Source organism: Brevundimonas sp. (assembly GCF_041688735.1).
GTDB lineage: Bacteria > Pseudomonadota > Alphaproteobacteria > Caulobacterales > Caulobacteraceae > Brevundimonas.
On record NZ_JBDNHO010000001.1, the window covers coordinates 1 to 45575 of the forward strand.

Annotated in this window: 44 protein-coding genes and 2 pseudogenes; 25 read left to right on the forward strand and 21 right to left on the reverse strand. The window is 67.1% G+C overall.

Annotation, left to right across the window (positions count from 1 at the left end; translation table 11 throughout):
- A partial coding sequence (locus ACESMO_RS00005; RefSeq protein WP_372706167.1) for a transposase occupies window positions 1–120 on the forward strand: 120 nt, incomplete at its 5' end.
- 201 nt (window positions 121–321) lie between these two features.
- The gene (locus ACESMO_RS00010) at window positions 322–672 is read left to right on the forward strand and encodes a hypothetical protein (protein WP_372706124.1); all 351 of its coding nucleotides are present in this window, start codon (window positions 322–324) and stop codon (window positions 670–672) included.
- A gap of 204 nt (window positions 673–876) precedes the next feature.
- Here the strand turns inward: ACESMO_RS00010 and pgi are convergent, their stop codons facing one another.
- The 4 genes from pgi to ACESMO_RS00030 all read right to left on the reverse strand — a co-directional run bounded on the left by pgi (window position 877) and on the right by ACESMO_RS00030 (window position 6043).
- The gene (gene pgi / locus ACESMO_RS00015) at window positions 877–2502 is read right to left on the reverse strand and encodes a glucose-6-phosphate isomerase (RefSeq protein ID WP_372706125.1); all 1626 of its coding nucleotides are present in this window, start codon (window positions 2500–2502) and stop codon (window positions 877–879) included.
- Window positions 2503–2888: 386 nt separating this feature from the next.
- Entirely contained in the window at window positions 2889–5075 is a 2187-nt protein-coding gene (locus ACESMO_RS00020; protein ID WP_372706126.1) for a protein-disulfide reductase DsbD family protein, read from the reverse strand.
- Window positions 5076–5154: 79 nt separating this feature from the next.
- Complete coding sequence (locus ACESMO_RS00025; RefSeq protein ID WP_372706127.1) at window positions 5155–5607, reverse strand: OmpA family protein; 453 nt, start codon at window positions 5605–5607, stop codon at window positions 5155–5157.
- Window positions 5608–5698: 91 nt separating this feature from the next.
- Entirely contained in the window at window positions 5699–6043 is a 345-nt protein-coding gene (locus ACESMO_RS00030; RefSeq protein ID WP_372706128.1) for a glycine zipper domain-containing protein, read from the reverse strand.
- A 160-nt stretch (window positions 6044–6203) separates the two neighbouring features.
- On the opposite strand from ACESMO_RS00030, the gene ACESMO_RS00035 reads away from it, so the two are divergent.
- The 3 genes from ACESMO_RS00035 to ACESMO_RS00045 are packed head-to-tail and all read left to right on the forward strand — an operon-like array spanning window position 6204 to window position 8411.
- Window positions 6204–6542: a hypothetical protein gene (locus ACESMO_RS00035; protein WP_372706129.1), complete on the forward strand. Its 339-nt coding sequence runs from the start codon at window positions 6204–6206 to the stop codon at window positions 6540–6542.
- 55 nt (window positions 6543–6597) lie between these two features.
- Window positions 6598–7560 (forward strand): diacylglycerol kinase family protein, encoded by a 963-nt coding sequence (locus ACESMO_RS00040; protein ID WP_372706130.1) that lies wholly within the window; start codon window positions 6598–6600, stop codon window positions 7558–7560.
- Complete coding sequence (locus ACESMO_RS00045) at window positions 7560–8411, forward strand: metallophosphoesterase (RefSeq protein ID WP_372706131.1); 852 nt, start codon at window positions 7560–7562, stop codon at window positions 8409–8411. Before ACESMO_RS00040 ends, ACESMO_RS00045 begins: the two co-directional genes overlap by 1 nt.
- A 61-nt stretch (window positions 8412–8472) precedes the next feature.
- On the opposite strand, the gene ACESMO_RS00050 is transcribed toward ACESMO_RS00045, so the two are convergent.
- Entirely contained in the window at window positions 8473–8877 is a 405-nt protein-coding gene (locus tag ACESMO_RS00050; protein ID WP_372706132.1) for a hypothetical protein, read from the reverse strand.
- Window positions 8877–9257, reverse strand: coding sequence for a DUF883 domain-containing protein (locus ACESMO_RS00055; protein WP_372706133.1), 381 nt, complete (start codon window positions 9255–9257; stop codon window positions 8877–8879). The genes ACESMO_RS00050 and ACESMO_RS00055 overlap by 1 nt, the downstream gene beginning before the upstream one ends.
- 147 nt (window positions 9258–9404) lie before the next feature.
- On the opposite strand from ACESMO_RS00055, the gene ACESMO_RS00060 reads away from it, so the two are divergent.
- Together ACESMO_RS00060 and maiA are read left to right on the forward strand one after the other, a co-directional pair.
- A complete protein-coding gene (locus tag ACESMO_RS00060; protein ID WP_372706134.1) occupies window positions 9405–10058 on the forward strand; it encodes a fumarylacetoacetate hydrolase family protein in 654 nt (217 codons plus the stop codon).
- A complete protein-coding gene (gene maiA / locus ACESMO_RS00065; RefSeq protein ID WP_372706135.1) occupies window positions 10055–10687 on the forward strand; it encodes a maleylacetoacetate isomerase in 633 nt (210 codons plus the stop codon). Before ACESMO_RS00060 ends, maiA begins: the two co-directional genes overlap by 4 nt.
- A 3-nt stretch (window positions 10688–10690) precedes the next feature.
- On the opposite strand, the gene ACESMO_RS00070 is transcribed toward maiA, so the two are convergent.
- Window positions 10691–11557, reverse strand: a complete 867-nt coding sequence (locus tag ACESMO_RS00070; RefSeq protein ID WP_372706136.1) for an alpha/beta fold hydrolase — start codon at window positions 11555–11557, stop codon at window positions 10691–10693.
- Between the two features lie 140 nt (window positions 11558–11697).
- Between ACESMO_RS00070 and ACESMO_RS00075 the strand changes: the two genes are divergently transcribed.
- A complete protein-coding gene (locus tag ACESMO_RS00075) occupies window positions 11698–12276 on the forward strand; it encodes a glutathione S-transferase family protein (RefSeq protein ID WP_372706137.1) in 579 nt (192 codons plus the stop codon).
- 9 nt (window positions 12277–12285) lie between these two features.
- On the opposite strand, the gene ACESMO_RS00080 is transcribed toward ACESMO_RS00075, so the two are convergent.
- Window positions 12286–13614, reverse strand: coding sequence for a peptidoglycan DD-metalloendopeptidase family protein (locus ACESMO_RS00080; protein ID WP_372706138.1), 1329 nt, complete (start codon window positions 13612–13614; stop codon window positions 12286–12288).
- A 410-nt stretch (window positions 13615–14024) separates the two neighbouring features.
- Between ACESMO_RS00080 and ACESMO_RS00085 the strand changes: the two genes are divergently transcribed.
- The 6 genes from ACESMO_RS00085 (at window position 14025) to ACESMO_RS00110 (ending at window position 19547) form a co-directional block, all read left to right on the forward strand.
- The gene (locus tag ACESMO_RS00085; RefSeq protein ID WP_372706139.1) at window positions 14025–17195 is read left to right on the forward strand and encodes a YdbH domain-containing protein; all 3171 of its coding nucleotides are present in this window, start codon (window positions 14025–14027) and stop codon (window positions 17193–17195) included.
- A gap of 81 nt (window positions 17196–17276) precedes the next feature.
- Window positions 17277–17465, forward strand: a complete 189-nt coding sequence (locus ACESMO_RS00090; protein WP_372706140.1) for a YnbE family lipoprotein — start codon at window positions 17277–17279, stop codon at window positions 17463–17465.
- A 17-nt stretch (window positions 17466–17482) separates the two neighbouring features.
- Complete coding sequence (locus tag ACESMO_RS00095; protein ID WP_372706141.1) at window positions 17483–17845, forward strand: YdbL family protein; 363 nt, start codon at window positions 17483–17485, stop codon at window positions 17843–17845.
- 26 nt (window positions 17846–17871) lie between these two features.
- Window positions 17872–18144, forward strand: coding sequence for a hypothetical protein (locus tag ACESMO_RS00100; RefSeq protein WP_372706142.1), 273 nt, complete (start codon window positions 17872–17874; stop codon window positions 18142–18144).
- Between the two features lie 31 nt (window positions 18145–18175).
- Window positions 18176–18988 carry a tryptophan 2,3-dioxygenase gene (locus ACESMO_RS00105; protein ID WP_372706143.1) on the forward strand — a complete coding sequence of 271 codons (813 nt, stop codon included), beginning with the start codon at window positions 18176–18178 and terminating at the stop codon, window positions 18986–18988.
- Window positions 18989–19061: 73 nt separating this feature from the next.
- Window positions 19062–19547: a PA2169 family four-helix-bundle protein gene (locus ACESMO_RS00110; RefSeq protein WP_372706144.1), complete on the forward strand. Its 486-nt coding sequence runs from the start codon at window positions 19062–19064 to the stop codon at window positions 19545–19547.
- Between the two features lie 198 nt (window positions 19548–19745).
- Here ACESMO_RS00110 and ACESMO_RS00115 read toward each other — a convergent pair whose 3' ends face one another.
- From ACESMO_RS00115 to ACESMO_RS00140, 6 genes are all read right to left on the reverse strand, one after another.
- On the reverse strand, window positions 19746–20252 hold the full coding sequence (locus tag ACESMO_RS00115; protein ID WP_372706145.1) for a DUF6445 family protein: 507 nt from the start codon (window positions 20250–20252) through the stop codon (window positions 19746–19748).
- 78 nt (window positions 20253–20330) lie between these two features.
- Window positions 20331–23804 carry an autotransporter domain-containing protein gene (locus ACESMO_RS00120; RefSeq protein ID WP_372706146.1) on the reverse strand — a complete coding sequence of 1158 codons (3474 nt, stop codon included), beginning with the start codon at window positions 23802–23804 and terminating at the stop codon, window positions 20331–20333.
- Between the two features lie 121 nt (window positions 23805–23925).
- Window positions 23926–24351, reverse strand: a complete 426-nt coding sequence (rplS, locus tag ACESMO_RS00125) for a 50S ribosomal protein L19 (RefSeq protein ID WP_372706147.1) — start codon at window positions 24349–24351, stop codon at window positions 23926–23928.
- 1 nt (window position 24352) lies between these two features.
- Window positions 24353–25105 (reverse strand): tRNA (guanosine(37)-N1)-methyltransferase TrmD, encoded by a 753-nt coding sequence (gene trmD, locus ACESMO_RS00130; protein ID WP_372706148.1) that lies wholly within the window; start codon window positions 25103–25105, stop codon window positions 24353–24355.
- A gap of 41 nt (window positions 25106–25146) precedes the next feature.
- A complete protein-coding gene (locus ACESMO_RS00135) occupies window positions 25147–26997 on the reverse strand; it encodes a DUF885 family protein (RefSeq protein ID WP_372706149.1) in 1851 nt (616 codons plus the stop codon).
- Between the two features lie 140 nt (window positions 26998–27137).
- Window positions 27138–27578: a VOC family protein gene (locus ACESMO_RS00140; RefSeq protein WP_372706150.1), complete on the reverse strand. Its 441-nt coding sequence runs from the start codon at window positions 27576–27578 to the stop codon at window positions 27138–27140.
- A 162-nt stretch (window positions 27579–27740) separates the two neighbouring features.
- Here ACESMO_RS00140 and ACESMO_RS00145 point away from each other — a divergent pair, with 162 nt between their 5' ends.
- From ACESMO_RS00145 to ACESMO_RS00155, 3 genes are read left to right on the forward strand one after another with little or no spacing between them, the layout of a single operon-like run.
- Window positions 27741–28382: an exopolysaccharide biosynthesis protein gene (locus ACESMO_RS00145; protein ID WP_372706151.1), complete on the forward strand. Its 642-nt coding sequence runs from the start codon at window positions 27741–27743 to the stop codon at window positions 28380–28382.
- A gap of 44 nt (window positions 28383–28426) precedes the next feature.
- A complete protein-coding gene (locus tag ACESMO_RS00150; protein ID WP_372706152.1) occupies window positions 28427–28960 on the forward strand; it encodes a disulfide bond formation protein B in 534 nt (177 codons plus the stop codon).
- Entirely contained in the window at window positions 28938–29537 is a 600-nt protein-coding gene (locus ACESMO_RS00155; RefSeq protein ID WP_372706153.1) for a demethoxyubiquinone hydroxylase family protein, read from the forward strand. The genes ACESMO_RS00150 and ACESMO_RS00155 overlap by 23 nt, the downstream gene beginning before the upstream one ends.
- Here the strand turns inward: ACESMO_RS00155 and ACESMO_RS00160 are convergent.
- Genes ACESMO_RS00160 through dapF form a run of 3 tightly spaced genes read right to left on the reverse strand, consistent with a single transcriptional unit; the run spans window position 29534 to window position 33250 of the window.
- Window positions 29534–30520 carry an esterase-like activity of phytase family protein gene (locus ACESMO_RS00160; RefSeq protein WP_372706154.1) on the reverse strand — a complete coding sequence of 329 codons (987 nt, stop codon included), beginning with the start codon at window positions 30518–30520 and terminating at the stop codon, window positions 29534–29536. The two genes, ACESMO_RS00155 and ACESMO_RS00160, sit on opposite strands and share 4 nt — an antisense overlap.
- Window positions 30517–32388, reverse strand: a complete 1872-nt coding sequence (gene cobT / locus ACESMO_RS00165) for a cobaltochelatase subunit CobT (protein ID WP_372706155.1) — start codon at window positions 32386–32388, stop codon at window positions 30517–30519. The genes ACESMO_RS00160 and cobT overlap by 4 nt, the downstream gene beginning before the upstream one ends.
- 31 nt (window positions 32389–32419) lie before the next feature.
- Window positions 32420–33250: a diaminopimelate epimerase gene (dapF, locus tag ACESMO_RS00170; protein WP_372706156.1), complete on the reverse strand. Its 831-nt coding sequence runs from the start codon at window positions 33248–33250 to the stop codon at window positions 32420–32422.
- Window positions 33251–33310: 60 nt separating this feature from the next.
- On the opposite strand from dapF, the gene ACESMO_RS00175 reads away from it, so the two are divergent.
- The 5 genes from ACESMO_RS00175 (at window position 33311) to ACESMO_RS00195 (ending at window position 40794) form a co-directional block, all read left to right on the forward strand.
- Complete coding sequence (locus ACESMO_RS00175) at window positions 33311–34123, forward strand: potassium channel family protein (protein WP_372706157.1); 813 nt, start codon at window positions 33311–33313, stop codon at window positions 34121–34123.
- A gap of 100 nt (window positions 34124–34223) precedes the next feature.
- Window positions 34224–36413 carry a prolyl oligopeptidase family protein gene (locus ACESMO_RS00180; protein WP_372706158.1) on the forward strand — a complete coding sequence of 730 codons (2190 nt, stop codon included), beginning with the start codon at window positions 34224–34226 and terminating at the stop codon, window positions 36411–36413.
- A gap of 151 nt (window positions 36414–36564) precedes the next feature.
- Window positions 36565–38790, forward strand: a complete 2226-nt coding sequence (locus ACESMO_RS00185) for a prolyl oligopeptidase family protein (protein ID WP_372706159.1) — start codon at window positions 36565–36567, stop codon at window positions 38788–38790.
- A gap of 79 nt (window positions 38791–38869) precedes the next feature.
- Entirely contained in the window at window positions 38870–39889 is a 1020-nt protein-coding gene (locus tag ACESMO_RS00190; protein WP_372706160.1) for a UbiA family prenyltransferase, read from the forward strand.
- A gap of 11 nt (window positions 39890–39900) precedes the next feature.
- Window positions 39901–40794, forward strand: coding sequence for a DUF3298 domain-containing protein (locus tag ACESMO_RS00195; RefSeq protein WP_372706161.1), 894 nt, complete (start codon window positions 39901–39903; stop codon window positions 40792–40794).
- A gap of 12 nt (window positions 40795–40806) precedes the next feature.
- On the opposite strand, the gene ACESMO_RS00200 is transcribed toward ACESMO_RS00195, so the two are convergent.
- The 3 genes from ACESMO_RS00200 to ACESMO_RS00210 are packed head-to-tail and all read right to left on the reverse strand — an operon-like array spanning window position 40807 to window position 42382.
- On the reverse strand, window positions 40807–41736 hold the full coding sequence (locus ACESMO_RS00200) for an alpha/beta fold hydrolase (RefSeq protein WP_372706162.1): 930 nt from the start codon (window positions 41734–41736) through the stop codon (window positions 40807–40809).
- Window positions 41737–41777: 41 nt separating this feature from the next.
- Window positions 41778–41975, reverse strand: coding sequence for a helix-turn-helix transcriptional regulator (locus tag ACESMO_RS00205; protein WP_372706163.1), 198 nt, complete (start codon window positions 41973–41975; stop codon window positions 41778–41780).
- Window positions 41975–42382: a hypothetical protein gene (locus ACESMO_RS00210; RefSeq protein ID WP_372706164.1), complete on the reverse strand. Its 408-nt coding sequence runs from the start codon at window positions 42380–42382 to the stop codon at window positions 41975–41977. Before ACESMO_RS00210 ends, ACESMO_RS00205 begins: the two co-directional genes overlap by 1 nt.
- A 166-nt stretch (window positions 42383–42548) precedes the next feature.
- Here ACESMO_RS00210 and ACESMO_RS00215 point away from each other — a divergent pair, with 166 nt between their 5' ends.
- The 3 genes and pseudogenes from ACESMO_RS00215 to ACESMO_RS00225 all read left to right on the forward strand — a co-directional run bounded on the left by ACESMO_RS00215 (window position 42549) and on the right by ACESMO_RS00225 (window position 45452).
- Window positions 42549–43496, forward strand: a complete 948-nt coding sequence (locus ACESMO_RS00215) for a fatty acid desaturase family protein (protein WP_372706165.1) — start codon at window positions 42549–42551, stop codon at window positions 43494–43496.
- Window positions 43497–43518: 22 nt separating this feature from the next.
- Window positions 43519–43674: pseudogene (locus tag ACESMO_RS00220) on the forward strand (methyltransferase); the annotation flags it as partial.
- 125 nt (window positions 43675–43799) lie between these two features.
- On the forward strand, window positions 43800–45452 hold the full coding sequence (locus tag ACESMO_RS00225; protein WP_372706166.1) for an AbgT family transporter: 1653 nt from the start codon (window positions 43800–43802) through the stop codon (window positions 45450–45452).
- 17 nt (window positions 45453–45469) lie between these two features.
- On the opposite strand, the pseudogene ACESMO_RS00230 reads toward ACESMO_RS00225, so the two are convergent.
- Window positions 45470–45575, reverse strand: a pseudogene (locus ACESMO_RS00230) (transposase); the annotation flags it as partial.

Consider the following 45575-nt stretch of genomic DNA (forward strand, 5'->3'; position numbering starts at 1 on the left):
ATCGAGAACATGTTCGGCAGGCTCAAGGACTGGCGACGCATCCATACCCGCTACGACCGATGCGCACACACCTTCATGTCTGCCATCACTATCGCCGCCACGGTGATCTTCTGGCTATGATCAATGAGTCCTGAGCCTAGAAGGTGCGACATTTCCACACTGAGTTCACGCGAGGCTTGTATGACGCCACTTTTTTTGTTCGTCGCTTTTGCTCTCGCTGCGGTCCATCCGGCGGACGTGTTGGCCCAACAGTATGTCCCACCGGCCGATCTAAGCCAGCGTGTAGAGCGGTCGAGATACCTGTCAGAGCATGCATTCGAAATGTCCGACCACGACGATGATGATCGGCTAAGCCTCGCTGAGTGGCGAGGTAAGGAGTGGTTGGTCTATAGCCAGTTCGATCATGATCGCAGCGGCCAACTCGACGCTCGGGAGTTCGACGACAAGCACTGCGGGGGATTAGGGGCAGACATTCCCTCGCAGCCACCACAACGCCTTTGGTGTCTGGCCAGCGCGGCGCGGGAATTCCGTCGTTTGTCCGGCCGCCACGGCGGGATCACGGCGGAGTCGCTGGCAGGCCAGGCGCGGCGGGGCTTTCAGTTCAACGATCTCAACCGGGACGGCTTCGTCACCCGTGAGGAGATGAGGCGCGCGATACAGCGCCACCGATAACGGGGATCCCGTTCATCGAACATGGTGGGTAGACCGTCACGGAAACCGGTAGAGCGCCTTGGGAGACACGTCGGCTCCCCACTGCATCCAGAAGCCCGCCATGTAGCTTTCTGATCCTGCTCCCGATGTCGGGGATGGAGCATCAGGGATAGACCGCTTTCCACCCATTCCAGACTCTCAGCGCGTCCGCTTCCCGCGCCCGGCCTACACCATCAGTCGCTTCATCAGCTCGGCTGTCGACGGATCGAGTCCGGGCGAGGGTTCGCCGTCGGCGACGTCCGTGAGAATTGCCCTGGCCAGCGCCTTGCCCAGTTCCACACCCCACTGGTCGAAGCTGTTGATGTCCCAGATGACGCCCTCGACAAAGGTCTTGTGCTCATACATGGCCAGCAGCGCCCCCACCGCCTCGGGCGTCAGGGCGTCCAGCAGGATGGTCGTGGAGGGTCGGTCGCCGGGAAAGGCCTTGTGCGGGGCCAGACGGTCGGCCTCGTCCGGCTCGGCGCCCGCCGCGATCAGTTCGGCCCGCGCCTGTGCCTCGGTCTTGCCAAGCATCAGGGCCTGGGCCTGGGCCAGGGCGTTGGCCCACAGGGGGGCGTCGCCCTCGCGCGCGTCCATGGCGGCGTCCGAGGTGTGGCCGACGACCACGAATTCCGCCGGCACGACCTGCGGGCCCTGATGGATCTGCTGGAAAAAGGCGTGCTGGCCGTTGGTGCCGGGCTCGCCGAAGACGATCGGGCCGGTGGCGGTGTCGACGGGGCTCCCGTCCCGCTTCACCCCCTTGCCGTTCGATTCCATCTCCAGCTGCTGCAGGAAGGCCGGCAGGCGGCGCAGGCCGTGGGCATAGGGGGCGACCGTCCGGGCATGCCGTCCGCGACCCTCGACATTATAGACCTGGGCCAGCGCCAGCAGGACCGGGGCATTGACCTCCGGCGAGGCCTCGAGGAAGTGGGCGTCCATGGCCCGCGCCCCGTCCAGCACGCGTTCGAACACGTCCCAGCCCAGCGCCACCGCCACCGAAAGGCTGACCGCCGACCACAGTGAATAGCGACCCCCGACCCAGTCGCGGAACCCGAAGGTCCGGCCACAGCCCCAGGCTTCGGCCTTGTCCGGCGCGGCCGTGACGCCGATCAGGTGTTTGACCATCCTCTTGGGCGACAGGCTCTCGGCCAGCCACGCCTTGGCCAGGTCGGCATTGGCCAGGGTTTCCTGGGTGGTGAAGGTCTTGGACACGATGACGACCAGCGTGGTTTCGGGGTCCAGCCCGGACAGGGCCTCGCCCATGTCGCGCGGGTCGATGTTGGCCACGAACCGGAGGTCGATGGTCGGCTCCAGCGGGCGCAGAGCGTCCCACAGCAGCCGCGGTCCCAGGTCTGAGCCGCCGATACCGATGTGGACGATGGCGGTGAACGGCTGTTTGGCCCCGCCCGTCTCGGCCCCGGAATGGACGTCGGTGGCGAAGGCCGCCATCAGGGCGCGGGTCTCGGCGACCCCTTTCGACACAGGCTCGCCCAGAGCGCGGAAATCCGCGTCGTCGGCCGCGCGCAGGGCCGGATGCAGGACGGCGCGACCCTCGGTGACATTGACGGCCTCGCCGGCGAACAACGCGTCCCGCCGGCCCTCGATATCGCAGGTGCGGGCTAGGTCCAGCGCGGCTTCGAACCCCTCGGCGCTCCACGACTGTTTCGACAGGTCTAGATAGAGGCCGGCCGCCTCCACGCCCATCCGTTCGGTCCGGCGGGGATCGGCGGCGAACTGGTGGATGATGCGCGCGCCGGCGTCCTTGCGCGCCAGGGCGCGAAGCATGGACAGGGCCTGGGAGCGAGCGGTCATCGGGCGGACTCGATTATCGGAAGGTGAACCCTCGTTTAAGGGTCGAGCGTAAGCCGGTTCAACGCCGAATCCGCGATTCGGCCAACATAATGAGTTCGCGCATCAGGTTTCCCATGTCCTGCGGCGTAGCAATCGACAAACTGGCCTACCTGATCAACGAAAACGCCGAGGTCATCACCTCGCCCCAGCCGCAAATGTAGGTCCCTCTCGTTTCCTTCCCCCGCTTGCGAGGGTGGAGGAACGGGCGGCAGAGCCGACTGGACGACGGTCGCGTCTTCGCCGCAGGCGAACAGCGACGATGGGGGAATTTCTCACTTCCCTCTCCGACTCTGGATCGCGGCGCGATCGACGGGCCACCTCTCCCGCAAGCGGGAGAGGGAAACGCCTCACCCCCCCACATCCTTCAACGCATCCACGACCACCCCCTCGGTCAGCAACTGCGGCAACACACGCGGCTCAACCGTGCCCGGCGAGTAAATCAGATACAGCGGCACGCCCGACCGTCCGTGACGCTGCAGTTCGGCGGTGATGGTGTCGTCGCGCCGGGTCCAGTCCCCGACCAGATAGACGGCGTTTGTCCGTGTCATCGCCGCCGCGACGCCGCTTGAGGTCAGCGAGGTGCGCTCGTTGATCTTGCAGGTGACGCACCAGTCGGCGGTGAAATTGACCAGCACCGGCCGCCCCTCGGCCAGCGCCGCCGCGACCGCCGCGCTCGACCACGGCGCGCTCGCGGGCCCCGCGCCTTGAGCGATCCCCGGGCTGTCGACGGCCGACGCCGGAACCCGCGCCGCCATGACCAGCGCCCCGCCCGCCAGCAGCAGGGCGGTGACCCCGGCCGTCAAATGTATCAACCCCTTGCGTCCGGCCGTGCGTTCGGACTGGCCGCCGCCGATCAGCCACGCGCCCAGCGCCAGCGACAGGCCCGCGACGAACAGCAGGGCCAGGGCGTCCCCGCCTGTCTGTCGGCTGAACACCCAAGCCAGCCACAGGGCCGTGGCATACATGGGAAAGGCCAGTAGCCCCTTGAGCCGCTCCATCCACGGTCCGGGGCGCGGCAGCTTCGCCAGCAGGCCGGGCGTCAGGCTGACGAGCACGAACGGCAGGGCCAGACCCAGACCGAGGCCGAGGAACACGATCAGCGCCATCGGCCACGGCATCACCAGCGCCGCTCCCAGCGCGAAGGCCATGAAGGGAGCGGTGCAGGGCGCGGCGACGATCACGACCAGCGCGCCGGTGAAGAACGCCCCGAGACCGCCCGGCAGGCGCGCCAGCGGTCCTGATCCGGCCCCTTGCAGACCCGCGCCGACATGGAAGACGCCCGACAGGTTCAACGCGACCGCCAGCATCAGCAGGGCCAAACCGGCCGTCACCGGCGGCGATTGCAGCTGAAAGCCCCAGCCCACAGCCTCGCCCGCCGCCCGCAACGCCAGCAGCACGCCCGCCAGCACCAGGAAGGTCGTCAGCACCCCAGCGAGGAACGCCAGCCCGTCGCGCCGCGCATGGCGGACGTCATGGGCCGAGGCCGCCAGCGCCGCCGCCTTCATCGCCAGTATGGGAAAGACGCAGGGCATCAGGTTCAGGATCAGCCCGCCCAGAACCGCGAACAGCAGGGCCTGGGCGAAGACGGCAAGTCCGCTCTGGTCGGTCGACGCGGCAGCCGGGCTCGCGTCCGCCGCCGCCGCCACTTCGCCCGACCCCGAGGTTCCCGCCAGAGCCGCGCCCGGTTCAGCGCGGATCTCGAACGCCCCCTGCGCGGTGGCCAGCACGCCCTCGACGGGTCCGGAAACGCCTCCGGCCCGGGTCGCCCTGCCCGGTTGCAGCCGCAGCGTCAGGCCCTGCGGCCCCCAGACACCGGTCTGGGGGGCCGGATGATCGATGACCCCGCCCTCGAAGGGGAAGAAATAGCTTGGACCCGGATTGCGTCCGGCCAGCGGCCCACCGGCGGCGCTGAGCACCAGCACGCCGTTGTCGACCGCGATGCGCGCCTCGATCCCCGCCGGCCGGGGTGCCTGTGCCAGCACCGTCGTGATCGCGGCCCCGTGGCTTGGTTCCAGCGGAGCGGCGCCCTCGCGCACCGGCAGGTCCAGCCTCAGGGTCAACTCGTCCGGCACGCACATCTCGGCGCTGCAGACGAAGAACAGCGCCTTGACCGTCAGCGTCAGCGTCGTCCCGGCGCGCGCCGTGGCCGGAATCTCGACCGGCACCGGCAGGTAAACCTCGCCGGAATAGCCGAAATTCATCAGCCCCGACAGCCGCTGCCGCTCGGGCAGGGGCCAGACGATTTCGCCCGGCCTCACGCCCTGCGGCGTCGTCCATCTCAGGGAGGTGGTGCCGCCGGAATCGCCTGGATTGCGCCAATAGGTGTGCCAGTCGGGCTGGATGGTCTGTTTGATCGCCACCACGGCCGTCGATCCGGGGGCGGCCCAGGCCGACATCGGAACCAGTTCGGCCTCGATCCGCTCGGTCCGCTGCGGCCCTGGTCCGGGCGCGAACGTGGTCGCGGGCTGCGCGAGGGCGGCTCCGGCGGTCAGCCAAAGAGCGGCTGCGATCAGGACTCTGGCGAAAAGGGACAAGCGGCCTCCACGGGACGTCGGCGCGACCTTAGCGGTCCCGACCCCGTCACGTCACCGTCCGCGACAGCGTCGCGTCGTCTCAGGGCCGGGGGGCGGCCTGAACGAAGACTTCCGTGCGGCGGCGCATCGGCTCGCTGGTGCCTTGCGCGGTCGTCGCGCCCTGCGCTCCGGCGGCGCTGATCTCGAAAGCCGGCGCGGGCCAGCCGGCAGAGGTGAAGGCTTCGGCCACGGCTATCGCGCGGCGCTCGGACAGGTCCTGATTGGCCACCGCGCCGCCGCTGGCGTCCGACAGGCCGGTCACCACGACCCGCTCGATGGCGCAGCCCTGAAGCCGGGCGGCCGTCATGCCGATCGCCTGGCGCGCGGCTTCGGTCAGGCGGGCCTCGCCCTCAGCGAAATAGACCTCGAACGTGTTGGCGACGCAGGTTTCCGGTTCGGCGATCAGGTCGGTCCGGTAAATCGCGCGATCCATGCCGCACCCCGACAGGGCGACCGCGCTCGCCGCCAGCAGAATCATCGTCGATCGTATCATGTCCAACCCCTTTGGCCCTTTGGCTTCACGTGAAAAAGGGCGGTCCGCCGATGAGACGAACCGCCCTTTTCTTCAGTGGATCGGCAGCGTCCTAGCGATTGTATCGCTGGCCGTTCTCCCAGTAGCATTCAGTCTGGCGGTTGTCGTAGCAGTAGTAATAACGGCCGGCGTCGCCGTAGCGCTGCTGATTGCGGCGATCCTGCGCCGAACCGCGGATGGCACCGGCGGCGCCTCCCACAACAGCGCCGACCACTGCGCCGGTGCCGGCGTTACCGCTGCCGGTGTTGTTACCGATAATGGCCCCGGCGATGGCGCCGATGGCGGCTCCGCCCAGACCCTGACGCGTGGTCTCATTGGCTTGGCCGCTGTAAGGGTCACTGGCGCAGGCGGTGGCCATCAGGCCGGCGCCGGCAATGGCGATGATTGCTTTCTTCATGGGTAATTCCTTCGTCCCGGGTTCGCCCCTTGGGTGATAATGCTGGATAACCGTTGCGGTTCCGCCGCTATGATGCCGAGTCAGCTTGAGTTAGGCTTTATCCATGGCCGCGAGGAGGGTGTGGTCGGCCCAGGACACGGGCCAGAGACGGGGGTTTCGCGTGCGTTTTTCCATTCCGGTCCGACAGGCCGAAGACAGTGATCACAGTCCTGTGTGGGCGCAATCCAAACACCGGCGGGGCAATCCGTTGGTCGGTCTTCTGGTCACGCTTTTGGCGCTGTTCGGCGTTATGACCGCCGTGTTGGGCATCAAGGAGAAGTCGCTGGCCGAGAGCGGCGCGGTGATGGACGGCTGGATCGCCAAGGGCCTCGCCACGGTCACGGGTGAAGCGCCCAAGGTCGCGGATCAGGTCGGCGACGCCGGTGCCGTGGCCGCGAAGGCGGGCGACGCGGCACAGGGGCGCGCAGCCGCCGCGAGCGACGAGCTGAAGAAACAATAGCCACGCTTGTCCCGTTCAGCCCGGAACATCAGTGCGGGCGGGACGTTCGGGCGACATGAACGAAACCCTTGATCAACAGGCACCGTCGTCAGCCGTCGTGACCACAGAGCCACGCGCCCTGACCAGCCACGTGACGCTGGAACGGTTGATTATGCTGGTCAATCCGACGTCGGGTAGCGTGGGTCCCAGGGCCGCCGGAGAAGCGCAAGAGATTCTGGCGGAATACGCTTGCCAAAGCTCTGTCGTGGAACTGACCGGCGCCGATTTCGATGCCCAAATTCTTGCGGCGCTGGACGCTCGGCCGGACGCGTTGTTCGTCCTGGCCGGCGACGGCACGGCGGGCAGGATAGCCTCGCGGGCCGGGCCGGACGGTCCGCTGGTCGCGCCTTTGCCGGGCGGCACGATGAACATGCTGCCCAAGGCGCTGTACGGCACGGGGGACTGGAAGGCGGCCCTGAAGCTGGCGTTGGAAGAAGGCGCGCCGCAGCCGGTGGCCGGCGGCGAGGTTTCCGACGGCCACGTCCGACAAGCCTTCTACTGCGCCGCCATCATGGGGTCGCCCGCCCTCTGGGCACCGGCGCGCGAGGCCATCCGCGACGGCAAGCCGGGTCTGGCTTGGGCCTATGGCCGCCGGGCCGTGAGGCGCGCCTTCACGGGGCGTCTGCGATTTTCGCTGGACGGCGGGCCGGAGCGCAAGGCCGAGGCCCTGATACTGATCAGCCCGCTCATCTCCAGGGCGATGGAGGAGGACATCGGCCTGGAGGCGGCTGCCGTCACCACGTCGAATGCCGCACAGGCCTTGCGCATGGCTGCCCATGCCATGACCGGCGACTGGCGCCAGGATCCCTCGGTGACGACCGGCGCGACGCAGACCGTGACCGTGCGCGCCCGGTCGCGCATCCCCGCCGTGATCGACGGCGAGCCGACCCTATTGCGCCATGAGGCCAGAGTGAAGTTCATCAAGAAAGCCTTCATGGCGCTGGCACCGACCCCGGCGACGTCGGAGAAGGCCGTCTAGTGGGCCGCATCCTCCAGTTCTCGGACACCCATTTCGGATGCGAGCACGAACACGCCTGCGCGGCGGCCATCGATTACGCGCACGCCCAGCGGCCGGATCTGACGCTGATCACCGGGGATATCACCCAGCAGGGCCTGCCCAACGAATTCGCCGCGGCCGGCGAGTGGCTTCGCGCCTTGCCGGATCCTCAATTTGTCATCGTCGGCAATCACGATGTGCCTTACTGGAGCCTGACCGCCCGGCTGTTCCATTCGTGGAAGGCGTTCGAGCAGGCGACGGGGCACCCCGCGCACGATCACCAGTTCCTCGGCCCCGACCTGATGGTGCGGGGCGTGGTCACGGCGCGCGGCTGGCAGGCCAGGTCGAACTGGTCGAAGGGCGTCATCAACCTGAACCAGACACGCAACGCAGCCGAAGCCCTGCGACAGGCCCCTGTCGGCGCGCTGCGTGTTCTGGCCTGCCACCACCCACTGATCGAGATGATCGGCACACCCATGACCGGCGGAGTGAAACGCGGAGAAGAGGCGGCGCTGATCTTCGCCGAAGCGGGCGTCGACATCATCACCACCGGCCACGTCCATGTGCCCTTTGCCCTTCCCATCAGCCTGGGCGATCACTGCTCGTACGCCATCGGTTGCGGGACGCTGTCGCATCGCGAGCGGGGAACGCCGCCCAGCTTCAACAGCATTGAATGGAATCGGACGCACATCACTGTCACCGCTGTCGTCTGGACTGGAGAACGGTTCGAACCCGGCCAGACCTGGCGATTGCCGCGTCGCCAGGACACGCGCAAACCTGCGACGGCGCCCGACCCCAACGTCGCGGGCGCTCGCGAGCAGGCGGCCACCTGACTGACAGGAAAAGGGCCGTCGCTGCGAAGCTACGGCCCTTTGCTCGAGCTTTCTTACGCTCCTAGTAGCGCCGACGGTGGCTTTTCTCGGTGAAAGCGGCGGCGACCATGGTGGCCAGTGCCGGATTGCGAAGGAAGATGAAGCCACCGGCAAGGGCCGCGACCACACCCATGATCGGCCGCTCGCGGAACAGGGTGAAGGCGCGCTGCCCCAGGCCGATCGGTTCCTCGCTCTCGAATTCAGCCGCCGCAGCGTCGCGACGGAGGAAGACCATCACCACGATCAGGGCCAAGACCGCGAACGAAAGGGTGGTGATTGCCGCCGCCGCGAGAGGCGGGACGACCAGACACAAGGCGTAGAAGACGGTTGCGCCGAAGGCCAGCACGGAGACCAGAGCGGCACCCGCCGCTGCGGCCGCGGCTACGGCCTTTCGCGTCAGGTCGCGAACGAACCCCGCACCCAACATCAGCGGCGACGACCCGCGAGCAGCAGGCCGAGCACGACGCCGACGCCGAGGGCGATAGCGGTGGACTGCATTGGGCGCTCCTGCACCCGCTCCGTGATGTAGCGCTGTGCTTCATCGAAGCGCTCCGATGCGTCGTCATAGTATTCCTGACCGCGCACGCGAGCGGTGTCGTAATAGCCCCGGGCGCGTTCGCGCAGGATTTCAGACTGCTGGCGCAGAGCGGCTTCGGCCTCGGCGGCCTTCGCGCGCACACGGGCCTCGGTCGCCGTCGCCTTCTCGCGCAGGCGCGCCTTTTCCTCTGTCCCGAGGGTCTTGAGGTCTTCCTTCAGGGTGTTGATGTCGTTTTTTACGGCTGTCCGTGCCGCCTTGGTCGTGGCCATGATGCGCGCTCCGCTGTGTAAGCTTGACTGTTAAATAGAGAACCCTGAGGGGGAACGCCACTGGCCTTGGCCGGTTCCCGCCACGCAACGTGCGTCCGTGCGTGTCCCCGACTGGCGATGCGGCACGGGCTCGCCTAAACAAAGGCCATGACTGACTGGTTGTTTCCACCTGCCGCCACCCCCTCCCTGCCCATCGCCGGAAGCGCCGCGCGCTACCCGGTGCGGCGCATCCTTTGCGTCGGCCAGAACTACGCCGCCCACGCCCGGGAGATGGGCCACGAGCGCGCCGAGCCGTTCTTTTTCTCCAAGCCCGCCGACGCCGTGGTCGCCGATGCGGCGGATCCGGTCTTCCCCGTGGCGACGGAAAACCTGCATCACGAGGTCGAGCTGGTCTGCGCGGTGGGGCAGGACGGCTCGATCATCGGCTGGGCGGTCGGGTGCGACCTCACGCGCCGCGACCTTCAGGCCGCCGCCAAGGAGAAAGGTCGCCCTTGGGACGCGGCGAAGGGCTTCGACCAGTCCGCGCCCTGCGGCGCGCTGACACTCGGCGTCCTGCCCGATCCGGCGGCCTCCATCGCCCTGACGGTCAATGGCGAGATTCGTCAGGCGGGACGACTGGACGACATGGTCTGGTCGCCGGACGAAATCCTGGCCAAGGCGCGCCGGCTCTGGGACGTGAGGGCCGGAGACCTGATCTTCACCGGCACGCCCGAAGGCGTCGGCCCCCTGCGCCCAAGCGACAAGGTTCAGGCGCACGTCGGTGGACTGGTTCCGCTGACCTTCACCATGAGGCCCCGATGATCCTGCACGATTACTGGCGTTCCGGCGCAGCCTACCGCACGCGCATCGCCTTGAACCTCAAGGGGGTGGCCTACGACCAGCGCAGCGTCGATCTGAGAACCGGCGCGCAGCGGTCGGAGACCTTCGTCACCCTGAATCCACAGGGGATGGTGCCCGCTCTTGAAGTGGACGGGGCCATCCTGACCCAGAGCCCGGCCATTCTGGAATGGCTGGAGGAGACGCATCCTGAGCCGGCCCTGCTGCCCGGCGATCCGGTGGCGCGTGCCCATGTCCGGGCCATGGCGGCGCTGGTCGGCTGCGACATTCATCCGCTGAACAATCTGCGCGTCGGCAAGGCCCTGTGCGAAGGGTTCGGCGCGGATCAGGCTGCGGTCGACGCCTGGGCCGCGCGCTGGATCGTGCCCGGCTTCGCGGCTCTTGAGGCGCTGGTGGCTCGCCATGGCGAAGGCTGGAGCTTCGGGGCGACCCCGACACTCGCGGACTGTTACCTGATCCCGCAGCTGTATTCGGCCCGGCGCTTCAATGTGCCGCTCGACGCCTATCCGCGCCTGCTGGCCGTAGAGAGAACCGCGCAGACTCATCCCGCCTTCGCCGCCGCCGGTCCCGATCTTCAGCCGGACGCCGACTGAGGCTCACGCCAGGAACCGCTCTACCACGGCGAGGAATCGCGCGGGCTGGTCGATCATCACCATATGCTCGGCGCCCTCGATCCGCTCGAACCGGGCCGGAACACGCAGCGAGGCATAGGCCCCGCGGAACAGGCCGTCGGCACGGCTGCGCGGCGAGGCCTCGTCGGTGGTCCAGCCGTAGACGACAGTAAGCGGCGCGGTGATGTCGGGCAGGCGATTGCGCAGATCGACGGTCATGACCTCATACAGGGCCTGGGCCAGCACGCGCCGGTCGCCGCCCTGCCAGCCCATGGACCCGAACAGGGCGTCCGACGCGCCGCCGAGATCGAGGCCCAGGCTGCGTCCCCGATCGCGCAGGACAGCGTCGCCAAGGAACTGGACGGCTTGATAGGCGACCTGGGCGATGGGTTCGACGTCGCCGACGGTCGCGCCCGGCCGGATCAGGGCGGGGAAGAAGGGCGACGCGTCGACCGTCATCACCCGATCGACGCGTCCGGGCGCATCGGCGGCGACGCGCAACGCGATCTGGCCGCCCATGGAATGGCCGATGATGGCGGGGCGCGTCAGGGCCTGTTCGACAATGTAACGGCGGACCTCGGCCGCCACCGAAACCATCACGGCACCATCAGCGTTGCCCTGGGCAGGCAGGTCGCCGAAGCCGCGCACCGAGACGAGATGAAGCCGCCGACGGCCTTGGAGCCTCCGGGCGACGCCGTTCCAGACCTGCCCCGTCGAGGCCAGGCCGGGGATGAGGATCAGGTCCGGCCCCTGTCCGCGTGTCTCAACCGCGATGCGGCGCGACGCGAAGCCGGTCTGGGCCATGACGCGCCGGGCCGTCGCCAGAAACGCCGCCCCGCCTGCGAGACCCATTAGGATGTTTCGTCTTTGTTCCATTGCGCCTTCGGTCTATCTTGTCCGCGCTCAACGCTGGGGAGATCCAGATGAGCCAGCCGTCCGACGAAATCGTCTTCTACACCAACCCCATGTCGCGCGGCCGGATCGCGCGCTGAATGCTGGAGGAGGTCGGCCACCCATATCGCACCGTGGTTCTCGATTACGGCACGACGATGAAGGGGCCGGAGTATCTGGCCATCAATCCGATGGGCAAGGTTCCGGCCGTCACCTATCGTGGCGTGACGGTGACCGAATGCGCCGCCGTCTGCGCGTGGCTGGCCGACGCCTTCCCGGAGGCCGGTCTGGCGCCCGAGTTCGATGATCCGGCGCGTGGGGCTTATCTGCGCTGGATGTTCTTCGGGGCGGGGCCGCTGGAGGCCGCCGTCACGGCCAAGTCGCTGAACCTTCTGGCTCCGGCTGACAAGGCGGGGATGGCGGGATACGGCAGTTTCGAACAGGTGGTGGACGCGCTGGAAACGGCCGTGTCAGGCGACGGACCCTGGATTCTGGGCGACCGCTTCTCGGCGGTGGACGTCTATCTGGGCAGCCAGATCGGCTGGGGCCTGCAGTTCAAGAGCCTGCCCGAGCGGGACGCGTTCAAGGCCTATGCCGCGCGCCTGTTCCAGCGCGAGGCGGCGATCCGGGCGAGCGGACTGGACGACGCCCTTATCGCGGCCGCCAACGCGGCAAGCTGAAACGTCGCGTCAGCCCCGGGCGGGGCGCAGGCCGCTGGCGACGCTGGCAGTCTGGACCTGCGGGCGGCGCTCGCCGCCGGCAGCGATGATGCGATCGATACGGGCCTTTTCGGCGCGGAAGGCGGTCAGATCGGCACCCGCCAGAACGGTGCCTTCCTGGGTCTTCACACCGGACGGATTGATCCGTTGGCCGTTGCGCCAGATCTCGTAGTGCAGGTGCGGGCCGGTGGAGGCGCCGGTCGAGCCGACATAGGCGACGATCTGGCCCTGACGGACGCGCTGGCCCGCGCGCACGCCCGAGGCGTAACGCGACAGGTGTGCGTAGCCGCTTTCCAGGCCGTTGGGGTGGCGGATGCGCAACCAGTTGCCGTAGCCGCCCCAGCGCCGGGCCTCGACGACGACGCCGTCGGCCGGCGCGACTACGGGGGTGCCCATGGCGGCCGCGAAATCGATGCCTTGGTGCATCTTGCGATAGCCGGCGATCGGGTGACGGCGGAATCCATAAGACGACGAGACGCGGAATCCCCGCTCCAGTGGCGTGCGCATGAATGCCGAGCGGGTATTCTTGCCGGTGGCGTCGAAATACTGGGCTTCCTTCTCGCCGACGCGCTGGAAGCGATAGAAGGCCACGCCCTTGAGGGACGCATATAGCATGTCGTCGGTGCCGATGGTGCGCCCGTTCTCGGTGACGCTGCGGCCAAAGACATAGGTGAACTCGTCGGACGCCTTGATGTCCCGGTCCATATCAAACTTGTGCGAGAACAGTCGGCCCGCGAGGCGGCGGACAGCAGCGGGGGCGCCTTCGCGCTGGGCCGAGGCTGAAAGCGAGCCCTCGACCTTGCCGTTCAGGACGACGGTCTCGTGGGTGACTTTCTCTTCCAGCGCGCGCAGGCGCAGGGCACCGTCGAAGCTGCGCGAGACGGTCAGTTGGGTGGCGGGACCCGTGCGCATGGTCAGGCCGATCAGGCGGGCGTCGCCCCGGCCGCCACGCGGTTTGGCGATGGCGGTCTCGAAACGCTGGCCGGCGCGCATGGCGGTCACGTCCATGGCGTTCGACAGGGTGGCGGCGACGGCGGAGGCTTCTTCCGGCGCGATACCGGTGCGGCGCACGGCCTGCTCGAAGGTCTCACCGCGGCGAATCTGGACGGGGATGGCTTCGGGGGCGGTCAGTCCGGCGGGCATGCCGGCGGCGGCGAAGGCCTGGGCTTCTATGGTCGCGAGCTGGGTGGCGGTCAGGGGCGGAGCCTCTTCCGCTCTGGCGGGTTGGTATACACGTCCGGCAAGGAGGGCCACCGAGAGCGCCGCGACCGCCGTCAGGGCGTGGGGCGCGAGCCGCATTGGCTGGCGACGTGGATCGAACTGAGCCATCGGTCCCCGAAAATCGACGACGCCGACCGGCGCCCAACCACTAAAAGCAACGATCTGGCCAGAGTTGATCGTCCAGCGAGAGAGAGGCGCTATAACCCGTCCTTCCCATGATGGGAAGGTAGTTCGTTACAGACCGTTAACCGGAGCCGTTTCCAAGGGTAAACCCTACGTGATCGTTCAGAATATCGTTGGGAGCGAACAGTGTATTGGCGGCGTTTGGACGGAATCTTCCTTCGTCAGGGACGCGACTGCCTTGCCGCCAGCGTTGCTGCATTCAAAGTGGCGCATTCGTCACTCTACTGTGTTTGAATCGTCACACAGAGCGGTCTGTTATAGGGGTTTGGGTTGTTGATCGTCCGTCCCGCCACCGATGGTAGAGAATGACCGAGCCGAGCCTTTCGCGTCGTCCGCCGTCAGGCTCCCGGCCGGTCCGCCGCCTCCTGCTGGCCGCGGGCGTCTTCGCCTGCGTGCTGCTCGTGTTGATGGCGGCGCTGTATTTGAACCGCCGGGCGGCGGCGCGGCAGGCCCTGACGGGATGGCTTGATCGGCAAGGCATTCAGTCAGACGTCCGGATCGAAAGGCTGGAACTGGACAGCCTGATCGCGAGCGTTCGTATCGGTGATCCTCGTGACCCGGACGTTGTCGTCGAGCGGGTCGAGCTGGACTATGTTATCGGCGCGCCTTGGTCGAAGGCCGGGCTGGGATTGAGCCCCAGTCGCATCCGTCTGGTGCGCCCGGTGGCGCGGGCGACCTGGCGCGACGGGGAACTGTCTTTCGGGTCGCTGGATCCGCTGATCGAACGGTTCACGGGCCAGCCGCCCCGGCCGGACAGTCGTGGGCCGCTGGTTCTGGTGGAGGACGCCACTCTGCGCCTTCAGTCCGGCTACGGCGCGGCGCTGATCCGCGGCGACGCGCGAGTCGATGACGGCAAGCTGGTGCGGCTGGTGGCGCGGATGCCGGCCACCAACCTGCGCAGCGGGGACGGATCGGCCCGGGCGCTCAGCGCCAATCTGGACCTGACCACCACCGGCGACCGCGTCGCCGCGAGAGGCGCCGCTTCCGCCGGCGCTATCCAGTGGCCGGGACTGGGTGGCCAGAACCTGCGCCTGACATTCGCCGCCGACCTGCCCTATCCCGACCTCAAGACCCGAAAGGGCGACGGTCTCGTCAGACTCACCGCGATAATCTTGGGCGAACGCCTGTCTTTCGGTGGCGCGACGCTGCGGGACGGCGTGGCGAACGCGCGCTTCGAAGGGCGGACGGCGGGCTGGATCGAGACCTTCCGCATTGACGGGACCACCGAGGCCAAGACGCGCGCCGGCGCGGTCGGCGGAAACGGGTTCGACGCCTCAGGGCTGACGGCGCGACTGACTGGAACGCGAACCCTGATCGCGCGCGACGCCGACGGCCTGTCCTGGCGGCTGGACGGCGGGACGCGGATCGGCGCGACGCGCGTGACTGGGGCCGGACTGTCGGGGTCCGACGTCGTGCTGGCCTCGAACCGGCTGACCGTCGGCGGTCGCGGCGCAGCGGTCGAGGCGGCGGGTCCCGTCGGGGCGACGGCCCGGCGGCTGATGTGGAACGCGCTGTCGCTGTCGGACGCGAGGAGCGTCCTGGATCTAGACCTCGTGGTCGACGGCGGAATCAGGATGGGGGCGACCGGGTCGTTGCGGGCGGCGCGTGGCGCATGGCCCCTGTTCGGCCCGGCGGCCAGGGATGACCTGCCCGAACTGGTGGAGATGAAACGGGCGCTGGGCGCATTCGCCGTAGATGCTCCGGCTTTCGCGGTTGTCGCGGGGGACGGGGGGACCCGCGTGACGTTGACCCGGCCCGCCACCCTGCGCCCGGCGAACGGCGGCGTGCTCACTCTGCGTCCGGCGGCCGGACCGATCTTCGCGGCGGCTCGCGGACAGGCTGGCGGCGGCGCCCTGTCGCTGACGGCCACGCGGGGGCGGGGCCTGCCTGAGGCCGCCTTTGCCATTGCCGACTGGCGCGTGACTCCGGACGGATTTACCGCTGCGCTGGACGGGCGCGCGGCGCTGGACTTCGGTCTGGCGCGCGGGATCGCCCTGGACACGAGGGGTTGGTTGACCTCTTCACGCGCCGGCGTCCGTTACATCGGCGCCCGCTGCGTGTCCCTGACCGTGGCGCGGCTGGAACTGGGCGAGAACGACGTCACCGCCCTGTCTGGCGAATTCTGTCCGGTCGAACGTCCGCTCGTCAGCATCGCCGACGGACGGTGGCGGGCGGACGGCACCTTGCGGGGCGTCGACGCCACCGCGCCCTTCCTAGCGTTGCGCGTCCGCGACACTTCAGGCGCCCTGACGGCGACTGGTGGGCCGGGCGGCATTGGTCTGGACGCTCGCATCGCAACGGCCATGGTGGAGGACGCCACCCGCCCGCTCCGCTTCAATCCCGTGACGGCCAACGGCACCGCGCGTCTCGCCGGCGAGAACTGGAGCGGCAGCTTCGACCTGGCGCGAAACGGCGCCGGCCTCGGTCGGCTCGATCTGGCGCATGACGGCCGGACCGGGACGGGGGGCATCACCATCGACGCGCCGTCCGTCGTGTTTGCCGACGGCGGTCTTCAGCCCGCCGATCTCAGCCCGTTGGCGGGCGATGTCGTCGGCTCGCCCGCGACCGGCTCCGTCGCCTTCCAGGGCAGGGTGGACTGGGCCGCAGAGTCCGAAGGCTCCAGTTCCGGCCGCCTGACCATTCCTGGACTGGATTTCGTCAGTGCCGCCGGGCCGGTCAAAGGGCTGCGCGGGGCCATCGACTTCACTAGCCTGGCCCCCCTCATCACGGACCCCGACCAGCGCCTGACGGCGGACCGGCTGGAGACCTTCGCGCCCCTGACTGACGTGGCCGTTACCTTTGGCCTCGACAAGGCCGGGGTCACCGTCGGCGGCGGCACGGTCGCGCTCGCCGGCGGGACGGTTCGGGTTGAACCCTTCACTCTGCCACTGGATCGCAGCCAGTCGTTCAGCGGCGTGATCGTTCTGGACAAAGTTCAGCTGGGCGAAGTGATCGCGGGATCGGGCTTCGGCGACAATGTGATCCTGGACGCGGTGGTGTCCGGCCACCTTCCGTTCACCTCCGACCCGGAACGCGGCATCCGCATCGCCGCCGGTTCGCTCCAGGCGATCCAGCCGGGTCGCCTGTCCATTGCGCGCGAGGCCCTGAGCGGGCTTGAGGCGGGGGGTGGCGGCGATGGCTTGCCGCCCAACACGGTGCAGGACCTGGCCTATCAGGCGATGGAGGACCTCTCGTTCGACATCCTCTCGGCCGAGGTGAACAGCCTGGACGAGGGGCGGATCGGCGTCCTGTTCCGCATCCGGGGGCGCCACGACCCGCCCGAGAGGCAAGAGCTGAGGGCGTCCATCGCCGAGTTGATCAGCCGCGAATTCCTGAACCGGCCGTTGACGCTGCCGTCGGGCACGGGAATCGACCTGACGCTGGACACGTCGTTGAATGTCAATCAACTCGTCGGCGACCTGCTGCGGTTGAACCGCGCCCGCAAAGGCCAACCCTCGCCCGAGACGACGCCCTGATCGGCCCACCTTCGCCGTTCAGGACCCATTCACCCCGACAGGCGTTAGGTCATCGCAACTGCAATACCGGAGACAGCCCTCATGACCCGGACGCGCATCTCGGTCGCCCTTATCGGCCTCATCGCCGTCATCGGAACCGCCGCCTGCACGCCCACGGTCCGGCTGCAGGTCGATCCGATCCAGATCTATGCGAAACTGGACGCCGATGTGCGCGTCCGGCTCGACAAGGAGCTTCAGGACCTCCTCGTCGAAAACCCCAACCTGTTCTGATGCGAAGGTCGATCATCATGTCTCTCCGCAACCTCTTCGTCGTGACGGCGGCCATCGCGGCCCTCGGCCTGGCCGCAGGCGCGGCCTTCGCCCAGACCGCCGCGCAAAAGGCGGTGATCGACACTGCCAAGGCGCAGGGCGCGGTGGGCGAGCAGGCCGACGGCTATCTCGGCTTCCGCGTTTCTTCGTCGGACGCTCTCCTGACCCAGGCGGTGCAGGTCATTAATGCCGCCCGCCGCGAGGCTTATGCCCGCAGCGCACAGGCCGCCGGTGCCAGCACCGATGTAGCCGGGGCCCGTGCCTTTGAGACCATTGTCCGGCCCCGCATCAGTTCGGGCGAGTGGTATCGCAACGCCCAGGGGCAATGGGTGCAGCGCTAGGCGTTGAAAGCGGATATGAAGTGAGCATGGCCAGACGCCTTGCCCACTTTACGCGCAACCTCTCCCTCGCCGCCCTGATCGCCGGGGTGGCAACCACCGGCGTCAGCCTGTTCTGGTCCGCCATCGGCGGCGGCGACCTGCCTCTGCATGGCTGGATCGCCCTGCTGCTGGGCATGTTCGGCACGGTCGGACTGGCATGGGGCCTGATGGCCCTGGCCTTCAAATCAAATCGCGAAGGCTGGGACGACCGGGTCGACAACTCGCTCGATCCCGGCAGGGGCGACGACGACAAGCCTTGAGCCTGGGCCCATCGCGCGCGATAGGTCACACATGACCGACGCGCCCGGGGCCCAACCTTCAGACATCACCTATGCCGGCTATCTGGCGCTGGACGACCTGCTGGCCGCGCAGCATCCGCTGTCGAACGAGCATGACGAGATGCTGTTCGTCATTATTCACCAGACCAAGGAGCTGTGGCTCAAACAGATCCTGCACGAGGTGGCGCAGGCCCAGGGGCTGGTCCGCGCCGGCGATCTGGTCCCCGCCTACAAGAGCCTGGCCCGCGTCAGCCGCATCCAGGCGGTGATGACCATGAGCTGGGACATCCTGGCCACGATGACCCCGGCCGACTACCTGCGTTTCCGGGGCGTACTGGGATCGAGTTCCGGCTTCCAGAGCGACCAGTTCCGCCGCTTCGAGGCCATGCTGGGCCTGAAAGACGCGCGGTTCCTGAAGTTCCACCTGGAACGACCCGAGGCGCATGCGGCGCTGCAAGCCGCCATCGACGCGCCCAGCCTGTACGACGACGCCCTGTCGCAGCTGGCCGTCGCCGGCCTGCCGGTGCCGCCCGACGTGCTGAACCGCGACGTCAGTCGGCCCTATGAGCCTTCGCAGGCGATTGAGGACGTCTGGCTGGAGGTCTATCGCGACACCACGCGTTGGTGGCCCTTCTACCAGCTGGCGGAAAAACTTGTCGATCTGGACGACGCCCTTCTGACCTGGCGGCACAAGCATGTGGTGACCGTAGAGCGGATCATCGGACGCCGTCGCGGCACCGGCGGAACCGAAGGCGTGGCCTATCTGACCGAGACGCTGCAACGCCGCTGCTTCCCCGAGCTATGGTCTCTGCGGACGAAACTGTAGCGGCCAAGCTGAAACCTTTTCGGGTCCGCCCGCGCTTTCCTGTCTCCTCCATGAAACAGTGAAAGATCGACCCATGAGCAACCCCGGGCACCACGACATCAAGGTTCTGAACAGCCTGATCGAAACCACGCTGGACAGCGCCGACGGCTATCGCGAGGCCGCCAAGGAAACCGACGACGCCAACTACAAGACCCTGTTCGAGGCCCGCAGCTTCGAGCGTCAGCAGGTCGCTTCCGATCTCCAGGGCAGCGTCCGTAGCCTGGGCGGTGATCCTGAGGACGACGGCACCATCCTGGCCAAGGCCCACCGCGCCTTTATGGACGTCAAACACGCCCTGCTGCGCGACGAGCAAGCCGTGGTGAGTTCGGTCGAGACCGGCGAGGATTTCATCAAGGGCAAGTTCGAGACCGCACTGGAAGACTCCGCCGTCTCGGCCACCACCCGCGAGGCCATCCGCCGCGCCTATTCCACGGTGAAGGACGGCCACGACCAGATGCGCGCCCTGAAGCACAGTCTGGAAGGCCAGAAGGACGCGGACGGCCGCCTGCATCCGAACTGATCATGTACGGTCTCCCTATTCGTGACCGGGAGGGAGACCGGTGCCTGTGGAGGCGAGTTTCAGGCGCTCACCGCGTATCGGTCTGGGCCTAGGCGGCGGCGAAGAACTTGAATAGACTAGTCGGCCCGAGACGGCGGTGTCGCCGAAGCCAGCGGCGCTGTGGTGGAACATCCACGGCGAGAACAGGATCAGCCTGTTTTATCGCATCGGAGCGGTGAACGTCTTTTGCAATGCCGACGGTCTGTGCGTGTACTTGTTGACAACGTTTTCGATCAGCAGGTTGAGGTCACTGTAGCCCGCTCGGAAGACACCCTCCGGGGTCGTGGGTGGCTTGTCCAGGTTGGTGCGGCGGTGCCGGTAGAAGTCCGTCCCGCCGCGCGCATGCTCTGGACGGCTGAGGTAGAGAATCCCGGAATAGAACGCGGGATCAACGTGCACACCCCTACGCCCGCGATCAACGCGCAGGGTGATCCGGCAGTGCCCATGCAGGGTTCCACGCGCCGCAAAGACAGGCGTCCCTATTGCGCGGGACACGAAGTCGTCGAGGGCCTTGATCGCTATGGGTCGATCCGATGTGATCCCCGGGTAGTTCTCCCGCGCGGACGACCGGTTATAGCCCAGCCCCGGCGCGCTCTCCCGAAGCTCGTCGGGATTGGCCAGGAAGTCGTCGATCATCGTGAATGCAGCAAGCGCCATGTCGGCCATAGTACAGGGTCCGCTGGCGGAGCGAAGGGTATCTCAACGACGGGGCCGACTCGACGACAGGACCAACCGGGACCCCCGTCAGAACTTCCAGCTCACGGCCGCGCGATAGGTCCGAAAGTCGATGTCGTCTCGCCCGACGGTCGTCTGTACGGACAGGTCCAGCTTGGCCGTCTCGCTCGCGAATTCGATGCCGGCGCTTACTTCGCCCCACGCACTTTCCCGGTCTGAGGCCAGGATCGGTACGCTGCCGCCGGTTCCGTTGGCGAAACCGACCAGGAAACCCGGCTCGCTGTCCAGAAACTCGTGCGCCAGCGCCGCCGAGATGTGTGGGTTAATGGTGACGTCGTCGTTCTTGTACGGGGCGTCCAGCTTGAGACCGATGCGCGCCTGCAGACTGGTGTAATTCCCGGTTTCGACCGTCAGCGCCGCGGCACCCCCGGTTTCCCGGACGCCCTTGAAGTCTATCGAGCTGGAACGGATCGATCCGCGCGGAGTCACCCGGAAATCGCCTTGGTCCAAAATCTTGCTGACGCCCATCTCTGTACCGAAGGACAGAACCGATTCGTCGCTGCGCTGGGTGAATGAACTTGCCCCGACGACCACAAGACGCTCGGTCGCATAGTCATGCGTTCCGAAATTGAACGCGGCGTCCAGGACCACGCCGTTCGCGAGACGGTGCGTGCCGTAGGCCGTTCCCGAAACCAGTTCCCCGTCGGACGTCTGGAGCGGATCGGGATCGCCCTCGGTCGAGGCGTATGCCAGAGCCAAGCCGAGCTTGGAGCGTTGGTCGGAATGCAATTCAACACCGCCCGTCACAAACCAGCCGGTGACGGCATCCCGGCCTTCCTCACTGAACAGTGGGCTTGAACGGCCGTCGATATAGCCGGCCTGGAGAAAAGCGCTCACGTCTTGAGGCAGGATGCGGCGCACGGAGCTGTCCGCAGTCTGGGCGTGTCCCAGCAAGCTTGCCGTGTCCACCGCGGCGCCGAATGCCAGCGCGGCCGGATTGCCGGCGAGCGTCAGGGTTCCCCCGGCATCCTCGCTCGACAACAGGGCCAGCCTGCTTGTGGTGAAATTCGCCAGTGCCTCGGTCATGATCACGGCCTGGCCTCGCTTGACGGCCTCGGTACGGGGAGCCATCGCCTGGAGCGACGAGCGGATGGCGGGGGCGCTGGCGATGTCGAGCTCGTTATAGAGCCGCGACAGCGCGTTGAAGCTGGTCAGACGATTCCGATCGAGCAGTCCGGCGAAAAGCACTTGGCTGTGGGAGGTGGGATTGATGACTGTGTTGAACGATCGCGCCCCAATCGCCAAGTTTACGGCCTCACTGGTGTAGCTCACCGTCCCGAACAGGATGGGCGACAGGTCCGTGACCTCGTTGTTGAATCTCGATACGAGCCCGCCCGCAGCCGAAAGCACGGTGAAGGTCGAGCCAAAGGTTGATATGGCACCGACGGGATTCAGGATCAGGGAGCCGCCCAGGGTGGCGATCCCGGCCTGGCCGCCGCCGGCGCTGACATTCAGACGATCGGCCTGGACGGTACCCACATCGACGACAAATCGGCTACCGCTCGACAGGACCAGATTGCCCTCGACGGTCAGGGTTCCAACCCCGCCTAGGGCCCCAGGGGCAATCGTGCCGAGCACGTTCGTTACGAAGGGTGCCGCCAACCGCCCGTTCCCGGACAGCAGACCGCTCAGCAGCAGAAAGTCGCCTCCAGAGTTCAGCTGACCGTCGATCGAGAGGGTCCCGGTAAGCTGACTGACGTCGATCAGGCTGGTCAGGGACGCCCCTGAACCGATCTGCAACCGGGTGTTGGCTCCCGAAATGCGGAACCGGTCCACGGTGACGGTGGAGTTCAGCGTCGTCGTGCCTGCGGCGTTCAAAGTCACGTCGAAATATCGCCCGAGCGCTCCGGAGCCTCGTACAGGGTCCTGATTGTTCGGGCTGAAACCGGTCGCGCCGGGCAAGCCGTTCGCCAGGGTCGCGGCGGGCAGCGTTGCGACGCCCACTTCCGACTCGGCCACGGCGACAACGCTCTCCGAGGTGTTCGAAACCACGGCATCGTCATAGTCTAGATCGTCGGTTTCGACGACATCGTCCGTTCCGATCGGGCGGCGGTCCACGCGCCGGGCCCGGGTAGTCGTGTTCAGGCAATCGCTGTTGCCGCCAGACTGGAAGCAGATTTCGCCGAACTGCCCCGTCGTGCCGTTGTTCCGCTCGCCCAAAACGGTCGGGACGCCGTTCAATATCTGGCCGTTCGGCCCGATTATCTGATAGTTGGGATCAAGGGTCGTGACCCAGTTCGACGCATCGGTCCACAGCCGATCTCCGGCGACGTTTGTGACATAGCGATAGGGATTGTTTTCTGCGATCCAGTCCCAATAGAGATAGATCGGTTGATAGAAGCTGACCGTGCCATAACCGTTAGCTGGCTGCCCGTTGAAGAAACGCGTAAATCCGCCGGACAGCACGCCGATCGCGAGATTCAGGTTCTGCGCGTTCTGCAGGATCAGCGGACTGCCGGAGTCGCCGGGCGCCGTGGCGCCCTCGCGGGTCCCGCGGGAATTGTCCCTGAAGGCGTTGAAATCGAACGGGCTGACGCCGGCCTGGCCCCGCAGCGGATCATCGAAATCGATGAAGTAGAGGTTCTGCGTGGGGCTGGTCGAACTGCCGAACAGGAAAGTCTCGAACGTCCTCAGGTCGGTCAGGGCGCCCAGCACATTGTCGGCGATCCGGCGACGGAAGTCGGAGCTGCTGACCGAGCCAGTGGCGGCGCTGCCATGCGATCCGTAGCCGGCGATGCCGACGTTGTAGCCCGTCCCGGCGGTCGTGATCGTGGTCGGGGCCAGCGGCGAGAAGAGCAGGGCCCAGGTCGGAACATTGCCCGCAGGCGTATCCAGGGTGGCGGTCGCGACATCGCCTATCAGGAAGCTGCGCGCCTCAGGTCGCATCGACAACTCATTGTACCGCACCTGATTGACGTTGAAGAGGCTGAGGCCGGGGTTCGACTGACGGAACAGCGGATTGGCTTGACCGCCGACAGTCGGGTTGAACCACCGCTGCACCGCCGGCAGATTGTTGTTCTGGAACCCGAACGAAATCGCGGTGCCGCCGCTGCCCGAGCCGTACGCGGTCGCGGCGCGTGTGTTCACGCAATGGGCGGCGAACAGAACCGTCCGCGGATTGATCAGCGAGCCCGTGCACAAGCCGATGGACCCGCCTCCATTGTCCACGACCATTTGCCCGATACCGGTGACATTGTTAGGATCACGCGAGGTTGTGGAGTTTCCCGGGTTCGCAATGACGATCTGGCGCTCAAGCTCCGGGTTGAACGGTATCGGCGTCGATACCCCGGCCGATCCCGATCCAACTGTGGACTGCGCCGCCGCGACGTTTGGTGCCGCGATCGCGCAGACCGCCGCCGAACAAAGCAGTGCATGGCGTAAGTTGAGTTTTACAGACATCTGACCCCCGGATACATCCTTGGAGAGAGACTTAAACAGCACGACGCAGTCCGCAACCCAAAATTTTAACCGGTGGCGGAGCAACGGGCTGGCGCTACCGACTTTGTCGTTTCGTGTGGCCTGCGGAGCGCACAACCTGACCGCCAACAAAAAGGCCCCGGCGTCACCACCGGGGCCTTCGTCATTCCGGCTGGGGTAGAACTGCCTATGCTTCGGCGTCGGGGGTCTCGGCCGTGCCGGTGACCGGAACGACGGCGCCCTTGGCGGGGCGGACGGTCTGCTTCTCGGCGATCCGGGCCGACTTGCCGCGGCGATCGCGCAGGTAATAGAGCTTGGCGCGCCGGACGACGCCGCGGCGCTTGACCTCGATGGCGTCGATGTTCGGGGACATCAGCGGGAAGACGCGCTCGACGCCTTCGCCGAAGCTGATCTTGCGCACGGTGAAATTCTCGTTGATCCCGCCGCCGGCGCGGGCGATGCAGACGCCCTCGAAAGCCTGGATGCGTTCGCGCTCGCCTTCCTTGATCTTCACCATGACCCGCAGCGTGTCGCCGGGCTGGAAGTCGGGGATGGGGCGGACGGCGGTCAGGCGGGCTTTTTCTTCGGCCGCGATGGTCTGAAGGATATTCATTCTATTCTCCTCGGGCTTTTGCGCCCTTTTGCTGTGATTTGGCGGGGTCAAGTCCCGCATTTCTCTTGTCCAGATGCGCCGTCCAGAGGTCTGGCCGCCGTTCCCGGGTCGTCACGTGCCGCTGCTCTTCGCGCCATTGTGCGACCTTCTTGTGGTCGCCCGACAGAAGCACCTCGGGTATATCCAGCCCCTCGAACGTCCGCGGTCGCGTGTACTGCGGATGTTCCAGAAGACCGTCCTCGAAGCTTTCCGAGCTCAGGCTCATCGCCTGGCCCAGCACCCCGGGGATCAATCGTACGCACGCCTCTATCACCACCATCGCCGCCGCCTCGCCACCGGCGAGAACCGCGTCTCCGACAGAGACCTCCTCGAACCCGCGCGCGTCCAGCACGCGCTGATCCACCCCCTCGAACCGCCCGCAGAGAACGGTGATCCCGTCCGTCTTGGCCCATTCCCTGACGCGCGCCTGGGTCAGGGGCCGACCCCGGGCACTCATGTACAAGACCGGCCGTTGAGGTCCGGATACGCTATCCAGCGCCCTCGCCACCACGTCCGCTTTGAGCACGGCTCCCGGGCCGCCACCCGCAGGGGTGTCGTCCAGGAAGCCGCGCTTATCTTCGGAAAAGTCCCGAATGTCCAGCGTTTGCAGGTCCCACAGCCCCTTCTCGCGCCACGCCGTGCCGATGAGCGACACGCCGAGCGGTCCTGGAAAGGCCTCCGGGAACATGGTCAGGACGGTCGCGGTGAAGGGCATGGCGGCGGCCTTTACCCTTCAAAGCGTCCCAAGGCGAGAGTTCAGGCCGCCGGAGCGCCGCCGCCCGCCGCGATCCAAGTGTCAACCTGCTCTTCCAGGAGGTCCAGCGGCAAGGCCCCGGAACCCAGGACCACGGCGTGGAAGGCCCGGATGTCGAACCGGTCGCCCAGCGCGGCCTGGGCCCGCGCCCTCAGTTCCATGATCCTCAGCTCGCCGATCTTGTAGCTGGTCGCCTGGCCGGGGTTGGTGATGTAGCGCTCGACTTCCTTGACGATGTCGCGCTCGCTCAGGAGCGAGTTCTGGCGGAAATATTCGATCGCCCGTTCGCGGCTCCAGCGCCTGGAATGCAGGCCGGTGTCGGTCACCAGTCGGACGGCGCGCCACAGCTCGGTCGAGAGGCGGCCGAAGTCGGAATAGGGGTCCTGATAGAAGCCCATCTCCTTGCCCAGCCGCTCTGCGTAGAGACCCCAGCCTTCGATATAGGCCCCGTAGCCGCCGAATTTCCGGAAGCTGGGCAGGCTCTCCATTTCCTGGGCGTAGGCGATCTGGAAGTGATGGCCCGGCGCGCCCTCATGGTAGCTGATGCCCTCGATCTGGGGTTTCAGCACCTGGGTCATGTCGGACAGGTTGACGTAGTAGATGCCGGGTCGCGACCCGTCGGGGGCGGGCCGGTTGTAGAAGGCGATGGAGGCTGTGGCCTCTCGCCACGGCTCGACCGCCCGCACCTCCAGCGCGGATTTCGGCAGGTCGCTGAACCATGTCGGCGCGGCGGCCATGATCTGGGCGACGAAGGCGCGCGCATCAGACAGATACTGTTCCTTGCCCTCCGGTGTGTTCGGATACTGGAAGCGCGGATCCGTCTTCAGGAAGGCGAACATGTCCTGCAGCGAGCCGGTGAAGCCGACCTGGGTCATGATCGTCTGCATCTCGCCCTGCAGGCGGGCGACCTCGGCGAGGCCGATGTCGTGGATCTGGTCAGCGGTCAGGTCGGTCGTGGTCAAGAGGTTCAGGCGGGCATCGTAATAGGCCTGGCCCTCGGGCAGCCGCCATACGCCACCGTCGCGGTCGGGCATGGCCGCAGCCAGCGCCTGGACCTCGGACAGCGTGGCCAGCACGCCCTCATAGCCGCGTTTCCACTCTCCGGTCAGGGCCGCGCGGCCCTCGCCCAGAAGCCGGACTTTCGTCGCCTGGTCGGCGTCCAGCGCCACGACCTTCTTCTGGAAGTCGGCCCACACCGGATTGTCGGCCCCGCCGTCGAACGGCGCGCCGGTGACGATATTGCGGGTATTGGCGATCGACGGCTCGAACACGAAATTCGGCGAGATGACGCCCGTGGCCGCGCGGTCGCGCAGTTCGGCCGCGATCTCGCCCATCACCCTCTCGGACTCGCGCAGGCGCGAGACATAGGCCTCGGCGTCCGTCACGCTGGTGACCCGGTGATTGTTGATCAGGAAAGCCGGCAGGCCCGTGGTCGGATTGCCATTGGCCGCGAACTGATAGCCCCAGTCCCGCCAGCGGTTGCTCACCCGCGCCTGTTCCACGCCGTATTCGAACAGCCGCCAGGACAGCCGGCTCTCGGCGCTCAGCGTCTGCGGGTTGAACTGGTCGTTCAGCCGCGCCACCTGGCTCTCGGCCAGGGCGAGCGCCCGCTCCGCCGCAGCGTCTGTGCCGTCGTCCAGCTTGTCGTAGTCGGTCTTCAGGCCAAGCGCGGTCATCTGCTGGGGCGACAGGGCGATGCGCTGCTGGAAGGCCTCCTCGAAGAAGGCCGCCAGTCGAGCGTCCTCGCTGGTCGGCGACGCGACGGCGGGGGTGGGCGCAGGCGTCTGGGCCAGGACGGGAGCCCCCGTCAGGACCGCGACCGCAGCCGCGGTGGAAACGAGCAGACGACGCATGAGACCCTCCCGAAATACGACGGGCGGACCATTCCCCGTCACGCGCCTGAGCGCAAGTTACAGCAGCGACGGGTAGGTTTCGGACGGGGAGGCGCAGCCCGCCACGGCCAGCAGGGCGAGCAGGGAAAGCGTTCTCAAGATCACCAGCTCCCGACGTTGGGCATGGAAGTCCACGGTTCGGCGGGAGCCAGCGGTTCCCCCTCCTGCAGCAGTTCGATGGAGATGCCGTCGGGCGAGCGGACGAAGGCCATTCGGCCGTCGCGGGGCGGGCGATTGATCGTGACTCCGCCGTCCATCAGCGTCTGGCAGGCCGCGTATACGTCGTCGACCTTAAAGGCCAGATGACCGAAATTGCGGCCGCCGGAATAGGTCCCAGGATCCCAGTTGAACGTCAGCTCGACCTCGGGCGACCGGTCGGCGGCGGAGCGATCGAGGTCGCTCGCTGCGGCCAGAAAGACGAGCGTGTAACGCCCGGCCTTGTTCTCCATTCGCCGGACTTCGCGCAGCCCCAGCAGATCGCGCCAGAAGACCAACGAGACTTCGAGGTCCGTTACGCGGACCATGGTGTGCAGATAGCGCATGGGGTCTCCGATCTTTGGGAGAGGCGGAACCACGGTCTTTACACCAAGGCGCCGAAAAAATCGCGATTCACGACGGGTTTCGGCGGTTCGCGGTGCGCGAAAGCCCTCGCCATCGTTCCGGCTTTTGGTTACCGGTCGGGCCTCCCGGCCCAGATGGACCTCATGACCGCCTACGAAAACCAGCACGTCGATGATCATCGGCAAGGGTTCATCTCTCTCGTCGAAAGTCTCGCCGCTGCATCAGGGCCCGAGGGGCTGACCCTGCGGGAAATCCGCGACCGGCTGGATGAGCGGGCCTATGGCCTGATGATCCTCATCCTCGCGATTCCCTGTCTTGTACCTGCCCTTTACGGCGTGCCGCAGATCGTCGGAATTCCCATCCTCCTGCTCGCGGGCCAGATGCTGATGGGCCGCGAGGAGCCGTGGTTGCCGACGGCAGCTCTCGACCGCCGCGTGTCGAAGGCATGGCTGGATCGAATGGCCGATTTTGCGAGCAAGCGGATGCGGTGGTTCGAGCACCTGTCCCGTCCACGGCTGGCGAGTTTCACCACCGGCTGGGCCGAGCGCGCGGCCGCCGCCTTCATGATTCTTGCCACCCTCACCATCGTCTTGCCCATGACCAACACAGTGCCATCCGTCGCCCTGTCGCTGCTTTCGGTCGGACTGATCCAGCGCGATGGATTGTTCGTCGCCGCGGGTGCCGCTGTCGCCACCGTCTGGGCGACGACGCTGGCGGTCGTCGGCGTCGGCTTCTTTGTCGGCGCGGGCTGGGCGGCCGGCCTGCTGTCCCGGTTCGCCGGCTGAGGCGCATCGACGGCACGTTCCGGCCCCGCTATGAACGTCCTCGGATGAGAGAGCTTTACCGACTCCTGACGCGGTGGTGGACCGCCTTCGCCCTGCTGGCCTCGCTGGCGATGCTGGGCGCGGCGCATGCGTTCGAGCGCTTCGCCGGTCTGGCCCCCTGCAACCTCTGCCTCAAGCAGCGCGAGGTCTATTGGGGTGCCGTGGCCGTGGCCCTGACCGCAACCCTCTGGCATCTGGTCAGCCGCGGCAGCCGCGGCACGCCCCGCATCGCCGCCTTCCTGCTGGCCGTCATCTTCACCACGGGCGCGATCACCGCCGCCTTCCACATGGGCGGCGAGAACGGTTGGTGGGTGCTGCCGGCGACCTGCGCCGGCGGGGGGGAGGTCAGTCTGGAAAGCCTGACCGCTCTGGCGCTGGGCACCGCGCCCCCGCCGCCGCCCGCCCTGTGCGACGCGGTGGCATGGCGCTTCCTCGGCCTGTCCATGGCAGGATGGAATGTCCTGACCTCGGCCGCGCTGGCCGTGTTCAGCTTGCTCGCCGCCAAGAGGCCCAAGGATGCCCGCGCCCCCAAACTCTGATCGGACGCCCGGCGAGAGTCGACGCATTCCGCTGACCCGCCCCGGCCTGGGGGCCAGCAAGCGTCGCCGTGCCGAGCTTCTGCGCGTCGATCACGCGGGCGAGTACGCTGCGGTGCACATCTACCGCGCCCAGTGCGCCGTCTTCGAGGGCCGCGCGGGGCGAGAGGCCATCTCGGCAGATCTGAGCGAGATGCAGGGCCACGAGGCCGTGCATCTGAAGCGGTTCGAGACCCTGCTGACCGAAGAGCGGATCGCCCCGACCCTGATGCTGCCGGTGTGGCGGCTGGCGTCTCTGGCGCTGGGGACCGGAACGGCCTTGATGGGCGAAAAGGCGGCCCACGCCTGTACCGAGGCGGTAGAGAGCGTGATCGAGAAGCATTACGCCGACCAGATCGCCGAACTGGCGGAGCGGGACCCGGCGCTGGCGGCGGAGCTGACGGTCTTCCGCGACGAGGAGCTGGCCCACCACGACCACGCGATCGCGCAGGGCAGCCGCGAGGCTCCGGCCTATCGCCTGCTCAGCGCCGTGATCAAGGCCGGCTGCCGCGCGGCGATCAAGGTGTCGGAGCGGGTCTAGTCTTCCGCACCCGCGCGACCTGGGACGTCGAAGATGAGCAGCAGGGTCCGCTGCCTGGCGCTGAAATTGTCGTCTGACAGGATGTAGAGGCGCGTGCCGTTGCGCGTGGTTTCCGCCGCGACGCCTTCGAAATTCTCAACCGTCGACGGCAGGCTCAGCGCGATCAGGGCGGGGCCCAACCGGCCCTCCGCGTCCATTCTCAGAACCCGGGCCCGTGCGTCCAGTGGCGGGCGGTAGGCTCGCTGAACGACGAACCACCCTTCGCCCCCGGGATCGCGATCCAGACCGGTGGTGCGATATGCGCCGGGGGGCGGTGGAATGTCCGGCGGCGCGACCACGACGCGACAGGCGCGCCGGTCGCAATCCCAGACCCCGCCGTCCTCGCCCGCCACGCGCCAATCACCCTGCCCCGACGCCAGTCCCTCCATGCCTGCGTTCGAGGCGAACGGGTGATCGGGCGAGGGGAGCGGAGTCGGGGCGTCCGGGTCGTCCAGGGGGCCGTAGGTCCAGATGCGGTGGTCGCGCTCAAAGCTGACCAGAAGTTCCCGGTCGGCGATCAGGGCAAGGCCTTCGGCGTCGCCTTCGAACGTGTCTGTGATCGGGCCGCCGTCCCGACTGGTCAGACGCCGGAGGCCCAGACGTTCGACGTACATTGGTGTCCCGGTCGCGGCGTCGAACGCGACCCTGAACCGGACCAGATCGCCCGCATCCGTGACCGCATGCAACCATCCGCCCGAGACCTTGAGGTCGGACAGGCCGTGCAGCGGCGAGTCGCCGCCGGCGACCAGTTCCAGCCCGCCGATGAAGCGGACGCCCTCGGCGAGGCGAACCCCGCCGGGAAGGCCCAGCCCGACGGGCCTCGATGAGGCCGGCGACGGGGTCCATCCGTCGGAAGGGAAGGCGTCGTGCAAGGGAATCGACAGCGGCACCGTGGCGCAAGCCGCCAGCGTCCAGGCCGCTGACAGCGCAGCCGCCCGTTTCACGCGGCCCTGCGACGTCGGGTCGGAGCGGCCTTGGGCCGGCTTTCAAACAGTTCGGCCAGCTTCTCGGTCATGGCTCCGCCCAGCTGTTCGACATCGACCAGGGTGACGGCGCGGCTATACCAGCGGGTCACGTCGTGGCCGATGCCGATGGCGATCAGTTCAACCGGCGAGTGCGTCTCGATCCGCTCGATCGCCTGCCGCAGGTGTTTGTCCAGATAGAGGGCCGCATTGGCCGATTGGGTGGAATCGTCGACCGGCGACCCGTCCGAGATGACCATCAGGATCTGACGCGCCTCGGAGCGGGCCAGCAGACGGTCGTGCGCCCAGGTCAGGGCCTCGCCGTCGATGTTCTCTTTCAGCAGGCCCTCGCGCATCATCAGGCCGAGATTCTTCTTCGCCCGCCGCCATGGCGCGTCGGCGGCCTTGTAGATGATGTGGCGCAGGTCATTCAGGCGGCCTGGCATCGGTGGTTTGCCAGCGCTGATCCAGGCCTCGCGCGACTGGCCGCCCTTCCAGGCGCGGGTAGTGAAGCCGAGAATCTCGACCTTGACCCCGCAACGCTCCAGCGTGCGGGCCAGGATGTCGGCGCAGACGGCGGCGACCATGATCGGGCGGCCGCGCATCGAGCCCGAGTTGTCGAGCAACAGCGTCACGACCGTGTCGCGGAAGGGACTTTCGCTTTCAGCCTTGAAGGTCAGGGGCGAGGTCGGGTCGGTGATGATCCGGGTCAGGCGGGCAGTGTCCAGCACTCCTTCCTCGAGATCGAAATGCCAGCTGCGGTTCTGCTGCGCCATCAGACGGCGCTGCAGCTTGTTGGCCAGACGTGACACGACGGATGACAGGGCTGTCAGCTGCTGGTCCAGCAGGGCGCGCAGCCGTTCCAGCTCCGCCGGGTCACACAGGTCGGCCGCGTCTATGGTCTCGTCATGGGCGGTGGTGAAGACGCGATAGGCGTCGATGGCGCGGCCGTCGTCGCCGGTCTGCTGGCGATTGGGCAGGGCCCCCTCATTCAGCTCAGGACCGTCGTCGGAGGTTTCGCCGTCAGGATCGCCGGGCGCGCCTTCGGGGCGACTTTCGCGCTCCTGTTCGGCGGTCTGGTCGTCGGCGGAGCCGTCCATCGACTGGCCTTCGCCGCCGCCGGCGTCGTCTTCCTCGTCTTGATCGTCAGCGGCGTCCGGGTCCTGCGGATCGGGCTCCTCGCTGCCGTCTTCGTCGGAGGCGTCCTCGCCGCGGCCGTCGCCGGGATCGAGATCGAGGGCGCGAAGCACGTCCTTGAGCCGGGCGGCGAAGGCGGTCTGGTCATCGGCGGCCTCGGCCAAGGCGTCGATGCGGGCACCGGCCCTCGCCTCCAGGTCGGCGCGGACGAGATTGAGCAGGGCCCCGGCGCCGTCCGGCGCAGGCAGGCCGGTCAGCCGCTCGCGGACCAGCAGGGCCACGGTCTCGGCCACGGGCGCGCGGTCGGCCTCGGTGACCCGCAGCGCGCCCGTCTTCTCCAGTCGGTTCAGCAGGGCGGCGGTCATGTTCGCCCGGACACCGGCAAGGGCGCGCGAGCCGACGGCCTCGACGCGAGCCTGTTCGACGGCCTCGAACACCTCGGCGGCGCGGGTGTCGATCGGGCGCAGGCGCGCGTGCAGGCCTTCGTCGTGATTGGCCAGACGCAGGGCCAGACGGTCGGCCTGACCGCGCAGGGTGGCGGTCTCGGGCGCGCCCGGGTCGCGCGGCGGATGCGGCAGGGTCAGGACGCCGTTGGACAGCTTCGGTCCGTCCGAGCCGAACACCACCTCCAGCTCCGACTGTTCCGCCAGGGCGCGGGCAGCGTGGGCAAGCGCGCGCTTGAAGATATCGGCGGGGGTGTCGGCGGCGACCATGCGGTTCGTTAGCGCGTCCGGTGGGAAGCGACTAGAGCGTCAGCGTCCCCGTGCGCTCGATCTCTATCGGGCCGGTCATGAAGACGTGGCCGGAGGCTTCGTCCCAGTCGATGTCCAGTTCGCCGCCGTCCACGTCGACGCGGGCCGAGCGGCCGGTCAAGCCCCTGCGCGCCGTCGCCACCAGCGCCGCGCAGGCGCCGGTGCCGCACGCCCTGGTCAGGCCTGCGCCCCGTTCCCACACCCTCAGGCGGATGTGGTCCGGCGACAGGACATTGGCGAAGCCGACGTTGACGCCTTTTGGGAACATCGGGTGGTTCTCGACCAGCGAGCCGGCCCCACGCACGAAGCCGTCGTCCTGACGGTCGGTGAAAAAGACCACATGCGGATTGCCCATCGAGACGGCGCCGGGCGTGTGCAGCAGCGGGGCGTCGATGGGGCCGACCTGAAGCTCGATGCCGCGGGTGTCCATCTCTTCGGCGAGGGGAACCTGATCCCAGTCGGTCCGCGGCGCGCCCATGTCGACCTTCACCCGGCGATCTCCGGCGCGGATCGCGACCGTCGGGCCGCCGAGCGTGTCGATGGTCACGCGATCCACGCCTTTGGCTTCCATCAGCAGCCAGCCGACGCACCTCAGGGCGTTGCCGCAGGTCTCCACGGAGCCGCCGTCAGCGTTCCAGACGCGCATGAACGCGTCGGCGGTCGCGGACGGCTCAATGGCAATCAGCTGGTCGAAGCCTTCGCCGGTCTCGCGGTTGGCCAGAGCGCGCGCCTGATCGGCGGTCGGCGCGAACGGCACCTCAAGCGCGTTGACGACGACAAAGTCGTTGCCGGCACCGTTCATCTTGACGAAAGGGCGTGTCATAGACGTCGTATATAGAGGTTGCCGGTTCCTCGCGCGAGCGAGCCGCGTTATCGATGGACCATGAGTCGAGCCGGCCCCGCCCCCGAACCTGCCGAAGAGAAGACCGAGGGCCTGCGCCTTCGCGCCCGGCTGCGAGCGCTCTATCACGGCTCATCTCCGGTAGCGGTGCGGTTCCGGCTGGCGGTCTTGACCATCGACCTTGCCATCATCGCCTTTTTCATCGCCGCGCCGCTGCTGCGCGGCGAGGGGCTGATCTTCTACATTATCGACTATGTCATCGCAGCCCTTCTGGCCGCCGACCTGGCCGCGCGGGCGTCGGCCTATTCCAACATCCGCGACTGGCTGAAGCGGCCGATCGTCTGGATGGACCTGTTCATCCTGGCCACGCTGCTCTTCCCCTTCTTCTTCAACCTGGGCTTCCTGCGGGTGCTGCGGCTCTGGACCCTGATCCATTCGGACTTCTTCTGGCGCACGATCGGGCGGCGCTACGACGACACCCGGGTTGAGGACACCACCAAGGCCCTCGTGTCCCTGATCACCTTCGTCTTCGTCGCAACGGGCTTCGTCTACACCAGCTTCATGGGCCGCCATGAGGGTATCACCGGCTATATCGACGCCCTGTATTTTACCGTTACCAGCCTGACCACGACGGGCTACGGCGACATTATCCTGCCGGGAGACTGGGGCCGGATCGTCTCCATCCTCATCATGCTCGGCGGGGTGACCCTGTTCGTGCGGTTGGGCCAGACCCTGCTGCGGCCGCACAAGGTGCGCTTTCCTTGCGATCAATGCGGCCTGCAGGTGCACGATCCGGACGCGGTGCACTGCAAGGCCTGCGGCAACCTTCTGTGCATTCCCGACGAGGGGCGCTGATCTGGCGCGGATGACAAAGCCGTAACCTTGTCTGACTTCGCCTTGCCGGACCCCTGTCCGTCGTTAAGGTGCCCGCCGACATTCAGTCGGGGACCCGATCATGATCCGCAAAGCCGCGCTCGCCGCCCTTCTCGCTTCCACCGCCCTCACGAGCGCCGCCATGGCCCAGACTGCAGCGCCACCCCCCGCACTCGCCGAGGTTCCCGGTGGTGGCTTCGCGACTTCGGACGCGACCGATCCCTATCTGTGGCTGGAAGAGGTTGACGGCGAGCGGGCCATGGCCTGGGTCAACGAACAGAACGAGCGTTCGCTGGGCGTGCTGCGCGGCGACCCGCGCTATGAGACCCTGCATCAGCAGGCGCTGGAGATCGTCCAGTCGCGTGACCGCATCCCGGCTCCCGGCTTCAACCACGACGGTACGATCGACAATTTCTGGCAGGATGCGACCCATGTGCGCGGCATCTGGCGCACCACGACCCTGAACAGCTATCGGACTGACGCGCCGCAGTGGGAGACCATCCTGGACTTTGATGCCCTGGCCGCAGCCGAGGGCAAGAACTGGGTCTACAAGGGTGCGACCTGCCTGCCGCCGCAGGAGACCCGCTGCCTTGTCTCCCTGTCGGACGGCGGCAAGGATGCCGTAACCATCCGCGAGTTCGACCGCACCACCCGCACCTTCGTCGAGGGCGGTTTCGTGCTTGAGGAATCCAAGGGCGGGGCCTCGTGGGTGGACGCGGACACCCTGCTGATCTCGCGCGACTTCGGCCCGGGCACCCTGACCAGTTCGGGCTATCCGATGATCGTCAAGGTGCTGACGCGCGGCCAGACCGTGGATCAGGCGCGCACGGTGTTCACCGGCCAGCCGACAGATGTCTCGGTGTCCGGCTACACGCTACGCGACGTAGACGGCTTGGTGCAGGCGACCCTGATCAACCGCGGCGTCAGCTTCTACGAGGGCGAGACGCACCGGCTGAATGCCGACGGCACGACGACGAAGCTGGAGCTCCCGGCCAAATCCAGCATCAACGCCCTGGTCCGGGGACGGCTGGTATTCACTACCGATCAGGACTGGACCGCCCCGTCGGGACAGGCGTTCCAGACCGGCGACGTGATCGCCTATGATCTGCAGTCCTGGCTGGCTGATCCGGCCGTGCAGGCGGCGTTGGTGATCAGGCCTGGGCCGCGCGAGGCGATCGAAGGCATCACCGCAACCCGCAACCGGCTGGTTGTGACGCTGTTCGAGAATGTGCGCGGGGCGGTCTATTCCTTCGATCCGAACCAGGGCGCCGACGGTGACTACTGGAGCCGGACGCAGCTGGATCTGCCCGAGAACGTCAGCGTCGGCGTCGGTTCGGCGTCCGACCGGGACGACCAGTTGTTCGTCAGTGTCACCGGCTACCTTAACCCGTCCAGCCTGTGGCTGGCCGACGCGGCGACCGGCTCGCTGGACCAGACCAAATCCCTGCCGGCCAAGTTCGACGCCACAGGCATGACGGTGGACCAGTTCGAGGCGACCTCGGCCGACGGGACGAAGATTCCGTATTTTGTCGTCCACCGCGACGCCATGGCCATGGACGGCTCCAATCCAACCCTGCTGTACGGCTACGGCGGCTTCCAGGCGTCGCTGCTGCCGGGCTATTCGGCCACCGTCGGCAAGTTGTGGCTGGAGCGGGGCGGGGTCTATGTCATCGCCAACACGCGCGGCGGCGGCGAGTTCGGGCCGCGCTGGCACCAGGCGGCGCTGCAGGAGAACCGGCAGCGGGCGCACGAGGACTACCAGGCCGTCGCGCTGGACCTGATCGCGCGAGACATCACCAGCCAGCCGAAGCTGGGCATCATGGGCGGCTCCCAAGGCGGGCTGTTCATGGGGGCGATGCTGACCCAGCGGCCAGACCTGATCAACGCCGCCGTCATCCAGGTGCCGCTGTTCGACATGCTGCGCTTCCACAAGCTGCTCGCCGGGGCCAGCTGGATGGCGGAATACGGCAATCCGGACATTCCGGAGGAGCGGGCGTGGATCGAGGCCTATTCGCCGTATCAGCGGCTCGCGGCCGGCCAGCCCTATCCCGAGGTCTTCATCCACACCTCGACCAAGGACGACCGCGTCCACCCCGGCCACGCCCGCAAGGCGGCGGCGCGGCTGGAAGAGCTCGGCTATCCGGTGCTGTTCTATGAAAATACCGACGGCGGCCACGCGGCGGGGGCGAACCTGCGCGAGACCGCCCGTCGGCTGGCGCTGGAATACACCTATCTGACCCGGCGGCTGATGGATGATCCGGCGGCGGAGTAACGAAAAATCCTCCCCCATCGGGGGAGGGGAACCGCCGGAACGGCGGTGGAGGGGGCGACCCACCCACCGGCTTTGGCGGCCAGCCCCCTCCACCATCCTTCGGATGGTCCCCCTCCCCCGATCGGGGAGGACCAGAAACGCGGAGTTTGCCATGAACCGACTGATCCTGTCCGCCGCCATCCCGGCGCTGTTGTTGGGGGCCTGTGCGAGCGGGCCGGCCCCGATGGAGGTTCCGGCGCTGAGCGTGGCCGATGTTCCGCGGCCGCTGCAAACCCAGCCGCCGCACATGCCGACCGATCTGACGCCCGCCGGGGTCCGTGCCGCCGACGATCATCTGGCGCTGGAAGACGTGCACGGCACCGAGGCCATGGCCTTCGTCGCCGGTGAGAACGAGCGGTCGCTGGCCGCCCTGACCGGCGACCGGCGCTATGAGACCTTCCGCCAGCAGGCGTTCGACATCCTGTCGGCCACCGACCGGATTCCGTCGCCGTCATTCCTCGGCGAAGGGATCGGCAATTTCTGGCAGGACGCGGCCAATCCGAAGGGGATCTGGCGGCGCACGACGCTGGACGGCTATCGCTCGGCCGCGCCGCGCTGGGAGGCGATGCTGGACCTCGACGCCCTGTCGCGGGCCGAGGGTCGGGACTGGGTCTGGAAGGGCGCGGACTGTCTGGCCCCCGACGAAACCCGCTGCCTGATCAGCCTGTCTGACGGCGGCAAGGACGCGGTGGTCGTGCGCGAGTTTGACACCGCTGCGAGATCATTCGTGGACGGAGGATTCGTCCTTCCCGAGGGCAAGCATCGGCTGGAATGGCTGGACCGCGACACGCTTCTGGTGGCGACCGACTTCGGTCCGAACACCCTGACCGAGAGCGGCTATCCCTTTATCGTGAAATCGCTGAAGCGCAGCCAGACGCCGGGCCAGGCGACCGAGGTCTATCGCGGCGATATCGGCGATGGGGGCTATGGGGTCAGTCCTTCGGTGTACCGCAACAAAGACGGCGCGGTTGAGGAGGTGCTGTTCACACGGCCGCTCGACACTTTCCGCGCCGAGACGTGGCGCTGGGTCGATGGTCGGGCCGTCAAGCTGAACCTGCCCGAACGCGTCGGCGTCCATGGCAGCATGGGCGGCCAGTTGGTCTTCTCGCTGGATGAGGACTGGGCCATCCCCGGCGGGACCTTGCCCGCCGGGGCGCTGGTCTTCGCCAGCCAAGACCGGCTGTCGCAGCCGGAGATGGTCTCGACCAACGGCGACCCGGCCGTGGTGTTCGCGCCTGGCCCGCGCCAGTCGATCGACAGCGTGCGGGTGATGTCGGACAGCATTCTGGTCGTGGTGTCGGACAATGTCGTCGGCACCCTGAAGCGCTTCAATTTGGTCAGCGACAGGCGGGGTCACTCCGAATGGCGCGCGACTGATATCGCGGTTCCGGCGAACAGCGCCGTAGGACTGGGCGACAGCTCCAAATCACGCGGCGAGGTCTTCGTCTCAACCCAAGGCTTCCTGACGCCACCCACCCTCAGCGTTGCCGAGATCAGCACGGCGACCGTCACCGAGCTACGCAGCGCCACCGCCAAGTTCGATGCCTCCACCCACGTCGTCGAGCAGTTCGAGGCCGCGTCTTCCGACGGAACGAAGATTCCCTACTTCATCACCCGCCCGCGTGACCTGCCGATGAACGGCCAGGCCCCGACCATCCTGTTCGGCTACGGTGGCTTCCAGATCAGCTTCCCGCCCGCCTACAAGCCAGAAATGGGCAAGCTCTGGCTCGAGAACGGCGGCGTCTTTGTCCAGGCCAATATCCGCGGCGGAGGCGAGTTCGGCCCGGCGTGGCACCAGGCGGTGCTGAAGGAAAACCGTCAGCTGGCGTTCGACGATTTCGCGGCCGTGGCGGCCGACCTGCACGCGCGCGGCATCACCTCGCCGCGCCGCACGGGCATCTACGGGCGTTCAAACGGCGGTGTGCTGACCTCGGTCTCGATCACCCAGCATCCGGAGCTGTTCAATGCGGCGGTGATCGAGAGCCCGCTGATCGACATGCTGCGTTATCACGAACTGCCCGCCGGGGCCTCGTGGATCGGCGAATACGGCGACCCGCGCATCCCTGAAGAGGCGGCCTTCATCGCCCGCTACTCGGCCTATCAACAGCTTCGTCCGGACACGGAATATCCGCGCGTTTATATCACCACCAACACCCGAGACGACCGCGTCCACCCCGGCCACGCCCGCAAATTCGCCGCGCGGCTGGAGGCGCAGGGCCACGACCACCTCTATTACGAGGAGACGGCGGGCGGGCACTCCAACGACGCCGACCCGGTCGCCAACGCCCGTCGCTGGGCTCGGCACTACGTCTATCTGAGCCAGCAGCTGATGGACTGACGCCCGCGCGCCTTCTCCCGCAAGGGCAGAAGGCGCGGGCCCACTTCCCGCCGCCGCGCAACACGTTACAACCGTCGTCATGACGTCCGACCCCCTCCCCGACGCCGGCTCCAACTGGGTCGATCGCCATGCGCCGGAGGGGCTGAAGCCTTGGCTGAAGCTGGGTCGGTTCGACCGGCCGATCGGCATCTGGCTGTTGCTGCTGCCCGGCTGGCAGGGGATCGCCCTGGCCCTGGGCCAGTTTCGAAAGGCGCCGGACCTGTATGACGTCTGGCTGATCGCAGGCTTCGCCATCGGTGCCTGTCTGATGCGGGCGGCCGGGTGCGCCTTCAACGACATCGTCGACCGCGACATCGACTCGAAGGTCGCCCGCACCGCCCTGCGCCCTATCCCTTCCGGCCAGATCAGCGTCAAACAGGCTTGGACCTTCGTGGTGGGGTGCAGCCTGATCAGCCTGCTGATCCTGCTGACCCTGAACAGGACCGCCATCTTGCTGGGCGTCGGCTCGCTGGCGCTGGTGGCCGCCTATCCCTTCATGAAGCGTATCACCTGGTGGCCGCAGGCATGGCTCGGGCTGACCTTCAACTGGGGTGCCCTGATGGGCTTCGCGGCGGCCTGGTCGATGGAGGCGAAGGTCGCTCACGCGCGCGCCACGACAGCGGACCTGCTGGGCCCGACGGCCCACGACGTCTATGTCGTTTCTACCACACCGGATTGGCTGCCCGCAGCCTTGCTCTACCTTGGCGGCGTTTTCTGGACGCTGGGCTACGACACGATCTACGCCCTGCAGGACATCGAAGACGACGCCATGGTCGGGGTGAAGTCCTCGGCGCGGCGGCTGGGCGCGAACGTCAGTCCGGGCGTGACCTTGTTCTATCTCTTCGCGGCGGCCTGCGCCGGTCTGGCGGGGCTGTCCGCCGGGCTGGGTCCGCTGTTCTACGTCGCGGTCGCCGCCTATGCTGCCCACCTGATCTGGCAGGTTGCGTGGCTGCGCCCGGGCGACGGCGCGCTGGCGTTGCGGCTGTTCAGGTCCAACCGCGAGGCGGGACTGATCCTGCTTCTCGCCATCATCCTGGGCAGTGTAAGGTGGCCGGTCTGAAGGAAATCCGCATGACCCCGTCCTTTACATCAAAGGCCCGCCTGCTGCTGATCTCGACCGTCACCGTCGCCTTTGCAGCCCTGACGGGATGCAATCGCGACCGGGAAGACGCCGGGACGCCTCGGCCGACGGCCACGGCCTCCGCCACTGTGACCACCCGCGACGCCGCCGCGCCGATGGGTTTCGAGAGCAAGAGCCCTTGGGCCGAGGTCAAGCTGACCCTGCCCGAGGCGATCAAGCCGCAGACCGACTTGCACGCCCGCCTCTATGCCGAGGAGGTCCGCCGCCTGCGACAGTTCTCGGAAGGCGCCCAGGGCGAGCGGACGGAAGCAGGTAACGACGTCACCATGCCGCCCTACGCCAAGGACATCGCCATTACCGCCGCGGCCGAGACTGCCAAGCTGCTCAGCCTCAAGCGGGTCGACTACGATTTCTCAGGCGGGGCGCATCCCAACACCCTCATGGCCGGCCTGCTGTGGGACAAGGCCATGAAGCGCCAGATCGGCCTGACCGACCTGCTGCAGAAGAGCGCCGATTTCAGCGTGCTGGATCAGGCCCTGTGCTCGGCGGTCAACGCCGCCAAGCGGGTCCGCGTGCCGGACAGCAGCGGGATCACGCTGGACGGCAAGGACTGGTCCTGCCCACGCGTCCGCGACACCGCCTTTGTCCTGACCCCTGGCAGCGTCTCGGGCAAGGCGGCGGGCCTGACCTTCCTGATCGGGCCGTATCTCGTCGGTCCCTATGCCGAAGGCGCTTATGAGATCGCCCTGCCGCTGACCGTATTCCGCTCGATGCTGGCCCCGGCCTATCTCGGCGAGTTCGGAGGGCAACTGGCCAAGGCCGGAGACCTGACGCCGATCGCGGCACCGCTGCCCGCCGCAGCGGCCGTCGGATCCGCGCGCTGACGCCGTCGAGGCTCAGTCCATCAGAAACTGGTCGATGAGGTCGCCGAGCCGCTCGGGCTGGTCGGCCATGATGAAGTGGCGGCTGTCGTCGACCCGGATCAGCGTCACCCCCGGCAGGGTGGCATAGTCCCGGCCCCACAGCCCGTCGGCCATCCCCGCCGGAGCCCCGCCGTCGGCATCCGAGGCGTAGACCGCCCAAACCGGCGTCGTCATCGCCGCCAGTCCGGGCCTCAGATCCGTGGTCATAACCTCGCGAATGGCGGACGCCATGGCCTGACGATCAGAGGTCATCGACCATTCCACCATGGCCGTCCGCGTCGCCGGGTCCCGCGCCAGACCGATCGCTGTCTGGCTCTGCTGGGCCCGGAAAGCCGTCGCGTCGGCCGTGAGGAATCCCGCGGCTGCCTGGTCCGCGAACGGCGGCGCCGCCTGCGCCGTGACCTGCGGGCCGTACATGGCGCTGAAGAAGGGCAGGCTGTCGACGCTCATCACCCGACCCGGAAGGTCTGGATGCTGTTGCGCCAGAAGCAAGGCCGTCATGCCGCCCATCGAATGTCCGATCACCGCAGGCCGCTCCAGCCCCGCATCCCGGATATAGCGGACCAGTTCATTGGCCACCGGCTGAACGAACGGCCCGTCGCCGTGGGTCCACGGCTCGCCCGCGAACCCGGCCAGTTGCACCAGATGCACCCGGTGCGTCGCGTTCAGCCGCTCGGCCTCGGCCCGCCAAACCTCGCGCGACGAGGCGAAGCCGGGGATCAGGATGACATCGGGGCCGGACCCGATCACCTCGACCGACAGCCGGTCCGAGACAAAGGCCGCGTGGGCGACCGACTGCGCCGGTTCCGCTTGAGCGGCAAAGGCGACCGCTCCGGCTCCCAGGGCGACAGCGGAAGCGATGGCGAAGGCGCGCAGCAGGCGCCCACCGCCGGGACGGGACATGAACATCATCATTTTTCTTGTAAGGTTATCCTGACTTCTGGTCAGGCGTGGGGATTATCGAAAATCTCTTCCACTGGACGGGCGAACAGCACGGCGATGCGATAGGCCAGGTCCAGCGACGGATCGTGCTTCTCTGTTTCAAGGGCGTTGACCGCCTGGCGCGACACCCCCAGCGCCTCCCCCAACTGTTGCTGGGTCCAGTTGCGCTCGACGCGGAGGAGTTTGAGGCCGTTCTTCATCAGTTCGACGCCTTGATGAAGGGGGTCACGCATCCGAAGATGCCCCAGAAGGCGGCATAGATCAGCCAGCCCGGCAGATGGGGGGCGTCGGCGAAAGTCTCGGCGAATCCCCAGAACGTCGCCAGCGCCATGGCCAGGCCGGCGGAGACGATGAACTGTTTGGCGGTCACTGCGCCGACGAACTCATCGCTTTCCCGTATCAGGCTAACGGTGGCCCAGAGTTGACCGATCACCGGAGCGGACACGGCGGCGGCCAGTATCCATCCTGCTGGCTTGCCGATCACTTCATCAAACACGTCCGTGACCATCATCGAGATCATGACCAGCATGTACGGGATCATGAATGCGAAGGTGCGGATCACATATCTTCTGTGTGCGGCCGTTCCGGTTTTCCAGACGTTCAGCATGATAGCATTCTTCCTCTAAATGTAATGCATACCTTACATTGTCAGTGTGTCATGTCAACCTGACTTTTAGTAAGGTCGGCGCGACACTGTCGGCGATGGAGCGCGTGAAAGCTGGTACGGTCCGCGAGCAGTAGAGTCAGCAACCTGACACGGGTATGCTGGCCCCATGCCCGCCGCACCCCGCGCCCGTCCGTCCGATCTGTTCACGCCCGAGGAGTGGGCACCGTTCCAGATGCATCGCGCTTGGGCCGGCCCGCTGTTGGTCGCCCATTGCTGGGCCGCGATCGCGCTGGCGGTCGTGGTCGGAACGCTGTGGCCCCTCCTGATACCGGTTTGCGTCGCTGTCATCGGCACGCGCCAACTGGGCTTGGCCATACTGATGCACGAGGCGGCGCACGGCGGCCTATCACCGGACAGACGGGTGAACGACTTTCTCGGCCATTGGCTCTGCGCCGTCCCGGTCGGTGCCTCGTTGCAAGCCTATCGCCCCTACCATCTGGCGCACCATAAATACGCCCAGCAGGCCGAGGACCCCGATCTGGTCCTGTCGGCCCCCTTCCCCGTCACCCGCGCCTCCCTGCGCCGCAAGATCGTGCGCGACCTGACCGGCCAGACCTTTTTCAGGCAGCGGGTGCTGTTCGCCCTCGGAGGACTGCGCTCAAGCGGGGCAGGGGGTGATAGCGGCGCGGAAAGCGCCGGAGGGGCGGTGGTCACCGGCCAGTCCGTCGTACCCTTCCTGCTGGTCAATGCCGCACTACTGCTCGTCCTCACCTTCGCCGGGGTCTGGTGGGCGTATCTTGTGCTCTGGCTGCTGCCTATGGCGACCTGGTTCCCGATGGTCACCCGGCTGAGGAACATCGCCGAACACGCCTGCGTGGAAGGCTCGGACGCCGATCCTTTCCGCGCCGCTCGCACCACCCACGTTGCCTGGTGGGAGTGCGCCTTCATCGCCCCCTACTGGGTCAATTTCCACGCCGAGCACCACCTGTTCATGCACGTGCCATGCTGGAAGTTGCCTGCGTTGCACCGGGCGGTCAGGAACAAGCCGCAAGGCGAGCGGATGGAAGTGGCTGGGGGCTATGGCGACGTGCTGAAGAGCGCGGCGTCGCGTTGATATTGCTTCTGGGTGATCTGACCTGACCCGTATCCCCGATCCCGCCGCCTTCATCCTCGCCAACACCCGCCTCCAGCCCGTGCCGCACGTGCCGGAGATTTCCCTAGGGCTGGCCGACGAGATCACGCCCATCTGGCGGCTGACCGAGGAGGAACTGGGCGAGATGGGGGTGCCGCCCCGTTCAAACCCGCGCGTGAGCCTACGTTCGATTACGATTCGTTCTCACTCCACTCTCGATTCGACAGACGCGCCCGACCGTTGCAATAACTTCCCGAAAGCGCGTGCAGAATGAGGGTGAAACGCATGGGTGTGGCCAATTGGTTGCTGAACGGGGTGGAGAAGGCAGGCAACAAGCTGCCCGATCCGGTGTTCATTTTTGTCTGGCTGATCGCCATTCTGATGGGGATCAGCGTCCTGGGGTCCCTGCAGGGCTGGCAGGTCGTCAATCCCGTGACCCAGGACGTCATCCAGGCTCAAAGCCTGTTCTCATCCGAGAACATTCGTAAACTGTTCGAGGAGATGCCCAAGACCCTGACGAGCTTCGCGCCGCTGGGCTATGTTCTGGTCGTCATGCTGGGCGCCGGCGTGGCCGAGCGCACCGGCCTGTTCGGCTCGGCCATGAAGGCCGGCATACGCAAGGCACCGAAGGGACTGCTGACGCCGATCGTGCTGTTCGTCGGCATCGTCGCCAACCACGCCGCCGACGCGGCCTATGTGGTGCTGATCCCCCTGGCCGCCGCCATCTATGCGGCGGCGGGTCGCCATCCGGTCGCCGGCATCGCGGTCGGCTTTGCCGGGGTCTCCGGCGGTTTTTCGGCCAATATCTTTCCTGGCCAACTGGACGCCCTGCTGCTCGGGATCACCGAGCCGGCGGCCCAGTTGATTGACCCGGCGTTCACCATCAACATCGCCGGCAACTGGTGGTTTATCTTGGGTATGACCCTGTTGTTCGTGCCGGTGGGCTGGTGGGTCACCGACAAAATCGTCGAGCCGCGCCTCGGCGTCTGGACGCCCTTCGCCGGAGCGCCGATCGAGGACGCCGAAAAGCCGCTTGAGCGCCAGGAGAGCAAGGGTCTGCTGTGGGCCGGCCTGGCCGCGCTGCTGGTTATCGGCCTGTTCGCCTGGCTGGTCCTGTCGCCCGGTGCCCCGCTGATCGACCCCGAGGCCGAGACCGGCGCCGCCCGATTGCAGCCCTTCTACAGTTCGCTGGTGGCCGCCTTCTTCCTGTTGTTCCTGCTGACCGGTACCGCCTACGGGATCGCCGCGAAGACGGTTAACAGCCATCGCGACATCGTGCGGATGATGTCCCAGGCCATGTCAGACATGGGTCCCTACATCGTCCTGGCCTTCGTGGCGGCCCATTTCGTGGCCATGTTCAACTGGTCCGGTCTCGGCCCGATCATAGCCGTGGCCGGGGCCGAACAGATTCGCGGCCTGTCGGGCATCGAACCCGGCTCGACCGATCCGATCGGCGCGGGCCAGCTGTTCGTCCTGCTGGTGACGATCGTTCTGGTCAGCGGGCTGATCAACCTTTTTATCGGCTCTTCCTCGGCCAAATGGGCCTTTCTGGCCCCGATCCTGGTCCCCATGCTGATGCTCGTCGGGGTCAGCCCCTACATGACCACCGCCGCCTATCGGATGGGTGATTCGACCACCAACATCATCACCCCCCTGATGGTCTATTTCCCGCTGATCCTGACCTTCGCCCAGCGCTGGGTGAAGGATTTCGGTCTGGGCAGTCTGATGGCGGTGATGCTGCCCTACTCCGTCGCCTTTTCCATCGTCGGGGCCATCCTCACGGGAATCTGGGCGGCCGCGCAGATCCCGCTGGGACCGGGCGAGGGCGTCACCTACCAGCCGCCAGCACCGGTCGAGGCGGTCCAGCCCCTGTCCGGTGCTGTGGTCGTCACCGCGCCGCCCGGGATCGCTGTCGTAACGACACCCCCGGCGAGGTGAGGCGCAGCATGTTTTTTTAGCCGCCCGGTAAGCCACATCATCTCGACATTGCGCCCGGCCTCGCGCTCCAGCCGCCGGCTCGACGAGATCAGGTTGATGTAGCCGTAGACGTAGATCTTCATG

Bases quoted from the DNA above. Each gene is read 5' to 3' on its own strand.
- ACESMO_RS00180 (WP_372706158.1), top strand. From the start codon at position 34,224: ATGATCCGCAAAGCCGCGCTCGCCGCCCTTCTCGCTTCCACCGCCCTC.
- ACESMO_RS00060 (WP_372706134.1), top strand. From the start codon at position 9,405: ATGACTGACTGGTTGTTTCCACCTGCCGCCACCCCCTCCCTGCCCATC.
- ACESMO_RS00025 (WP_372706127.1), bottom strand. From the start codon at position 5,607: ATGATACGATCGACGATGATTCTGCTGGCGGCGAGCGCGGTCGCCCTG.
- ACESMO_RS00225 (WP_372706166.1), top strand. From the start codon at position 43,800: ATGGGTGTGGCCAATTGGTTGCTGAACGGGGTGGAGAAGGCAGGCAAC.
- ACESMO_RS00215 (WP_372706165.1), top strand. From the start codon at position 42,549: ATGCCCGCCGCACCCCGCGCCCGTCCGTCCGATCTGTTCACGCCCGAG.
- cobT (WP_372706155.1), bottom strand. From the start codon at position 32,388: ATGGTCGCCGCCGACACCCCCGCCGATATCTTCAAGCGCGCGCTTGCC.
- ACESMO_RS00155 (WP_372706153.1), top strand. From the start codon at position 28,938: ATGCCCGCGCCCCCAAACTCTGATCGGACGCCCGGCGAGAGTCGACGC.
- ACESMO_RS00085 (WP_372706139.1), top strand. From the start codon at position 14,025: ATGACCGAGCCGAGCCTTTCGCGTCGTCCGCCGTCAGGCTCCCGGCCG.
- ACESMO_RS00050 (WP_372706132.1), bottom strand. From the start codon at position 8,877: ATGTTGGGTGCGGGGTTCGTTCGCGACCTGACGCGAAAGGCCGTAGCC.
- ACESMO_RS00190 (WP_372706160.1), top strand. From the start codon at position 38,870: ATGACGTCCGACCCCCTCCCCGACGCCGGCTCCAACTGGGTCGATCGC.
- ACESMO_RS00090 (WP_372706140.1), top strand. From the start codon at position 17,277: ATGACCCGGACGCGCATCTCGGTCGCCCTTATCGGCCTCATCGCCGTC.
- maiA (WP_372706135.1), top strand. From the start codon at position 10,055: ATGATCCTGCACGATTACTGGCGTTCCGGCGCAGCCTACCGCACGCGC.
- ACESMO_RS00210 (WP_372706164.1), bottom strand. From the start codon at position 42,382: ATGCTGAACGTCTGGAAAACCGGAACGGCCGCACACAGAAGATATGTG.
- ACESMO_RS00150 (WP_372706152.1), top strand. From the start codon at position 28,427: ATGAGAGAGCTTTACCGACTCCTGACGCGGTGGTGGACCGCCTTCGCC.
- ACESMO_RS00080 (WP_372706138.1), bottom strand. From the start codon at position 13,614: ATGCGGCTCGCGCCCCACGCCCTGACGGCGGTCGCGGCGCTCTCGGTG.
- ACESMO_RS00135 (WP_372706149.1), bottom strand. From the start codon at position 26,997: ATGCGTCGTCTGCTCGTTTCCACCGCGGCTGCGGTCGCGGTCCTGACG.
- ACESMO_RS00175 (WP_372706157.1), top strand. From the start codon at position 33,311: ATGAGTCGAGCCGGCCCCGCCCCCGAACCTGCCGAAGAGAAGACCGAG.
- pgi (WP_372706125.1), bottom strand. From the start codon at position 2,502: ATGACCGCTCGCTCCCAGGCCCTGTCCATGCTTCGCGCCCTGGCGCGC.
- ACESMO_RS00055 (WP_372706133.1), bottom strand. From the start codon at position 9,257: ATGGCCACGACCAAGGCGGCACGGACAGCCGTAAAAAACGACATCAAC.
- ACESMO_RS00185 (WP_372706159.1), top strand. From the start codon at position 36,565: ATGAACCGACTGATCCTGTCCGCCGCCATCCCGGCGCTGTTGTTGGGG.
- dapF (WP_372706156.1), bottom strand. From the start codon at position 33,250: ATGACACGCCCTTTCGTCAAGATGAACGGTGCCGGCAACGACTTTGTC.
- trmD (WP_372706148.1), bottom strand. From the start codon at position 25,105: ATGCCCTTCACCGCGACCGTCCTGACCATGTTCCCGGAGGCCTTTCCA.
- ACESMO_RS00095 (WP_372706141.1), top strand. From the start codon at position 17,483: ATGTCTCTCCGCAACCTCTTCGTCGTGACGGCGGCCATCGCGGCCCTC.
- ACESMO_RS00100 (WP_372706142.1), top strand. From the start codon at position 17,872: ATGGCCAGACGCCTTGCCCACTTTACGCGCAACCTCTCCCTCGCCGCC.
- ACESMO_RS00075 (WP_372706137.1), top strand. From the start codon at position 11,698: ATGCTGGAGGAGGTCGGCCACCCATATCGCACCGTGGTTCTCGATTAC.
- ACESMO_RS00195 (WP_372706161.1), top strand. From the start codon at position 39,901: ATGACCCCGTCCTTTACATCAAAGGCCCGCCTGCTGCTGATCTCGACC.
- ACESMO_RS00200 (WP_372706162.1), bottom strand. From the start codon at position 41,736: ATGTCCCGTCCCGGCGGTGGGCGCCTGCTGCGCGCCTTCGCCATCGCT.
- ACESMO_RS00070 (WP_372706136.1), bottom strand. From the start codon at position 11,557: ATGGGTCTCGCAGGCGGGGCGGCGTTTCTGGCGACGGCCCGGCGCGTC.
- ACESMO_RS00010 (WP_372706124.1), top strand. From the start codon at position 322: ATGTCCGACCACGACGATGATGATCGGCTAAGCCTCGCTGAGTGGCGA.
- ACESMO_RS00145 (WP_372706151.1), top strand. From the start codon at position 27,741: ATGACCGCCTACGAAAACCAGCACGTCGATGATCATCGGCAAGGGTTC.
- ACESMO_RS00030 (WP_372706128.1), bottom strand. From the start codon at position 6,043: ATGAAGAAAGCAATCATCGCCATTGCCGGCGCCGGCCTGATGGCCACC.
- ACESMO_RS00105 (WP_372706143.1), top strand. From the start codon at position 18,176: ATGACCGACGCGCCCGGGGCCCAACCTTCAGACATCACCTATGCCGGC.
- ACESMO_RS00115 (WP_372706145.1), bottom strand. From the start codon at position 20,252: ATGGCCGACATGGCGCTTGCTGCATTCACGATGATCGACGACTTCCTG.
- ACESMO_RS00205 (WP_372706163.1), bottom strand. From the start codon at position 41,975: ATGAAGAACGGCCTCAAACTCCTCCGCGTCGAGCGCAACTGGACCCAG.
- ACESMO_RS00040 (WP_372706130.1), top strand. From the start codon at position 6,598: ATGAACGAAACCCTTGATCAACAGGCACCGTCGTCAGCCGTCGTGACC.
- ACESMO_RS00110 (WP_372706144.1), top strand. From the start codon at position 19,062: ATGAGCAACCCCGGGCACCACGACATCAAGGTTCTGAACAGCCTGATC.
- ACESMO_RS00140 (WP_372706150.1), bottom strand. From the start codon at position 27,578: ATGCGCTATCTGCACACCATGGTCCGCGTAACGGACCTCGAAGTCTCG.
- rplS (WP_372706147.1), bottom strand. From the start codon at position 24,351: ATGAATATCCTTCAGACCATCGCGGCCGAAGAAAAAGCCCGCCTGACC.